Origin of the sequence: Pseudomonas sp. T8, assembly GCF_024610635.1 — a bacterium.
Taxonomy (GTDB): domain Bacteria; phylum Pseudomonadota; class Gammaproteobacteria; order Pseudomonadales; family Pseudomonadaceae; genus Aquipseudomonas; species Aquipseudomonas chlororaphis_I.
In genome coordinates, this window is sequence record NZ_CP102374.1 from 2,387,912 (window position 1) to 2,444,314 (window position 56,403).

At 64.1% G+C, this 56,403-nt stretch carries 56 protein-coding genes (2 of these 56 only partly in view); 15 read left to right on the plus strand and 41 right to left on the minus strand.

The genetic code is table 11. The annotated features are described in order from the left end of the window. Positions 1 to 837, plus strand: partial view of an FUSC family protein gene (locus tag NRG23_RS10640; RefSeq protein WP_257374610.1) — the 3' portion only. Its footprint begins 1,197 nt before the window's first position; only the last 837 of its 2,034 coding nucleotides appear in the window; the start codon falls outside the window, past its left edge; it ends in the stop codon at positions 835 to 837. 66 nt (positions 838 to 903) lie between these two features. Here NRG23_RS10640 and NRG23_RS10645 read toward each other — a convergent pair whose 3' ends face one another. The 10 genes from NRG23_RS10645 to NRG23_RS10690 all read right to left on the minus strand — a co-directional run bounded on the left by NRG23_RS10645 (position 904) and on the right by NRG23_RS10690 (position 11,475). Then, positions 904 to 1,509 carry a LysE family translocator gene (locus tag NRG23_RS10645; protein ID WP_009042782.1) on the minus strand — a complete coding sequence of 202 codons (606 nt, stop codon included), beginning with the start codon at positions 1,507 to 1,509 and terminating at the stop codon, positions 904 to 906. 89 nt (positions 1,510 to 1,598) lie between these two features. Then, positions 1,599 to 2,228, minus strand: a complete 630-nt coding sequence (locus tag NRG23_RS10650) for a LysE family translocator (RefSeq protein ID WP_009047757.1) — start codon at positions 2,226 to 2,228, stop codon at positions 1,599 to 1,601. Positions 2,229 to 2,308: 80 nt separating this feature from the next. Further along, positions 2,309 to 2,911, minus strand: a complete 603-nt coding sequence (locus NRG23_RS10655) for a formyltransferase family protein (protein ID WP_007931465.1) — start codon at positions 2,909 to 2,911, stop codon at positions 2,309 to 2,311. A gap of 60 nt (positions 2,912 to 2,971) precedes the next feature. Further along, positions 2,972 to 4,294: an aspartate aminotransferase family protein gene (locus NRG23_RS10660; protein WP_257374611.1), complete on the minus strand. Its 1,323-nt coding sequence runs from the start codon at positions 4,292 to 4,294 to the stop codon at positions 2,972 to 2,974. A 27-nt stretch (positions 4,295 to 4,321) separates the two neighbouring features. After that, entirely contained in the window at positions 4,322 to 4,465 is a 144-nt protein-coding gene (locus tag NRG23_RS10665) for a hypothetical protein (RefSeq protein ID WP_007931463.1), read from the minus strand. Positions 4,466 to 4,499: 34 nt separating this feature from the next. Beyond that, on the minus strand, positions 4,500 to 6,341 hold the full coding sequence (locus NRG23_RS10670; RefSeq protein WP_009047755.1) for a carbamoyltransferase: 1,842 nt from the start codon (positions 6,339 to 6,341) through the stop codon (positions 4,500 to 4,502). Positions 6,342 to 6,406: 65 nt separating this feature from the next. After that, positions 6,407 to 7,033: a LysE family translocator gene (locus tag NRG23_RS10675; RefSeq protein WP_009047754.1), complete on the minus strand. Its 627-nt coding sequence runs from the start codon at positions 7,031 to 7,033 to the stop codon at positions 6,407 to 6,409. A 14-nt stretch (positions 7,034 to 7,047) separates the two neighbouring features. Next, on the minus strand, positions 7,048 to 8,091 hold the full coding sequence (locus NRG23_RS10680; protein ID WP_016702219.1) for an inosamine-phosphate amidinotransferase: 1,044 nt from the start codon (positions 8,089 to 8,091) through the stop codon (positions 7,048 to 7,050). A gap of 16 nt (positions 8,092 to 8,107) precedes the next feature. Continuing rightward, the gene (locus NRG23_RS10685) at positions 8,108 to 10,285 is read right to left on the minus strand and encodes an iron-containing redox enzyme family protein (protein WP_257374612.1); all 2,178 of its coding nucleotides are present in this window, start codon (positions 10,283 to 10,285) and stop codon (positions 8,108 to 8,110) included. A gap of 185 nt (positions 10,286 to 10,470) precedes the next feature. After that, positions 10,471 to 11,475, minus strand: coding sequence for an inducer of phenazine A (locus NRG23_RS10690; RefSeq protein ID WP_009047751.1), 1,005 nt, complete (start codon positions 11,473 to 11,475; stop codon positions 10,471 to 10,473). A gap of 275 nt (positions 11,476 to 11,750) precedes the next feature. On the opposite strand from NRG23_RS10690, the gene NRG23_RS10695 reads away from it, so the two are divergent. After that, positions 11,751 to 13,166 (plus strand): PLP-dependent aminotransferase family protein, encoded by a 1,416-nt coding sequence (locus NRG23_RS10695; protein ID WP_009047750.1) that lies wholly within the window; start codon positions 11,751 to 11,753, stop codon positions 13,164 to 13,166. A gap of 51 nt (positions 13,167 to 13,217) precedes the next feature. On the opposite strand, the gene NRG23_RS10700 is transcribed toward NRG23_RS10695, so the two are convergent. Beyond that, positions 13,218 to 14,144, minus strand: a complete 927-nt coding sequence (locus NRG23_RS10700; protein WP_016702222.1) for a DUF808 domain-containing protein — start codon at positions 14,142 to 14,144, stop codon at positions 13,218 to 13,220. A gap of 135 nt (positions 14,145 to 14,279) precedes the next feature. Between NRG23_RS10700 and NRG23_RS10705 the strand changes: the two genes are divergently transcribed. Beyond that, positions 14,280 to 14,888, plus strand: a complete 609-nt coding sequence (locus tag NRG23_RS10705; RefSeq protein ID WP_038631046.1) for a TetR/AcrR family transcriptional regulator — start codon at positions 14,280 to 14,282, stop codon at positions 14,886 to 14,888. A 132-nt stretch (positions 14,889 to 15,020) separates the two neighbouring features. Here NRG23_RS10705 and NRG23_RS10710 read toward each other — a convergent pair whose 3' ends face one another. Then, positions 15,021 to 15,461, minus strand: a complete 441-nt coding sequence (locus tag NRG23_RS10710) for a heme-binding protein (RefSeq protein WP_110176699.1) — start codon at positions 15,459 to 15,461, stop codon at positions 15,021 to 15,023. A gap of 264 nt (positions 15,462 to 15,725) precedes the next feature. Between NRG23_RS10710 and gcl the strand changes: the two genes are divergently transcribed. The 8 genes from gcl to NRG23_RS10750 all read left to right on the plus strand — a co-directional run bounded on the left by gcl (position 15,726) and on the right by NRG23_RS10750 (position 25,422). Further along, entirely contained in the window at positions 15,726 to 17,501 is a 1,776-nt protein-coding gene (gcl, locus tag NRG23_RS10715) for a glyoxylate carboligase (RefSeq protein ID WP_028681915.1), read from the plus strand. A 137-nt stretch (positions 17,502 to 17,638) separates the two neighbouring features. Continuing rightward, complete coding sequence (gene hyi, locus NRG23_RS10720) at positions 17,639 to 18,421, plus strand: hydroxypyruvate isomerase (RefSeq protein ID WP_016702225.1); 783 nt, start codon at positions 17,639 to 17,641, stop codon at positions 18,419 to 18,421. A 161-nt stretch (positions 18,422 to 18,582) separates the two neighbouring features. Continuing rightward, positions 18,583 to 19,473: a 2-hydroxy-3-oxopropionate reductase gene (locus tag NRG23_RS10725; RefSeq protein WP_009047744.1), complete on the plus strand. Its 891-nt coding sequence runs from the start codon at positions 18,583 to 18,585 to the stop codon at positions 19,471 to 19,473. Between the two features lie 186 nt (positions 19,474 to 19,659). Then, positions 19,660 to 20,940, plus strand: coding sequence for a glycerate kinase (locus NRG23_RS10730; RefSeq protein ID WP_028681916.1), 1,281 nt, complete (start codon positions 19,660 to 19,662; stop codon positions 20,938 to 20,940). Further along, entirely contained in the window at positions 20,930 to 22,345 is a 1,416-nt protein-coding gene (pyk, locus tag NRG23_RS10735; RefSeq protein ID WP_009047742.1) for a pyruvate kinase, read from the plus strand. Before NRG23_RS10730 ends, pyk begins: the two co-directional genes overlap by 11 nt. Before the next feature lie 178 nt (positions 22,346 to 22,523). Then, on the plus strand, positions 22,524 to 23,447 hold the full coding sequence (locus NRG23_RS10740; RefSeq protein ID WP_110176698.1) for an urea transporter: 924 nt from the start codon (positions 22,524 to 22,526) through the stop codon (positions 23,445 to 23,447). Between the two features lie 21 nt (positions 23,448 to 23,468). Beyond that, entirely contained in the window at positions 23,469 to 24,314 is an 846-nt protein-coding gene (locus NRG23_RS10745; protein ID WP_009047740.1) for an ion transporter, read from the plus strand. A gap of 109 nt (positions 24,315 to 24,423) precedes the next feature. Further along, entirely contained in the window at positions 24,424 to 25,422 is a 999-nt protein-coding gene (locus NRG23_RS10750) for a sulfate ABC transporter substrate-binding protein (RefSeq protein ID WP_009047739.1), read from the plus strand. A 214-nt stretch (positions 25,423 to 25,636) separates the two neighbouring features. Here NRG23_RS10750 and NRG23_RS10755 read toward each other — a convergent pair whose 3' ends face one another. Further along, complete coding sequence (locus NRG23_RS10755; RefSeq protein ID WP_041987153.1) at positions 25,637 to 26,086, minus strand: RidA family protein; 450 nt, start codon at positions 26,084 to 26,086, stop codon at positions 25,637 to 25,639. Between the two features lie 105 nt (positions 26,087 to 26,191). Further along, positions 26,192 to 26,821 (minus strand): DUF5666 domain-containing protein, encoded by a 630-nt coding sequence (locus NRG23_RS10760; protein ID WP_101282001.1) that lies wholly within the window; start codon positions 26,819 to 26,821, stop codon positions 26,192 to 26,194. Between the two features lie 262 nt (positions 26,822 to 27,083). Here NRG23_RS10760 and NRG23_RS10765 point away from each other — a divergent pair, with 262 nt between their 5' ends. Together NRG23_RS10765 and NRG23_RS10770 are read left to right on the plus strand one after the other, a co-directional pair. Further along, positions 27,084 to 28,292, plus strand: coding sequence for an MFS transporter (locus NRG23_RS10765; protein WP_028681921.1), 1,209 nt, complete (start codon positions 27,084 to 27,086; stop codon positions 28,290 to 28,292). Between the two features lie 69 nt (positions 28,293 to 28,361). Then, a complete protein-coding gene (locus NRG23_RS10770) occupies positions 28,362 to 29,267 on the plus strand; it encodes a LysR family transcriptional regulator (RefSeq protein WP_257374613.1) in 906 nt (301 codons plus the stop codon). A gap of 18 nt (positions 29,268 to 29,285) precedes the next feature. On the opposite strand, the gene NRG23_RS10775 is transcribed toward NRG23_RS10770, so the two are convergent. From NRG23_RS10775 to ccmA, 11 genes are all read right to left on the minus strand, one after another. Then, complete coding sequence (locus NRG23_RS10775) at positions 29,286 to 30,428, minus strand: hypothetical protein (protein WP_038631032.1); 1,143 nt, start codon at positions 30,426 to 30,428, stop codon at positions 29,286 to 29,288. A 114-nt stretch (positions 30,429 to 30,542) separates the two neighbouring features. Further along, a complete protein-coding gene (locus NRG23_RS10780) occupies positions 30,543 to 30,947 on the minus strand; it encodes a hypothetical protein (RefSeq protein ID WP_009047733.1) in 405 nt (134 codons plus the stop codon). Positions 30,948 to 30,958: 11 nt separating this feature from the next. After that, complete coding sequence (gene ccmI / locus NRG23_RS10785) at positions 30,959 to 32,161, minus strand: c-type cytochrome biogenesis protein CcmI (protein ID WP_016702236.1); 1,203 nt, start codon at positions 32,159 to 32,161, stop codon at positions 30,959 to 30,961. After that, the gene (locus NRG23_RS10790) at positions 32,158 to 32,628 is read right to left on the minus strand and encodes a cytochrome c-type biogenesis protein (protein ID WP_009047731.1); all 471 of its coding nucleotides are present in this window, start codon (positions 32,626 to 32,628) and stop codon (positions 32,158 to 32,160) included. The genes ccmI and NRG23_RS10790 overlap by 4 nt, the downstream gene beginning before the upstream one ends. Continuing rightward, positions 32,625 to 33,161 (minus strand): DsbE family thiol:disulfide interchange protein, encoded by a 537-nt coding sequence (locus NRG23_RS10795; protein WP_038581077.1) that lies wholly within the window; start codon positions 33,159 to 33,161, stop codon positions 32,625 to 32,627. The genes NRG23_RS10790 and NRG23_RS10795 overlap by 4 nt, the downstream gene beginning before the upstream one ends. Further along, positions 33,158 to 35,146, minus strand: coding sequence for a heme lyase CcmF/NrfE family subunit (locus NRG23_RS10800; RefSeq protein ID WP_016702237.1), 1,989 nt, complete (start codon positions 35,144 to 35,146; stop codon positions 33,158 to 33,160). Before NRG23_RS10800 ends, NRG23_RS10795 begins: the two co-directional genes overlap by 4 nt. Positions 35,147 to 35,149: 3 nt before the next feature. Continuing rightward, positions 35,150 to 35,605: a cytochrome c maturation protein CcmE gene (gene ccmE / locus NRG23_RS10805; RefSeq protein ID WP_009047728.1), complete on the minus strand. Its 456-nt coding sequence runs from the start codon at positions 35,603 to 35,605 to the stop codon at positions 35,150 to 35,152. Further along, positions 35,602 to 35,778 (minus strand): heme exporter protein CcmD, encoded by a 177-nt coding sequence (ccmD, locus tag NRG23_RS10810; protein ID WP_009047727.1) that lies wholly within the window; start codon positions 35,776 to 35,778, stop codon positions 35,602 to 35,604. The genes ccmE and ccmD overlap by 4 nt, the downstream gene beginning before the upstream one ends. Beyond that, positions 35,775 to 36,530: a heme ABC transporter permease gene (locus tag NRG23_RS10815; RefSeq protein ID WP_038631030.1), complete on the minus strand. Its 756-nt coding sequence runs from the start codon at positions 36,528 to 36,530 to the stop codon at positions 35,775 to 35,777. Before NRG23_RS10815 ends, ccmD begins: the two co-directional genes overlap by 4 nt. 76 nt (positions 36,531 to 36,606) lie before the next feature. Continuing rightward, positions 36,607 to 37,275 (minus strand): heme exporter protein CcmB, encoded by a 669-nt coding sequence (gene ccmB / locus NRG23_RS10820; RefSeq protein WP_009047725.1) that lies wholly within the window; start codon positions 37,273 to 37,275, stop codon positions 36,607 to 36,609. After that, positions 37,272 to 37,907: a cytochrome c biogenesis heme-transporting ATPase CcmA gene (gene ccmA / locus NRG23_RS10825; RefSeq protein WP_016702238.1), complete on the minus strand. Its 636-nt coding sequence runs from the start codon at positions 37,905 to 37,907 to the stop codon at positions 37,272 to 37,274. The genes ccmB and ccmA overlap by 4 nt, the downstream gene beginning before the upstream one ends. A gap of 198 nt (positions 37,908 to 38,105) precedes the next feature. On the opposite strand from ccmA, the gene NRG23_RS10830 reads away from it, so the two are divergent. Next, positions 38,106 to 39,677: a flagellar hook-length control protein FliK gene (locus NRG23_RS10830; protein WP_038631028.1), complete on the plus strand. Its 1,572-nt coding sequence runs from the start codon at positions 38,106 to 38,108 to the stop codon at positions 39,675 to 39,677. Beyond that, the gene (locus NRG23_RS10835; RefSeq protein WP_009047722.1) at positions 39,674 to 40,003 is read left to right on the plus strand and encodes an EscU/YscU/HrcU family type III secretion system export apparatus switch protein; all 330 of its coding nucleotides are present in this window, start codon (positions 39,674 to 39,676) and stop codon (positions 40,001 to 40,003) included. Before NRG23_RS10830 ends, NRG23_RS10835 begins: the two co-directional genes overlap by 4 nt. A gap of 106 nt (positions 40,004 to 40,109) precedes the next feature. On the opposite strand, the gene NRG23_RS10840 is transcribed toward NRG23_RS10835, so the two are convergent. From NRG23_RS10840 to fliR, 16 genes are all read right to left on the minus strand, one after another. Beyond that, on the minus strand, positions 40,110 to 40,502 hold the full coding sequence (locus tag NRG23_RS10840; RefSeq protein ID WP_009047721.1) for a DUF2802 domain-containing protein: 393 nt from the start codon (positions 40,500 to 40,502) through the stop codon (positions 40,110 to 40,112). Next, the gene (locus NRG23_RS10845; RefSeq protein ID WP_007922496.1) at positions 40,503 to 40,985 is read right to left on the minus strand and encodes a chemotaxis protein CheW; all 483 of its coding nucleotides are present in this window, start codon (positions 40,983 to 40,985) and stop codon (positions 40,503 to 40,505) included. It abuts the gene before it with no gap. A 78-nt stretch (positions 40,986 to 41,063) separates the two neighbouring features. Further along, positions 41,064 to 41,966, minus strand: a complete 903-nt coding sequence (locus tag NRG23_RS10850) for a CheW domain-containing protein (RefSeq protein WP_038631026.1) — start codon at positions 41,964 to 41,966, stop codon at positions 41,064 to 41,066. 84 nt (positions 41,967 to 42,050) lie between these two features. After that, entirely contained in the window at positions 42,051 to 42,839 is a 789-nt protein-coding gene (locus tag NRG23_RS10855; RefSeq protein WP_007922498.1) for a ParA family protein, read from the minus strand. Between the two features lie 50 nt (positions 42,840 to 42,889). Continuing rightward, a complete protein-coding gene (motD, locus tag NRG23_RS10860; RefSeq protein ID WP_009047719.1) occupies positions 42,890 to 43,774 on the minus strand; it encodes a flagellar motor protein MotD in 885 nt (294 codons plus the stop codon). 15 nt (positions 43,775 to 43,789) lie between these two features. Then, complete coding sequence (locus NRG23_RS10865; RefSeq protein WP_007922500.1) at positions 43,790 to 44,530, minus strand: flagellar motor protein; 741 nt, start codon at positions 44,528 to 44,530, stop codon at positions 43,790 to 43,792. Next, positions 44,530 to 45,657 carry a chemotaxis response regulator protein-glutamate methylesterase gene (locus NRG23_RS10870; protein WP_053268494.1) on the minus strand — a complete coding sequence of 376 codons (1,128 nt, stop codon included), beginning with the start codon at positions 45,655 to 45,657 and terminating at the stop codon, positions 44,530 to 44,532. The genes NRG23_RS10865 and NRG23_RS10870 overlap by 1 nt, the downstream gene beginning before the upstream one ends. Positions 45,658 to 45,706: 49 nt before the next feature. Next, positions 45,707 to 47,986 carry a chemotaxis protein CheA gene (locus tag NRG23_RS10875; RefSeq protein WP_038631022.1) on the minus strand — a complete coding sequence of 760 codons (2,280 nt, stop codon included), beginning with the start codon at positions 47,984 to 47,986 and terminating at the stop codon, positions 45,707 to 45,709. 280 nt (positions 47,987 to 48,266) lie between these two features. Next, positions 48,267 to 49,055 carry a protein phosphatase CheZ gene (locus tag NRG23_RS10880; protein WP_009042749.1) on the minus strand — a complete coding sequence of 263 codons (789 nt, stop codon included), beginning with the start codon at positions 49,053 to 49,055 and terminating at the stop codon, positions 48,267 to 48,269. A 30-nt stretch (positions 49,056 to 49,085) separates the two neighbouring features. After that, positions 49,086 to 49,457 carry a chemotaxis response regulator CheY gene (locus tag NRG23_RS10885; protein ID WP_003183998.1) on the minus strand — a complete coding sequence of 124 codons (372 nt, stop codon included), beginning with the start codon at positions 49,455 to 49,457 and terminating at the stop codon, positions 49,086 to 49,088. 160 nt (positions 49,458 to 49,617) lie between these two features. Then, positions 49,618 to 50,358, minus strand: a complete 741-nt coding sequence (gene fliA, locus NRG23_RS10890) for an RNA polymerase sigma factor FliA (RefSeq protein WP_007922505.1) — start codon at positions 50,356 to 50,358, stop codon at positions 49,618 to 49,620. Then, positions 50,355 to 51,185, minus strand: coding sequence for a flagellar synthesis regulator FleN (fleN, locus tag NRG23_RS10895; RefSeq protein ID WP_007922506.1), 831 nt, complete (start codon positions 51,183 to 51,185; stop codon positions 50,355 to 50,357). Before fleN ends, fliA begins: the two co-directional genes overlap by 4 nt. 118 nt (positions 51,186 to 51,303) lie before the next feature. Next, positions 51,304 to 52,620 carry a flagellar biosynthesis protein FlhF gene (flhF, locus tag NRG23_RS10900; protein WP_009047715.1) on the minus strand — a complete coding sequence of 439 codons (1,317 nt, stop codon included), beginning with the start codon at positions 52,618 to 52,620 and terminating at the stop codon, positions 51,304 to 51,306. 11 nt (positions 52,621 to 52,631) lie between these two features. After that, complete coding sequence (gene flhA, locus NRG23_RS10905; protein ID WP_009047714.1) at positions 52,632 to 54,761, minus strand: flagellar biosynthesis protein FlhA; 2,130 nt, start codon at positions 54,759 to 54,761, stop codon at positions 52,632 to 52,634. Positions 54,762 to 54,999: 238 nt separating this feature from the next. Continuing rightward, positions 55,000 to 56,136, minus strand: coding sequence for a flagellar biosynthesis protein FlhB (flhB, locus tag NRG23_RS10910; RefSeq protein ID WP_009042746.1), 1,137 nt, complete (start codon positions 56,134 to 56,136; stop codon positions 55,000 to 55,002). Between the two features lie 3 nt (positions 56,137 to 56,139). Then, on the minus strand, positions 56,140 to 56,403 hold the final stretch of the coding sequence (gene fliR, locus NRG23_RS10915) for a flagellar biosynthetic protein FliR (RefSeq protein ID WP_009047712.1). It continues 519 nt past the right edge of the window; the window shows 264 of its 783 coding nt (coding positions 520-783); the start codon falls outside the window, past its right edge; it ends in the stop codon at positions 56,140 to 56,142.

The following is a 56,403-nucleotide window of genomic DNA, read 5'->3' on the forward strand; positions in this document are numbered from 1 at the left end:
AACCCTTCCGCCTCCAGCCTCAACTTCCTCAAGGGCATCGCCCTGTCAGTACCGATCGCCGGCTTTGTCGGCCTGGGATTGCTGCCCGGCTGGGATGGTTTCCCGCTGTTGTGCGTGGGGCTCGGGGTGCCGCTGTTTTGCGCTTCGCTGTGCATGAGCAAACCGCGGATGGCGCCAATCGCGTCGGCGTTCTGCATCTTTTTCGTCAACAACGTCGGCCCCGGCAACCTGATGACCTACGACCTGGCCAACTTCCTCAACAAGGCCATGGCGACCCTGGTCGGCGTCGGCATCGCGGTCCTGGTGTTTCGCCTGGTCAGCCTCAACCCCGGCGAACATCACTATCGGCGGATGTTCCGCGCCTCGCTGTTCGACCTGGCGCAACTCACTTCGCGCCCGCTGGAGCAAGCCGAGAGCTGGTTCGGCGGGCGCATGGCCGACCGCTTGATCCGCCTGGCGCGCTACTCCGAAAGCCTGCCCCAGGAACGCCGCCAGCACTGGGACAACGGCCTGCTCGGGCTCGACCTGGGCGACGAACTGCTGCAATTGCGCGCCAGCCTGGGCGCCGCGACCGGGGCCCTGGGCGTCGAGCGCGGGCACTACCTGCAGAGCATCGCCACGCAGCTCAAGTCGGGCGGACCGACACCACGCCGCAGCGATCGACTGGATGCTCCGACCGTCGCCCTGCTCAAGGCCCTGGAGCAGGCGCCGCAACTGCCGGAACAGGATCTGGAAATGGCCAGGGCGGCGCTGCTGCAACTTCAATTCACCTGGCACAAATGGTGCCGCCTGACTCGCCACGAACCCGGCGTGGCGGCTGTCGCCCAGGGGCAATGAGCGAGCAAAAAAAACCGCCACGCGCCGGTTACGGCGGGTGGCGGCATAACGCCCTGGGAAAGCCCCTCAGGCTTGCAGCAGCGGGAACAAGGAAATCACCAGCAGCAAGGCCATGCCGTAGTTGAACAGGCGCAGCCAGCGCGGATCGCGCAGGACATTGCGCAGCACACTGCCGAACCCGGCCCAGACCCCGACACTCGGCGCGTTGATCAAGGCAAACAGGCTGGCGATTACCACCACGTTGAAAAAGTAGCCCTGCAACGGTGTATAGGTGCTGATGGCCCCCAGCGCCATGACCCAGGCCTTGGGGTTGACCCACTGGAACGCCGCCGCCCCCCAGAACCCCAGCGGCCGGCCCTTGCCGTCGACTTCCTGGGACACCGGCCCGGAACGGGCGATGTTCCAGGCCAGGTACAGCAGGTAGGCCGCACCGACGTAGCGCAGCACCTTGTACAGCACCGGGTAGGCCTCGAACACCGCCCCCAGGCCCAAACCGACGGCCAGCACCAGCACCAGGAACCCCGAACTGATCCCGAGGATATGCGGCACCGTGCGGCGGAACCCGAAATTCACCCCCGAGGCCAGCAGCATGGTGTTGTTCGGTCCGGGGGTCACCGAAGTGACAAAGGCAAACAAGGCGAAAGCCAACAACAAGTCGATCGACAACGGCATACAGTCATCCTGAGAAGTACATGCTCCGAACAGAGCCCTGAGTCATTGTTTTCGCCCCGGCGATCGCCACGGGCGAGGCTTATCCACGCTTACAGCAAGGACCCGATGAAGCCCGCGGCGACCATGGCGTAGAACGCGCCGCAGACCAGGCCGAAAGCCTTGCGCGTGCGGACGAAAAACGGCTCCGCCGAACGCGCGGAAAACGCCAGGGCGTAGGCACAGAAAATCACGAAGCCGGCGACCGCACAGCTGCCCACCAGCACGAAGCTGGCCCAGGAGGGCGCCGTGGCGCTGAGGCCGACGGTGGTCACGGTGAACCAGGTCAGGGCCGCCTTGGGGTTGGTCAGGTGGATGCCCAGCCCTTGCAGGTAGAACCCCAGCGTGCGGCTCTGTTTGGCCCGGGCGCGATTGAGGTTGACCGCGCTCGCGCTCAGGGCGCCGCGGATGGATTTGTAGGCCAGCCATAACAGGTAGCAGGCGCCGAGGATCTTCAGCCAGACCAGCACCTGGGTGTTGGACATCAGCAAGGCCGAGACGCCCGCGGCCGTCATCGCGCCCCAGCACAACGAACCGGAAATGACCCCGGCCGCCAGCGCCAGCCCCGGGGTACGCCCGTAGCTGAGCGAGGTGTTGGCAATCGCCAGGTTACCCGGGCCAGGGCTGGCGGTTCCGATGACATAAACGGCCATAGCAGCACCAAAGCTCGATAAATCAAACATTTGACGGTCTCTCGTAGAAGTCGCGGGAGCAGGGTTTACCAACCGGGATGCCGCCCCGCGCGGGCCGGCATCCCTCCTCGCTACTTGAAGCAGCGATGATCGGGTTCTTCGGCCCGGATCTTTTCCATCCAGGGTTTGAGTTCGGATTGCTTGTACAGCCGCTCGCCCCAGCGCTCGGGCGACACCGGCAGCGGACGGCCTTGCAGGATGTAGTCGGTCAACAGATGGATGAACTGCTGCAGGCAATAGGCGCCGACATGCAGGCGCAGCGAAGACGCGGTTTCCGCCGGGGCGATGTTGAAACGCGCGACATGGATGATGTCGCCGCTGTCCACCGAGGGCGCCAGGTGATGACAGGTCGAACCGTAGGTTTCGTCCTGGTAGTAGATCGCGTAGTGCTGGCTGCCCAGGCCGCGGTACTTGGGCGGCGCCGGGTGCAGGTTGATCGCGCCCTTGCGGGCCCGCTGATAGATGCTCGGCGGGAAGATGAAGTCGCCGCGATAGGAAATGATCCAGTCGCCTTCCCAGTCTTCCAGGTGATACGGATAGGGGTCGCCCGGGTCCCAACAGAACACTTCCAGGTTGGAAAAAACCGTCTTGGCGAATTCAACGCCGTGATCGCACCAGTCCATGGTGCACACCGACAATAGAACTTTGTCCTTGCATGGTTCGATGGTCTGCATAGTCTTTTCCACTATTGGCTGTTGGTACATTTCGAAAACACCCCCGGTCCACCCTCCCCGCTAACCCTGCTGGCAGGCTTCGACTACCGCCGTGAAGCACTCGACCATTTCGGCGATTTCCGCCTCGCTGGAGATGAAGGGCGGCGCGAACAGCACGTGGTTACCGTGAACACCGTCGGCGGTTCCGCTGCCCGGATAAATCAGCAGCCCTTGTTCCAGCGCCTGCGCCTTGAGGCTCGCGGCGTAACGGCCGCCACCGTGATAGGGCTCGCGGGTGTCCCGGTCCTGAACGAACTCCACGCCGACGAACAGACCGCGTCCGCGCACATCGCCGACATGCTCGAAGCGCGCCAGGCACTCGCGCAGGCCGTGGCGCAGTTGCTCGCCGCGCAGGCGCACGGCCTGCAGCAGGTTCTCGTCCTGGATGACCCGCTGCACCTCCAGCGCAACGGCGCAGGCCAGCGGATGATTGACGTGGGTCTGGCCGTTGCCCAGCACCCCGGAGTTGCCAGCCATGGCCTCATGCACCTGGCTGCTGACCAGCAACGCCGAGATCGGCTGGTAACCGGCCGCCAGGCCTTTGCCGACCGCGACCATGTCCGGCACGATGCCGTCGTCTTCGTAGGCGAAGAACCTGCCGGTGCGGCCCATGCCGGCCATCACCTCGTCGAGGATCAGCAGCACGTCGTGGCGCTCGCACACCGCCTTGATCTTGCGGAAGTACCCCGGCACCGACGGCACCGCGCCGTTGGTGGAGCCGACCACGGTCTCGGCGAAAAACGCCGCCACCCTGTCGCTGCCCAGCGCCCTGATCTTTTCGTCCAGTTCCAGCGCCAGGCGCGTCCCGTACTGCTCGTCGCTTTCATCAGTGCCCTGATGGCGATAGGCATAACAGGGCGAGACGAATTCGGCGGACCCGAGCAACGGCTCGAAGACCCCGCGACGCTGCAGGTTGCCGGAAATCGACAGGGTCCCCAGGGTGCTGCCGTGGTAGCTCTGCTGGCGCGAGATAAAGATCGATTTGCCCGGCAGCCCGCGCTCGCACTGATACTGGTAGGCAATTTTCATCGCCAGTTCCATGACCTCGGAACCGCCGGAGAGAAACTGCGCCTTGGCCAAGCCGCCGGAGGCCCCCACCAGCAGGTCAGCCAATTCCTCGGCGGCGTCCGTAGTGAAGCTGCCGGCATGGGCCCAACTGAGCTTTTTCGCCTGCTGCTCGATGGCCGCGGCGATCCGTGGATGTCCATGTCCCAGGCTGGAAACGGCCACCCCGCCGCACGTGTCGAGGTAGCGTTTGCCCGAAGCATCCTCAAGCCAGACCCCAGCGCCATTGACGGCGTGAATCGGTGAGGCATTCAAGTTCTTGTAGATGACCGTTGACATGGATCCGAACCCTTGTAGTTATTCGGCCTAACGGGTGTTTTCCGGGTGGTCCCACGCCGTCGAGCCTTGATGGAAACGCTGGCTGAAGCGCGAGGAATTGAATATCCGGCGCGCCCAGCCGATCGGTAGCAACACCACAGCGAACATCAACAACGAAAGCAACCTGAGCATGGCCTTGTCTCCTGAATAAAAAGTGAGTGAGCGATCAGTCCAGCGGGATCTCGTTGCGCCAGTCGACCTCTTCGACGAACTCCGGCTGGGTCGTGCGCTCGAGAATGAAGCTGCCCAGCACCAGCACATCCATCTCGGTGCGCATGAAGCAGGCGTAGGCTTCTTCCGGCTTGCACACGATCGGCTCGCCGCGCACGTTGAACGAGGTGTTGACCAGCACCGAGCAGCCGGTGCGTTTCTTGAAACTGCGCAGCAGATGGGTGAACGGCGCATTGTTTTCTTCGGTCACCGTCTGCACCCGCGCCGACAGGTCGACGTGGGTCACCGCCGGCAACTGCGAACGGATTGAGTTGATGCTGCCCAGGCCACGCTCGGGGCCGCCGGGCTGCAACGACTCGGCGGTCTTGATCGAATCGGTGACCTGGGAAACCATCAACATGTACGGGCTCTTCTCGCAGATGTCGAAGTAGATCTGGGCGTCCTCGTCCAGCACCGCCGGGGCAAAGGGCCGGAAGGATTCGCGGTACTTGATCTTCAGGTTCATGGTGCGCTGCATCTCGGGATTGCGTGGATCGCCGAGGATCGAGCGCGCGCCCAGGGCTCGCGGGCCGAACTCCATGCGCCCCTGGAACCAGCCGACCACGGCGCCGTCGGCCAGGTGCCGCGCAGTTTCGTCATACAGCTCGGCCCCCTCGAAGCGCTGGTACGGATACTGGTTGGCGTCGAGGAACGCCTGGATCTCTTCATCGCCAAAGCCCGGCCCCAACAGGCTGCCGCTCATGGCGTCGAGCTTCTTGCTGCCCAGGTGCGGACGCCCGGTGCGTTTGACCGAATAGTCCATGGCCGCCCCCAGGGCACAACCGGCGTCGCCGGCCGCGGGCTGAATCCAGATCGCGTCGAAACGTCCGGAACGGCTGAGCACACCGTTGGCCACACAGTTGAGCGCCACGCCACCGGCCAGGCACAGGTTGCGGTAACCGGTCTGCCGCACGGCCGCGGTGGCCAGCCCCAGCACCACTTCCTCGGTCACCTGCTGCACCGAGGCTGCCAGGTCGCATTCGCGCTGGGTGATCGGGCTCTCCGGCTTGCGCACCGGGCCGCCGAACAGTTCCTCGAACGCCTCGCCGACCATGCGCTCGCCACGCAGGTACTCGAAGTACTTCATGTTCAGGGTGAAGGAGCCGTCGGCGCGGATGTTGATCAGTTCCTTGCGGATCTTGTCGGCATAGATCGGCCGGCCATAAGGCGCCAGGCCCATGAGTTTGTACTCGCCGGAGTCGACCTTGAAGCCGCAGTAATAGGTGAACGCCGAGTAGAACAGGCCGACCGAGTGCGGATAGGAAATCGAGTTCATCAGGTCGAGCTTGGAACCGTCGCCCTTCCAGATCGTGGTCGAATGCCATTCGCCGATGCCGTCGATGCACAGCACCGCCGCCTGTTCGAACGGCGACGGGAAAAACGCCGCCGCGGCATGGGAACGGTGGTGCTGCGAAGCGATGGTGAGCGGTCCGGTACCACGTCCCAGTTCCTCGAGTTTCTCGTCGATGAACTTGAGTACATTGAGCTTCCAGCGGATCCATTCCGGCATGGTGCTGATGAAGGTGCGCGCGCCGCTGATGCCGCCACTGGCGAAGGAGGAAATCATCCGCGAGAACTTTTCCTGCGGGTCTTCGTAGTAGACCACGGCGGTCAGCTCATCGAGGCCGATCCCCTCGGCGTCCAGGCAGTACTTGATGGCATTGGCCGGAAACGCCGCGTCGTGCCGCACCCGCGTGAAGCGCTCTTCCTGGGCCGCAGCCACCGGCACCCCGTCCTTCACCAGCGCCGCGGCGCTGTCGTGATAGAACGCCGAAATCCCTAATACGTAAGTAGCCATTTAAACGCTCATCCTCATAGCTTCATGCCAATCCATGGAAATTCCCTGTGTCTGTGCACAGTCCGTCATCCGTGCAACCAACTTGAGACCGGCAGGCTTTTTAATGCCGGAATCAACGACACCACCAACAACACACTCATTGAAATGTTGAACAGCCGGAGCCGGTTCGGCTCGCTGAGAAAGCGCCGCAAATAACGTCCGAACAGCACCCAGACCATCGAGCAGGGCGAGCCGAAGAGAAAGAAGATCAAGGCGATCAGCAGGATCTGCGCACTGTAGGAACCGACCGGCGTGGTGTAGGCCAGGACCGCGCCCACCGCCATGATCCAGGCCTTGGGGTTGACCCACTGGAACAGCGCCGCGCCGGTGAAGCCCAGCGGGCGCCCGCCCTGGTCGTCGAGATCGACCGTGGGCGCCGTGGCGATCCGGTAGGCCAGATACAGCATGTACAGGGCACCGATCACCTGCAGGATGTCATGCAGGCTGGGATAACGATGGAACACCGCGCCGGCGCCGAGCCCCACCGCGATCAGCATCAGTGGAAAGCCGATGTTGATGCCCGCGACGTGGCGCAGGGTGCGGCTGATGCCGAAGTTGACCCCGGAGGACATCAGCATCACGTTGTTCGGCCCCGGCGTCACGCAGGTGGAAATCGCGAACAGGATGACGGCGTAGTAGTCCAGATTCTGCATGCCCCAGGCTCCGCTCAACGATAGTCTTCAAGGGTGCCGCGGCGACGAATGTCGACCGACACGCAATGGAAGCCGCCACTGAGGCTGCGGGCATGGCGCATTTTCAGCGGCGCCACATCGATACCGTGTTTCTCCAGGGCGCGAATCAGCGGCACTTGCTGGTCGTTGATCACCGCCAGCGCCGGGTTGACCATGATGAAGTTCATGCCCTGCCAGATCGACGCGCGCGGGTAGGACCAGCAATAGCCGGTGTCGACCATTTCCGGCGCCCAGATGATGTCCCAGTTCTTGAACAGCGCCGGCACCTGGTCCTTGCGGATCCGCTCCGGACACAGCACCACCAGCCCCGGGCGGACCACGGTGATGGTGGTGTCCAGGTGCGTGCCGTCGTACACGCCGCTCACCGGGTGCACCCGGTAACGATCGCCCAGCACCCGCTGCAGCCACTGGCAACCCAGTTCGTTACCGCTGCGCGAAACCAGATAGAGGATGTCCTCGCCGACGCGGATCACGTTGGCGGCGTCGAAGATCGGCTCGTCATTGGCAATGATCGAGCCGTTCTTGGGGTTGATTCGGTAGGTGCTGTCCAGCAGCTGCGGCTTGGGCGCGGAAATCCAGTTGGAGCCGCTGGCAAAGTATTCGGCCAGGTGCCGGCGATAGGCGAACGGTTCCAGGTAGCGGCTGCGCAGCGCCATCGGCGCCTCGATGATGGTCTGGCCGATGGGTAGCAGCACATCCCGCGGGCAGTAGTTGTATTCGCCGTCGGTTTTCCAGGCGCAAGTGCCGAATACCGCGCGATGGTCAGTGACGTCCGGGCGCCGCACTATGACCCCGTGGGAACGCAGGAAGGCGGCAAAGGCGTCCAGGTCCTCGCTGGCTTCCTCGATCACCTGCTGCGGATAGGGGCCGGATGGAATGTCCTCGATGTAGTCATGCTGCTCGCTGTAATCCAGGGCGAACAGGCCGCGGTCGGGTCGCGGCACCTGCGCGCCCTGGGCGACGCCGACGATCATTTCTTCCAGCGGATCCCACTCGTTGTGCACGTTGACCAGAGACATGGACACTCCTTGATGTTCAGGCCGTTACGCCAACCGGCGCGGCAGGGACAATAGGTTCATGGTGAAACAGCGCCTGATCCTCGCCCCGCGTCTTGCTCCGGGGCAGCACCGCGCCCGCGGAGCCGATGCCCAGGCGCTGCAACCAGGACGTCAAGCGGTCCGGCTGCGGTGCCAGGGACTCGTAGCCGACGCGGACCCGCAGCCAGTGTTCTGCCAGTTCCGCCGGCTTCGTCGCGGCGACCTGGCGCATGTAGGCGTCGATGGCGTCCACCGCCCAGGCCGAATGCCCGGTGGTGACGTTATCGATGGTGTTGTGCAGGTCGACGAACGCCGTGCTGAAGCCGTAGTGCCGGAGGAAGCGCCGGGCCGAACGGTAGCTGCCGCCCACCCCCGACAGTTCCATCGCCAGGTTCATGCCGAGGATTTCCGGCATGAAGGTCACCGGCAGCTTGCCCAGGCACAGCCAGTAGACCGGCAAGCGGAACGAGGCCTCGCGCAGCCGCTCATCCTCGGCGAACTCGCGGGCACCGGTAGGCGCCAGCTCCAGCCCCATCTGGCGCAGGCCGTCGCGGTAGATTTTCGGATGGTTCAACGCATAGGAGCCGTTGCCCAGTTCGTCCCAGTAAGTCTGGAACAACGCGTAACCGACATGGGACGAGGCCAGCGTCAGGTCGGTGAAACCCTGCAGCCAGGCGCCGTCGATCAGGGTCAGCGGTGCCAGTTGCAGGGTGGAATCGACGATTTCTTCGCGCGACGGCATGGCCGCCGGGTCACTTTCTTCGAACTCCTGACCGTGGCGGTCGTGCTTGTCCAGTAGCCATTCGCGCAATACGCCGACATTCCAGGACTCGGGCAAGGTGCGTTCGGAGTTTTGCAGCGAGCGGCGCGACTGCTCCAGCCAACGTGTCACATAAGCCTGGGCAAAAGCCTGGGTGCGAGGCGCCAGCGCCCTGCCCTGCAAGACGAAATAGGCCTCGCGCAGGCTCTTGGGCCACTGGCCCTGCTCCTGAATGCCCTCGCCCAGCACCTGTGGAACCACTGCATTGCAAGGGCTTGGCGTTGGTACTTGGGCAGCTTCTGCGCGCTGGATCGGGCCGGACAGGCCATCGATCCATTTGCGGATGACGCTCAGGTCGGCCTCGCTGAAGATCCGGAACATGCGCCCGTTCGGCGCGACCAGTGTATTGACCAGCAGACTCTTCTCGGCGTTGCCCGGCACGATCAGGCGGCTGCGCGAAAGCATCTCCAGCAGCGGCACCGGGTCGACCTGGGCCTCACGCAGCCACTGCGCCAGGCTGCGGCCTTCCATCTTGTAATCCTGGTGATAGACCGCGCCGGCCCGGGCCATGCGCTGGATCATCTTGCCCATCAGGCGCTCGGGCGATACCGCCGCCCGACAGTGCACCAGCAGCCGCTCGTTGAACGTCTTCAGGGCCGCGAACAACCACTGGGCGCCCGCCTCCAGTTGCAGGCGGCGAATGTTGCCCTGATTGGCGACCTGCTCGCAGACCCACAGGGAGATCTCCAGCGCCGAGCTGTCGCCCGCGCTTTCATCCAGTTGGTTCAGGTCGAGTCGGCGGACATCCAGCTGCTGCGCGTCCAGCACCGCCCACCAGGGGCTCAGCCCCAAGGCACGCCAGGCATAGTCGATGCCGCACAGGGTGTCGCCAAAGGCATCGCTGCGGCGGTTCACCGCTTGCAGCAATGCCGGTAATTCGAACAGTTCGTCGGGCAGGTCGGGGAGCGTGGAAAGCTCGAACGGCGAAACCGCATAAGCGGTCAGCCCCGCCTGCACCAACAGCGATTTGAAGTGATCGGCGCGCGATGCCAGGGGCCGCCCGACGCCGACGTCGTGGGCCAGCAGCTCCATGAGCCTGAGCTGCGCGCTGTCCTCGAAAACCCCGGGGGCGCTCATGCCTTGCAGCCAGCAACCCAGCACCGAGGCCAATGGCGCCGAGTGCACCAGCAGGGCCTCGGCGAATTCCCGTTGGTTGCCCAGCTCCGCGGCCTGGCTGGCCAGTTCGCGGTAAACCCGGGCCTGCTCGTCACGCCAGTGCTCGATCTGCACCCGCACCCCGGACAGACCTTCCGCACCGGTTTCCCCCGGTGCGGCCAGGCCCATCAGACGCCGAATACTGACATCCCCCAGAAAGCTCTCGGGGTTGCTGACTGATCGATAAAACTGGCGCCACATACTGTTTACTTCCCTTCCAGGTTGGAGACCAAGGCAATCCATTGCCGGCCCTCAGTCATCGGCAAGCAATGACATCGGGTGTCGAGATCAGAACATCGGGTAGATCGAAGAGTCCGGCTTCTTCTTTTTCTTCTTGCCGAAGAGGCGTTGGAACAAGCTCTTGATGTAACTCATGGCAGACTCCTTTAAAGAACATCGAGGATGATTTTCGAGACGAAATCATTCCCCTGGTCGGTGAAGTGAATACGGTCGACGAACAACCACTGTTCAGGCCGCAGGGCCTCGGACAGCAGCGGCGTAATGTTCACGAAACGCACGCCCATTTTCTGGGCGCCCTCGCGCAGGCGGGCGGCATAGGCCTCGCAGACGCTGGGTTGCAGGATGTCGCCATAGACCTCGCTGAAACTGCCAGCGCGATCCAGCTCGGCGAACAGCTGTTCTTCCTCGTCGCAGCCCTTTTCCCGGACCCAGCCGGCCAGCGGCTGCAGAATGAAGGTCAGCTTGGCACCCATGTCGGCCGCCAGCGCGCGCCAGGTATCCAGGTGACGCAGGGTCAGGTCGGCGGCGTAGTCGATCTGCTCTTCCATGGTCGGTGGCGGCTCGGGCGTCGGCTCTTCCTGCTCCTTGCCGAGCAAGGCGCGGAACATGCCGCGCTTGGGCGCCTGAGACTCCGGACGCATGGCGTCGAAGAATTGGTTGCAGTTGAAGAAAGCGCCGTGTTCGCCACGGCTGCTTTGTGGCTGGCGGGCCAGCCCCAGGTTGTTGAACCCGGAAAACAGCACGATTTCGTCGACCTTGGGCAGCAAATGACGGTAAAGGGTGAAGAGCGTCAGTTCCTGGGTCGAGTTGAAGCTGCGTCCGCCGAAGTTGATCCAGGGCTTGCTGTCCGGATCGTTCTCGGCCAGGCGCGAAGGCAATGTCCAGGCATCCGAACTGGCACCGATGCCAAACACGGTCGAGCTACCGGCCAGCACCCGCACGCTCTTGGCGTGGCGGCTGTTGGCCACTGAATACTGTATGCCCAGCAGTTCCGAATAGCGGAAGCCCGAGGTATCTGTATTGACCACCTCCGAACGGTGGTCGGTAGGATGGAAATACATCAAATAAGGCAGCCAGCGAACCTCACCACCGTCGGTGAACTTCTGCTCGTACTCAGCCATCTGTGGAGTCAGTTTGATCCTTGCCGTCATTACCCTGCTCTTCCTTGAGAAGTCATCGTCTAAAGTAGCCTGAGGGGGAAGCCCGTTATACGTTGCCCGGGGGGACTCTGAATTGCGTCGCAACTGTATTTAAGAACAACCAGTACAGTGCGATGCGGGCCATCTTCCCAAAGGCAACCACTGTCTTATAGGTACACGCCGGATGATTTTTCTCAGTACAGATTGCTTTTTCGCCTCTAAAAATTTTCAAAAAAAGTGGAATCTGTAACTTTTTATACGACAGATGAGTCGCTACAGTCCCCCGCATGACTCGATACCTGAATCTCGCCGAATACATCAGCAGCCGCATTGAGCAGGGGTTATACGGGCCGGGGGAGCGTTTGCCTTCGGTGCGGGCCCTGAGCCTCGAGCACGGCGTCAGCCTCACCACCGTGCAACAGGCCTATCGGGTTCTGGAAAGCTCGGGACTGGCTATCCCCAAGCCCAAGTCGGGCTATTTCGTCCCGGCCGGCCGGCGTTTGCCGGAGTTACCGAAGATGGGACGGCCGTCGTTGCGACCTGTGGATATCTCCCAGTGGGACCTGGTGCAGGACCTGATGCGCCAGGAGCAGAACGCCAATGCCATTCAACTGGGCTGCGGCATGCCCGACACCACGGCGCCGACCCTCAAGCCGCTGCTGACCGCCCTGGCGCGAATCAGCCGGCGCAGCGACAGCCCGAGCCTGCAATACAACCACCTGCAAGGTGTGCTGAGCCTGCGCGAGCAGATTGCCCGCCTCGGCGTCGACTCCGGTTGCCGCCTGACGCCCGCGGAAATCGTCGTCACCAGCGGCTGCCAGGAAGCCCTGTCCATCGCCATCCGCGCCCTGTGCGAACCCGGCGACATCGTGGCCATCGCTTCCCCCTGCTTTCACGGCATCATCCAGTTGCTCAAGGCCGCCGGCCTCAAGGCCCTGGAGATTCCCACCGACCCGGTCACCGGCATCAGCCTGGAAGCCATGGAAATGGCCCTGGAACAGTGGCCGATCAAGGCCATCCAGCTCACGCCCAATTGCAACAACCCGCTGGGCTACATCATGCCGGACGATCGCAAGCGCGCGATGATCCGCCTGGCCCAGCGCTACGACGTGCCGATCATCGAAGACGATATCTATGGCGACCTGGCGTTCCGCTACCCGCGGCCGCGCACCCTGAAGTCATTCGACGACGACGGGCGCGTGCTGCTGTGCAGTTCGTTCTCGAAAACCCTGGCGCCGGGCCTGAGGATCGGCTGGATCGCCCCGGGGCGTTACCTGCCGCAAGTGCTGCACATGAAATACGTCGGCTCCGGCACCACCGCGACCCAGCCGCAGCTGGCGGTGGCCGAATTCATTGCCAAGGGTCATTACCTGCCGCACCTGCGACGGATGCGCAAACAGTACCAACGCCATCGCGACCTGATGACCGAGTGGGTCAGCCGCTACCTGCCGGAAGGCACCCGGGTCAGCAAACCCCAGGGCGGGTTCACTTTGTGGGTGGAGTTGCCGGACGAGTTCGACACCTACACCCTGAACCGGCTGCTGGAAGCCGAGGACATCCAGATCGCCAACGGCAATATCTTTTCCGCGGCCGGCAAGTACCGCAATTGCCTCAGGCTGAACTTTGCCGGCGTGCCCAACCGCAAGATCGAACAGGCGATCAACAAGATCGGCCTGGCGGTCGCGCAACTGCTCCCTGCCTGACAGACCCTCGCCCTCGCCCCTCGTCCTGCAGCGGCGAGGGCCTTCAACGAATCAGGCCCTGGCCGCGCGCCACAGCTTGCCACCCAGCGACACCACGACCAGTACCGCGGCGCCGGCGATGATGCCGGCCACGGCATTGAGCAGCGTCGGCATGATCAGCGAAAACCCGCCAACCACCTCGGCCGTGTGCGCCGTGACAGTCTCGATCCAGTGATGCGCCGCCGGCACGCCGTGGGTCAGGATGCCGCCGCCGACCATGAACATGGCCGCGGTGCCGATCACCGAGAGGCTTTTCATCATGTAGGGCGCTGCGCGCAGGATCGCGCCGCCGATGCTTTTTGCGACCTGGCCCGGCTTCTGCGTCAGCCACAGGCCGAGGTCGTCGAGCTTGACGATGCCGCCCACCAGGCCATACACGCCGACGGTCATGACGATGGCGATGCCCGAAAGCACCACCACCTGCTGCATCAACGGCGCGTCGGCGACGGTGCCCAGGGTAATGGCGATGATCTCGGCCGAGAGAATGAAGTCGGTGCGGATCGCGCCCTTGATCTTGGTCTTCTCGAAGGCCACCAGATCGGTGGCCGGGTCCGCCACGGCTTCGATCAGTTGCTGGTGCTCGGCCTGATCCTCGGCCTTGCTGTGGAGAAACTTGTGGGCGAGCTTTTCAAAGCCCTCGAAGCACAGGTAGGCACCGCCGAGCATCAGCAGCGGTATCACCAGCCAGGGCGCGAAGGCACTGATGGCCAGCGCCGCGGGCACCAGGATCAGCTTGTTCAGGAACGAGCCCTTGGCCACCGCCCAGACCACCGGCAATTCGCGCTCGGCGCGCACCCCGGAAACCTGCTGGGCATTGAGCGCGAGGTCGTCCCCCAGCACCCCGGCGGTCTTCTTCGCCGCCATCTTGGTCATCAGCGCCACGTCGTCGAGTACCGTGGCAATATCGTCGATCAGCACCAGCAAACTGCTTCCGGCCATGGATCAGGGTTCCTTGAGGTCATAAATGTTGCGAAGCATAGCGCGCAACGAGGGCCGGCGGGGCATTCTTGAGCCTCGCGCAAGGCCGGTGCTACCATGCGCAACCGCCCGAACAGGCAAGGAATCACCTGGTTTATGAGCACCATCCGCGAGCGCAACAAAGAACTGATCCTGCGTGCCGCCAGTGAAGAGTTTGCCGACAAAGGCTTCGCTGCGACCAAAACCAGCGACATCGCGGCCAAGGCGGGGCTGCCCAAACCCAACGTCTACTACTACTTCAAATCCAAGGAAAACCTCTACCGCGAGGTCCTGGAAAGCATCATCGAGCCGATCCTCCAGGCTTCGACCCCGTTCAACGCCGACGGCATGCCCAGCGAAGTACTGAGCGGCTACATCCGCTCGAAGATCCGCATCTCCCGCGACCTGCCCTTCGCCTCCAAGGTGTTCGCCAGCGAGATCATGCACGGTGCCCCACACCTGAGCCCGGACCAGGTCGAGCAGCTCAACGCCCAGGCCAAGCACAACATCGATTGCATCCAGACCTGGATCGATCGTGGCCAGATCGCACCCATCGACCCGCACCACCTGATGTTCAGCATCTGGGCCGCGACCCAGACCTACGCCGACTTCGACTGGCAGATCTCGGTGGTGACCGGCAAGGCCAAGCTGGACGAGTCCGATTACGAAGCCGCCGCCCAGACCATCATCCGCCTGGTGCTCAAGGGCTGCGAAACGGACCAGTAAGCCAGCCCCTGTAGCCGCTGCCGCAGGCTGCGATAAGGCCGAAGGTCTTCAGCGATCTTCAGATTTTGCGCACCCGTGGTGTGCGATCGCAGCCTGCGGTAGCGGTAGCGGCAGCAGCTACACGGCTACAGATCAGGCACTCACACCCGCATCCGCCCGCAAGCCCTGCGCCTCGATGGCGCTGATCGCACATTGCTCGTCGATGTCCGAGGTGTCGCCACTGATGCCGATCGCACCCACCACCACCCCCTGCTGATCACGAATCAACACCCCACCCGGCGCCGGCACCACGCTGCCCTGCCCCAGGCTATTGAGCGCGGCGATAAAGGCCGGCCGCTGCTGCGCATCCAGCGCCAGCAGGCGCGAGCCCTTGCCCAGGGCGATCGCGCCCCAGGCCTTGCCGATGGCGATCTGTGGCCGTAGCAGGCTGGCCCCGTCTTCGCGCTGCAAGGTCACCAGATGCCCGCCGGCATCGAGCACCGCAATGGTCAAGGGTGCCGCGCCGATCTCACGGCCAAAGGCCAGGGCCTTGCCGGCCAGGCTGACTGCAACGTTCAAGGTTAAAGCGCTCATGGGTGCCGTCCTTATTTTGTTATTGGGAAAAATTGGGGTGTTCCGATAAGAAGATCGATATAACAAATAGAACACAACAAACCTTGTTTTTGTATACAATAATTTTCGCAAATCCCTGCTTCCGACGAAAAGCTGCCTGTTTATCGGCACCGGACGAACGCATCCAAGCGCGAGAGAAAATGGATTGACCTGCAACACTCGCCATGAATACACTCAGCGCAAAGCCACTTGTATACAATTACAAAACGTAAGAGGCACAAAACTATGAGCAAAATGAGAGCAATCGAAGCCGCCGTTCTGGTGATGCGCCGTGAAGGGGTCGATACCGCTTTCGGCATCCCGGGTGCCGCCATCAACCCGCTGTACTCCGCCCTGCAAAAGGTCGGCGGCATCGATCACGTCCTCGCTCGCCACGTTGAAGGCGCCTCGCACATGGCCGAGGGTTACACCCGTACCAAAGCCGGCAACATCGGCGTGTGCATCGGCACCTCCGGCCCTGCCGGCACCGACATGGTCACCGGCCTGTACAGCGCCTCGGCCGACTCGATCCCGATTCTCTGCATCACCGGCCAGGCCCCGCGGGCCCGCCTGCACAAGGAAGACTTCCAGGCCGTCGACATCACCAGCATCGTCAAGCCGGTGACCAAGTGGGCGACCACCGTCCTGGAACCGGGCCAGGTGCCCTACGCCTTCCAGAAAGCCTTCTATGAAATGCGCTCCGGCCGCCCCGGCCCGGTGCTGATCGACCTGCCGTTCGACGTGCAAATGGCCGAGATCGAATTCGACATCGACGCCTACCAGCCGCTGCCGCTAGCCAAGCCTTCGGCGAGCCGGGTCCAGGTCGAAAAGGCCCTGGCCCTGCTGGATCAGGCCGAGCGGCCGTTGCTGGTTGCCGGTGGCGGCATCATCAATGCCGATGCCAGCGAACTGCTGGTGGAATTCGCCGAACTGACCGGTATCCCGGTCATCCCGACCCTGATGGGCTGGGGCAGCATCCCCGACGATCACCCGCAGATGGTCGGCATGGTCGGCCTGCAGACGTCCCACCGCTACGGCAACGCCACCCTGCTCAAGTCGGATGTGGTCCTGGGCATCGGCAACCGCTGGGCCAACCGCCACACCGGCTCGGTGGACGTCTACACCGAGGGCCGTAAATTCATCCACGTGGACATCGAGCCGACCCAGATCGGCCGGGTATTCACCCCGGACCTGGGCATCGTCTCCGACGCCAGCTCGGCGCTGACCGTGTTCATCGAAGTCGCTCGCGAATGGCAGGCCGCCGGCAAGCTGAAGAACCGCAGCGCCTGGCTGCAGGATTGCCAGCAGCGCAAGTCGAGCCTGCAGCGCAAGACCCACTTCGACAACGTGCCGGTCAAGCCGCAGCGGGTGTATGAAGAGATGAACCAGGTGTTCGGCAAGGACACCTGCTATGTCAGCACCATCGGCCTGTCGCAGATTGCCGGCGCGCAGTTCCTGCACGTGTACAAGCCACGCCACTGGATCAACTGCGGCCAGGCCGGCCCGCTGGGCTGGACCATTCCGGCGGCGCTGGGGGTGGTCAAGGCCGACCCGAGCCGCAAGGTGGTGGCGCTGTCGGGCGACTATGACTTCCAGTTCATGATCGAAGAGCTGGCCGTGGGCGCGCAGTTCAAGCTGCCGTACATCCACGTGGTGGTGAACAACTCCTACCTGGGCCTGATCCGCCAGGCGCAGCGCGGCTTCGACATGGACTACTGCGTGCAGCTGTCCTTCGACAACCTCAACGCCCCGGAACTCAACGGCTACGGCGTGGACCACGTCGCGGTCGCCGAGGGCCTGGGCTGCAAGGCGCTGCGGGTATTCGAGCCGGCGGGCATCCAGCCGGCCCTGCGCCAGGCCCAGGAAATGCTCGAGCAATTCAAGGTGCCGGTGATCGTCGAGATCATCCTGGAGCGTGTCACCAACATCTCCATGGGCACCGAGATCAACGCGGTCAACGAATTCGAAGACCTGGCGCTGGTCGGCAACGACGCCCCGACCGCGATTTCCCTGCTCGACTGACACCCCTATGTAGCCGCTGCCGAAGGCTGCGATCGCATCCGCAGGATGCGCAAGATCTCAGGATCCTCGAAGGCCTTCGGCCTTATCGCAGCCTGCGGCAGCGGCTACAGGGATTGATACCTCTACAGGAGACCACCATGCCGCGTTTTGCCGCCAACCTGTCCATGCTGTTCACCGAACAGGACTTCCTCGCCCGCTTCAAGGCCGCCGCCGAGGCCGGCTTCAGTGGTGTCGAATACCTGTTCCCCTATGAATTCAGCTCCGCCGAGATCAAGGCGCAACTCGACGCCCACGGCCTGACCCAGGTGCTGTTCAACCTGCCTGCGGGCGATTGGGTGAAAGGCGAGCGCGGTATCGCCTGCCTGCCGGACCGGGTCGAAGAGTTCCGCGCCGGGGTCGACCTGGCCATCGCCTACGCCCAGGTGCTGGGCAATACCCAGATCAACTGCCTGGCCGGCATCCGCCCACAAGGCGTCGACGATGCCACGGTGGAAAAGACCTTTATCGCCAACCTCAAGTACGCCGCCGAGAAACTCCAGGCCGCGGGCATCAAGCTGGTGATGGAAGCGATCAACACCCGCGACATCCCGGGCTTCTACCTGAACAACACGGCCCAGGCCCTGTCGATTCGCGAGCAGGTCGGCAGCAGCAACCTGTACCTGCAATACGACATCTACCACATGCAAATCATGGAGGGCGACCTGGCCCGGACCCTGTCCGGCCACCTGGACGCGATCAACCATGTCCAGCTGGCGGACAACCCGGGGCGTAACGAACCGGGCACCGGCGAGATCAACTACCACTTCCTGTTCGGGCATCTGGACAAGATCGGCTACCAGGGCTGGGTCGGTTGCGAATACAAGCCGCTGACCACCACCGAAGCCGGCCTGGGCTGGCTCAAGAGCCACAACGCAATCTGATCGCACACCGCGTCATCGTTCATCGCTGTAGGAGCGAGCTTGCTCGCGAAGGTCGTCAACGATGACGCAGGCATCCTGAATGAACACGGCGCCCTGCCATTTTTCGCGAGCAAGCTCGCTCCTACAGAGGGCGTGCTACCTAACAAAAAGAGGATTTTCTCATGGCTAAAATCGGATTCATCGGCACCGGCATCATGGGTCACCCAATGGCCTCCAACCTGCAAAAAGCCGGTCACAGCCTGTTCCTGTCCCAGCACCACGACGCGGCCCCGGCCGACCTGGTCGCCGCCGGCGCGGTCGCCCTGGCCAGCCCCAAGGAAGTGGCCCAGGAAGCTGAATTCATCATCGTCATGGTCCCGGATACCCCGCAAGTCGACGACGTGCTGCTGCGCGCCGACGGCGTGGCCGCGGGCGTCGGCCCGGGCAAGGTGGTGATCGACATGAGTTCGATCTCGCCAACCGCGACCAAGGCCTTCGCCGCCAGGATCAACGAGAAAGGCGCGCAGTACCTGGACGCCCCGGTGTCCGGCGGTGAAGTCGGCGCCAAGGCGGCGACCCTGAGCATCATGGTCGGCGGCGACAGCCAGGCCTTCGAGCGCGCCCTGCCGCTGTTCCAGGCCATGGGCAAGAACATCACCCTGGTCGGCGGCAACGGCGACGGCCAGACCGCCAAGGTGGCGAACCAGATCATCGTCGCCCTGAACATCCAGGCGGTGGCCGAGGCCCTGCTGTTCGCCGCGAAAAACGGCGCCGACCCGGCCAAGGTGCGTGAAGCGCTGATGGGCGGCTTCGCCTCCTCGAAGATCCTCGAGGTGCACGGCGAGCGCATGATCAAGGGCACCTTCGACCCGGGCTTCCGCATCAGCCTGCACCAGAAGGACCTCAACCTGGCCCTGCAAGGCGCCAAGGAGCTGAACATCAACCTGCCCAACACCGCCAACGCCCAGCAAGTGTTCAGCACCTGCGCGGCCATCGGCGGCAGCAACTGGGACCACTCGGCGCTGATCAAGGGCCTGGAACACATGGCGAACTTCTCGATCCGCGACAAGTAAGAGAACGCCAGTAAATCCCCTGTAGCCGCTGCCGAAGGCTGCGATCGACTTGGGCGGCACTCCGACGCAGCAGGCGCGCACTTGCACATCGCAGGAAGGTTCTTCGAACCTTATCGCAGCCTTCGGCAGCGGCTACAGGTTGCGTTACAGCCACACCTCGAATAACAAGAAATCCGGGAGCCCGCCATGCCGGTCGATCCGCAACAATTCCTCCGTGAGCTGTTCGCCACAGCCATCGACGCCGCCCACCCGCAGCACGTCCTCGAAGCCCATTTGCCCAACGACCGCAGCGGCCGGGTGATCGTCATCGGTGCCGGCAAGGCCGCCGCGGCCATGGCCCAGGTGGTCGAACGCTGCTGGTTGGGTGAAGTCAGCGGGCTGGTCGTCACCCGCTACGGCCACGGCGCGCCCTGCGAAAAAATCGAAGTGGTCGAAGCCGCCCATCCGGTGCCCGATGCCGCTGGCCTGGCCGTGGCCAAGCGTGTGCTGGAACTGGTCAGCGACCTGTCGGAACAGGACCGGGTGATCTTTCTCCTGTCCGGCGGCGGTTCCGCCCTGCTGGCCCTGCCCGCCGCGGGCATCAGCCTGGCGGATAAGCAGTCGATCAACAAGGCCCTGCTCAAGTCCGGCGCCAGCATCGGCGAGATGAACTGCGTGCGCAAACACCTCTCGGCGATCAAGGGCGGCCGCCTGGCCAAGGCCTGCTGGCCAGCCACCCTCTACACCTACGCGATTTCCGATGTACCGGGCGACCTGGCCACGGTCATCGCCTCCGGCCCCACCGTGGCCGACCCCAGCACCTCGGCCGAGGCCCTGGCGATCCTCAAGCGTTATGCCATCGAGGTACCGGCGGCGGTGCGCACCTGGCTGCAAAGCCCGGAGTCGGAAACCGTCAAGCCCGGCGACCCGAGCCTGGCCCGCAGTCACTTCCAGCTGATCGCCCGGCCACAGCAATCGCTGGAGGCCGCCGCGGTGAAAGCCCGCCAGGCCGGTTTCAGCCCGCTGATCCTCGGCGACCTGGAAGGCGAGTCCCGCGAGGTGGCCAAGGTCCACGCCGGCATCGCCCGCCAGGTGGTGCTGCACGGCCAGCCGCTGGCGGCGCCCTGCGTGATCCTGTCCGGCGGTGAAACCACGGTCACCGTGCGCGGCAATGGCCGCGGCGGGCGCAATGCCGAGTTCCTCCTGAGCCTCACCGAAAGCCTCAAGGGCCTGCCCGGCGTCTACGCCCTGGCCGGCGACACCGACGGCATCGACGGTTCCGAAGACAATGCCGGCGCCATCATGGCCCCGGACAGCTACGCCCGCGCCGCCGCCCTGGGCCTGAGTGCCAGCGACGAGCTGGACAACAACAACGGCTATGGCTACTTCGCGGCCCTGGACGGGTTGATCGTCACCGAACCGACCCGCACCAACGTCAACGACTTCCGCGCCATCCTGATCCTCGAGAGCCCCAAACATGACGCCTGACAAAAAGGTCAAAATCCTCGCCACCCTCGGCCCGGCCATCGACGGCATCGACGACATCCGCGAGCTGGTGCAAGCCGGGGTGAATATCTTTCGCCTCAACTTCAGCCATGGCGACCACGCCGATCACGCCCAGCGTTACCAGTGGATCCGCGAAGTCGAAAAACAGCTGAACTACCCGCTGGGCATCCTGATGGACCTGCAAGGCCCGAAACTGCGGGTCGGCACGTTCGCCGAAGGCAAGGTCCAGCTGCATCGCGGCCAGGCCCTGCGCCTGGACCTGGACAGCACCCCGGGCGACCAGCGCCGGGTCAACCTGCCCCACCCGGAAATCCTCAAAGCCCTGGAGCCGGGCATGGACCTGCTGCTGGACGATGGCAAGCTGCGTCTGCGGGTCACCGCCAAACACGCCGACGCCATCGATACCACGGTACTCAACGGCGGCGAGCTGTCGGACCGCAAGGGCGTCAACGTCCCGCAGGCGGTGCTCGACCTCAGCCCGCTGACCGCCAAGGACCGCCGCGACCTGGACTTCGGCCTGGAACTGGGGGTGGACTGGGTCGCCCTGTCGTTCGTGCAGCGCCCCGAGGACATTCATGAAGCCCGCGCGCTAATCGGCGACAAGGCGTTCCTGATGGCCAAGATCGAGAAACCCTCGGCAGTCACTCAACTGCGCGAGATCGCCGAACTGAGCGACGCGATCATGGTGGCCCGTGGCGACCTCGGGGTGGAGGTGCCGGCCGAAAGCGTGCCGCAGATCCAGAAGAACATCATCGGCACCTGCCGCCAGCTGGGTAAGCCGGTGGTGGTGGCCACGCAGATGCTCGAATCCATGCGCTTCTCCCCCGCCCCGACCCGGGCCGAGGTCACGGACGTGGCCAACGCGGTGGCCGAAGGCGCCGACGCGGTGATGCTCTCGGCGGAAACCGCCTCCGGCGAATACCCGCTGGAGGCGGTACAGATGATGAGCAAGATCATCCGCCAGGTGGAAAGCGGCCCGGACTACCAGACCCAGCTCGACGTCAGCCGGCCCCAGGCCGAAGCCACGGTGTCCGATGCCATCAGCTGCGCGATCCGCCGCATCAGCAGCATCCTGCCGGTGGCGGTGCTGGTGAACTACAGCGAGTCCGGCAGCTCCAGCCTGCGCGCGGCCCGGGAACGGCCGACGGTGCCGATCCTCAACCTGACGCCGAACCTGTCCACCGCGCGTCGCCTGACGGTGGCCTGGGGCGTGCACTCGGTGGTCAACGACCGCCTGCGCCAGGTCGACGAGGTCTGCTCCACCGCCCTGGAAATCGCCCAGGCGCAAGGCATGGCCAAACGCGGCGACACCCTGTTGATCACCGCAGGCGTGCCATTCGGCCAACCGGGCTCGACCAACTCGCTGCGCATCGAAACCCTGATCTGAGCCCTGTAGCCGCTGCCGAGCCTGCGAGGCTGCGATCGAAGTGGGCGGCACTCCGACGCAGTCCTCGCCAGGCCCGAGCACTGGACTTGCCTGGAACACGGCATTGCCTGATTGACGGCCGCTACGCGCCCGATCGCAGCCTCGCAGGCTCGGCAGCGGCTACAGGAGTCAACTTTCCATGCCTTCAGAACACTTCAACGCCCACTGTCCCGACTGGGCCACCGCCCTGCTCAACGGCTTCAGCCAGATCTTCCTCCAGCGCCATCCGCTGTGCGGCCTGCTGTGCATGCTGGCCATCCTCCTGAGCGCTCCGGCGCTGCTCGGCGGTGCGCTGCTGGGCGGCGTGGCCGGGCTGCTCACCGCGCAGCGCCGAGGCTATGCCAAGGCCGACCGGCAAGCCGGGCTATTCAGCTACAACGGGGTCCTGCTCGGCCTGCTCCTGAGCCTGCGCTTCGACTGGTCGGTGCTGCTGCCACCGCTGATCATCGCCTGCGGCGGCCTCAGTGCGATCCTCACCCAGCAATGGCTCAAACGCGCCCGCGATCAATATTGTCTACCGGCCTACACCGCGCCCTTCGTCGGCCTCGGCTGGTTGCTGCTGGGCCTGGCCGCACCGCTGCCCGCCAGCGTCGACGCGCCCTGGGTCGAGCCCGATGCGCTGGCGCTGTTGCAGGCACTGATCCAGGGGCTCGGCCAGGTGATGTTCCTCGAACATCCGCTGGCCGGGGTGCTGATTGCCCTGGGGTTGCTGCTGGCTGATCGCCGGGCGGCCGCCTGGGCGCTGTTCGGCTCGGCGGCGGGCCTGGGCTTCGCCCTGCTGCAACAGGAACCTACCGGCGCCCTGCTGGGCCTTGGCGGCTACAACAGCGCCCTGGTGGCCCTGGCCCTGAGCCAGGACCGCCGCCGGTCCTGGCTGGCGCTGCCGGGTATGCTCCTGGCGCTGCTGCTCACCCCGGGCTTCGCCGCGCTGGGCCTGCCCGCTCTGACCGCACCCTTTATCCTCGCCTGCTGGCTGGTCCGCGCCGCGCTGCGGGTAGTGCGCCAGGCCGCCGTGGACAGCACGCCTTGCGCTACCGGGGCCAATCCCCCTAGGCTTCGCTGACCTTCCATTCAGGCGAACAGCATGGACAGCAACACGGACAACAACCGGCACTGGCGCGAGCGTCTCTACGTCATGATTTTCCAGACCGACACCGTGGCCGGTCGACGCTTCGACAGCACCCTGTTGCTGATCATCCTCGCCAGCCTGGTGATCGTGATCCTCGACAGCATCGACGAGGTGCATCAGAACTACGCCAATGTGCTGGCCTATATCGAATGGGGTTTTACCCTGATCTTCGCCATCGAATACGGCCTGCGCCTGTACTGCTCGCCCAAGCCGCTGCGCTACGCCTTCAGTTTCTACGGGCTGGTGGACCTGCTGGCCATCGTGCCGGGGATCCTCGCCCTGTATTACAGCGACGCCCAGTACCTGCTGATCATCCGGGTGATCCGCATGCTGCGCATCTTCCGCGTGCTCAAGCTCAGCCCGTATCTCAAGCAGGCCAACTACCTGATGTCGGCGCTGCGCGGCAGCAAGCAGAAAATCATCGTGTTCCTGCTCAGCGTGTCGACCCTGGTCACGGTGTTCGGCACCCTGATGTATGTGGTCGAGGGGCCCGAGCATGGGTTCACCAGTATTCCCAAGGGCATCTACTGGGCCATCGTCACCCTGACCACCGTGGGCTTTGGCGATATCGTGCCGAAGACGCCGCTGGGCCAGGTGATTTCGTCCCTGGTGATGATCACCGGTTACTCGATCATCGCCGTGCCCACCGGGATCTTCACCGCGGAACTGGCCAATGCCCTGCGCGGCGAACAGCTCAGGCACGACTGTCCGGTGTGCAGGAAGAACGACCATGAGCACGGCGCCGCGTTCTGCTCGCGGTGTGGCAATGCGTTGTTCCCGAAAGTGGTCCAGGGAAACTGAATAAGCAAAGCACTTTTTAATCTTTAAAGAGATATACCGCCCCGGCTATAGTCGGCGGCAAATTGCCTTCACTCTCGAATACTTCACTCTCAACAAAAAGGAATGTGCAGTGAAAAAACTCGTTAGCGCCTCTCTCCTGGCCGCCGGCCTGGCACTGGGCAGCGTCGCCCAGGCCGCCCCGACCCTGCTCAACGTTTCCTACGACGTGATGCGAGACTTCTACAAGGACTACAACACGGCCTTCCAGAAGCACTGGCAGGCCGAGCACAACGAGAACATCACCCTGCAGATGTCCTTCGGCGGTTCCAGCAAACAGGCGCGCTCGGTGATCGACGGCCTGCCGGCCGACGTCATCACCATGAACATGGCCACCGACATCAACGCCCTGGCGGACAACGGCAAGCTGGTGCCGGACAACTGGGTGACCCGCCTGCCGAACAACAGCGCGCCTTTCACCTCGGCCACCGTGTTCATCGTGCGCAAGGGCAACCCCAAGGCCCTGAAAGACTGGCCGGACCTGCTCAAGGATGGCGTGCAGGTAATCGTGCCGAACCCGAAGACCTCGGGTAACGGCCGCTACACCTACCTGTCGGCCTGGGGTTATGTGCTGAAGAACGGCGGCGACGAGAACAAGGCCAAGGACTTCGTCGGCAAGCTGTTCAAGCAGGCGCCGGTGCTCGACACCGGCGGCCGCGCCGCCACCACCACGTTCATGACCAACCAGATCGGCGACGTGCTGGTGACCTTCGAGAACGAAGCGGAAATGATCGCCCGCGAATTCGGCCGCGATCAGTTCGAAGTCATCTACCCGAGCGTCTCCGCCGAAGCCGAGCCGCCGGTATCGGTGGTCGACAAGGTGGTCGACAAGAAAGGCTCGCGCGCCGCGGCCGAGGAATACCTGAAGTACCTGTGGTCGCCGCAAGGCCAGGAAATCGCCGCCAACAACTACCTGCGCCCACGGGACCCGAAAGTCCTGGCCAAGTACACCGATCGTTTCCCGAAAGTCGATTTCCTGTCGGTGGAAAAAACCTTCGGCGACTGGCGCACCGTGCAGAAGACCCACTTCAACGATGGCGGGGTCTTCGACCAGATCTACGGCGGGAAATAACTACCCGGCCATAAAAAAGCGACCTTCGGGTTAATGCCCATCAATTGAAAATAAGGAAATTGTAGGAGCGAGGCTTGCCCGCGATGGACTTGAGAGCACTGCGTTTACCCAGTAAATGCGCGCTATCGTTAACGACCATCGCGAGCAAGCTTCGCTCCTACAGAGAATCACCTTCGCTTGACTGACTGGTATTAACGCTCGGGTCGCCTGGGATCTAAAGCCCGGCGGCAGCTTCGAACAACACTGCCTTCCCCGCCTGCTGCAGCTCCGGCAACATCGCCTCCGCCTCGATCTCGATCAGCCACTCGGGCAAGGACAGGCCGCTGACGATGATCCATGAAGACGCTGGCGGCTGCTGGGGGAAACGCTGCAGCAGCACCTGGCTGATCTGCTCCTGCTGCTCGCGGGCCGCTTCGGCGATGTAGATCCGCAGCATGACCACGTGGCTCAGGTCGCCGCCCGCCGCCGCCAGCACCCGGGCGATATTGTCGAAGCTCTGCTCGGTCTGCTCGCGCAGCCCCGGGCCGACGCAGACCTCGCGCTCATCGACAGCCACCTGGCCGGACAGCAGCAGGCGCCGCCCACCGCGTACCTCCACCGCCTGGCTGAAACCGTACTGCAGGGAATTGAAGACACTGGGCGGATTGAAGACTGACTTGTGCATGGGAACTCCGCTGCGATAGACGACCGCAAACCCTAAACCAAGCCCCTGCCCAAGGCCATCCGAAACCAGGCCGTTGAAACACCCGGCAACGTAACAGCCTGCCAGCTACATCGGCGGCGTCACCCCATCCTTGCCGGCGGAGATCGACTGCGCGGTGAGTGTGCCGTCCGCGCTCTGGGACACGAACATCACCACCTTGACCCCGGCCTTGAGCAGGCTGCGGTCACCCGGCACCAGATTGACGATGGGCACGTCGTCCGGCACCAGGATCGTCTGCTGGCCGCCCTTGTAGTTGACGGTCAGGGTCCGGCCGTTGCTCACCACCAGGTCGCCGACGCTGCCATTGGTCATGCTGCTGCCCTTGACCAGGTCGAAGGGCCGATGACCGTCGCCGGTGCCGGCCATCTGCGGCGGGAACACATGGACCTCCAGCGCCTTGAGGCTGCCATCGGCCTGCGGCACGGCGGCCGAACCTATGTAGCTGCCGGGCTTGATGTCCTCGATGTTGGCCAGGGTCACGGCGCGGACCTGGGTCTGCGGCGTGAGGTTGATGGTGACGTTCTCGCCGCTGTTGACGTGGACCCGCACCGCGTCGCCGGCGATGCTGGTGATTTCCCCGCGCACGCCGATGCGCATGCCCGGCGCGTCCTGGGCCTGGGCCGGGCCGGCCAGCAGCAGTGCACCGAGGGTGATCGCTTGAGCGCCGCCGAGCAGGCGGCGAAGACACAGATTCATGGGACGGACTTCCTGTGATGAAAGGTGGTACAGACGTCGAAACGAAAGCACTCCAGCGTCCGCGGGACAATGAGCGAGCTATGGAACTGAATGTAAGTAAATGTATCATCGCAACGCGAGACCGGTCGTCTGCCGCTCTGCGCCGGTCTCGCCAGGCATTTATTCCTGCACGGCATGAATGCTATCGCTCGTCAGCTTCTACCGCGTCACGGGCCAGCCCCTTAGCCTCGCCCGCATCCCTTTCGCTGCAACGAGAATCGCCATGACTGCCACGACCCAGCGGCTGCCTGCCGCCACCACGACCATGACCCGCGGCATGGTGCTGCTGTTCGCCTTCTGCTGCGGCGCCATAGTCGCCAACATCTACTACGCCCAGCCGATCATCGAGCTGATCGCCCCAGATATCGGCCTGAGCAGCACCATGGCCAGCCTGATCGTGTCGCTGACCCAGATCGGCTACGCCCTGGGCCTGTTCTTCCTGGTGCCCCTGGGCGACCTGCTGGAAAACCGCCGGCTGATGATCCTCACCAGCCTGGTGGCCATCGCCAGCCTGCTGGGCGCCGCGTTCACCGAGCAGCCCAATGCCTTTCTGCTGGTCTCGCTGCTGATCGGCTTCAGCTCGGTGTCGGTGCAGATCCTGATTCCCCTGGCCGCGCACCTGACACCGGAGGAATCCCGTGGCCGGGTGGTCGGCGGCATCATGGGCGGCCTGCTGCTGGGCATCCTGCTGGCGCGTCCGGTGTCCAGCGTGGTGGCCGACCTGTTCGGCTGGCGCGCGATGTTCATTGCCGCCGCGGTGCTGATGGCCGCCATCAGTGTGGTCCTGCTGCTGACCGTGCCCAAGCGCCAGCCCGCCCACAGCGCCACCTACGGCCAGCTGCTGGGTTCGCTGGGCAGCCTGCTGCGCCAGCAACCGGTGCTGCGCCAGCGAGCGTTTTACCAGGCCTGCATGTTCGCCACCTTCAGCCTGTTCTGGACCGCGGTGCCGCTGGAGCTGGCGCGCAACCATGGCCTGTCGCAAAGCCAGATCGCCCTGTTCGCCCTGGTCGGGGCCATCGGTGCCATTGCCGCGCCGATCAGCGGGCGCCTGGCGGATGCCGGCCACACCCGCGTCGCCTCGTTGCTGGCCATGCTGTTCGCCGCCCTGAGTTTTCTGCCGGCCTTTATCCACCCGGCCTACAGCGTCATCGGCCTGGCGGTGACCGGCGTGGTCCTGGATTTCTGCGTGCAGATGAACATGGTCCTTGGCCAGCGCGCGGTCTACGCGCTGGATGCCCATAGCCGCGGCCGCCTCAACGCGCTGTACATGACCAGCATCTTCATCGGCGGCGCCGTCGGCTCGTCGATTGCCAGCGCGGTGTACGAACACGCCGGCTGGCTGGGCATAGTCGGTGTCGGCAGCGCCTTGCCGCTGCTGGCCCTGCTGCGTTTCCTGAGCACCTCGCAGAAGGCCCTGCCCGTCACGGCCTGAGTGCATCCTGATCCCCTCGGATCGCAAACCGGGGGGCCATGCTCGATCGTTCAAACACAAGGAGTCTCGATGGACCGGCTGGCAGCCATGCAAACCTTCGTTCATGTGGTGGAAAGCGGGTCTTTTTCCGCTGCCGCCCGGCTTCTGGATATCGGCCAGCCGGCCGTGTCGAAAACCATCGCCCAGCTGGAGGCGCGGCTGGCAGTACGGCTGTTGCTGCGCTCGACCCGCGGCCTGACGCCCACCGAGGCCGGCATGGCGTTTTTCGAGCGCGCCAGGCGGGCCCTCGAAGAGGCCGACGAAGCCGATCTCGCGGCGCGTGGGGCCGGTTCGGGGCTCAGCGGCACGCTGCGGATCTGCGCCGCGGTGACCTTCGCACGCCTGCATATCGTGCCGCGCCTGGGGGCCTTTCTCGATCGCCATCCCGACCTCGACATCGACGTGGTGCTGGATGACCGCAATATCAATCTGGTGGAAGCCGGCATCGACGTCGCCCTGCGCATGGGGCCCTTGAGCGACTCCGGGCTGACCGCGCGGCGGATCGGCGAATGCCGGCGCGTGGTGCTGGCCACCCCCGACTACTTCGCCCGCCACGGCGAACCCGCCTGCCCCGCCGACCTGGGCCAGCACCAGGCGATCATCTACAGCCTCGGCGGCGGTGCCCACTGGCGCTTCGAACGGGGTGACGAACAGCAGTCGGTGACGGTCCGCGGGCGGATTCGCGTCAGTGCCGCGGAGGGGCTGCGCGAATCGGTGCTGGCCCACCAGGGGCTGACCCTGGCCTCGCAATGGATGTTCGCTCCCGAGCTGGCCAGCGGCGCGGTGCGCGAGGCCATGCCGGACTGGACGCTGCCCCGCCAGGAGCTATGGGCGGTGTTTCCCACCGGACGGCTGACCAGCGCCAAGGCCCGGGCCTTCGTCGAGTTTGTCCAGCAGCAACTGGCCAGCTCCGGGCCAGACGCTGCCCAAGGCTGAGCCGGGGTGCGCGCGGATTCAGATCCGCTCGCGCACCAGTACTTCGACCTTGGCCGCCTCGCCCCACTGGCGCACCCGCTCGATCAGCGCCAGATCGGTCTCGCCCACCAGGTACAGGGTCTCGATCGACTGCCTGGCCGCCCACTCGACGAAGCCGCACTGCTCGAAGGTGCTGACAGACGCCAGCTGGAACTCGTTTTCATAGAACCCCGGCGCCACCGCGACCCGGGTGTCCTGGGCGCTGACCTCGGGCAGGAACGGACAGGCCAGGTGCACCACGTCCCACTTCGCCACGCGCCAGTTGTGCAGCGCTTCGTCGAAGCGGCTGCGGGCGCCGCGGACAAAACCCAGGCCGTCGATCACCATGCGCCGGTTGATGATCATCCACACCTTGCGCTTGCGCGGGGCCTTGAGCAGCACCTCGCCGGTGACCTTCGAGGCGCGCAGGGCCAGGGCAATTACCAGCAATACCGGAACGAAGTAGCGATAGACGGTCTCGGCGTTGGTGGCGCGGGTCAGCTGGTACAGTCTGGACACCTCGCCCCGGGCCTTGCGCTGGTCGCCCAGGGTTTCATCCAGCCGGCCGAGCCAGGCCAGGACGGGCGGCGCCGAATACCGGGCGCGAAGCTCATCCAGCGCCTGGACCACCGTCCCCACCGAGAGCGCCGTCAGCTGTCCCTGCGCCGTTCTCTCTAGGGCAGCAAAACGCTGACAGAGCGCGTTCACCTGCGCGGCATCGGCGGCGCTATGGACAGTCGCGGCGGCACGACAATGATCCGGCCCCAACAGATCGTCGATCTCGGCCTTGAGGCGCCTCTGGGTCGCGGCTTCATTGGACTCGGCCAGTCGATAGTCGCTCTGGAACCATTCGGTCCTGACGTTCTGGGTCTCGCTGATCAGCGCCAGCGAGGCCAGCAGCAGCCAGCCGTAATCCACGCGCTTCCAGCCGACCTCGCCCAGGGGAAAGACCGAGATGAAGCTCCAGCAGAAGAAGTAGTAGAGGAAGATGAACAGCACCAGCAGGTACACCGGTGCCAGGGAGAAGTAGATCAGCTGCGGCACTTCGACATCGGCGAAGCCATGCAGGGCGAGCAGGACAGCGACAACACAGAGCCAGAAGGCCATGGGCGCGAAATAGGGTTTGTTCAGGCTTTTCTTCATCGGGCGCTCGGATGGCGATACTCAGGAACACCCCGGGGTATCGGCCATCCAACCGGCTGCTTGAACCGGCCCCGTCCGCGATCCGCTCAGTGGTCGCGGCTTACCGCAAGCCGCTTACTGGAACTGGCGCCCCAGCCCCGACGGCACGCCGTGGATATCGGTCTCTTCCCATGGCCCGTCGGGGCTGATGGAACGGCTCCAACCGTTGTTCCAGCGGTAGTAGGTGCGCTGGCGGTAGAACGTGTTGGTCTGGTTATCCAGCACATAGACGCCCAGGCGCGGATCCCAGTGGCTGTTGCCACCCGGCGGCGGCGCGAAGCTCGCGGAAGTGCGCGGCAGCGGCTTGGCCGGCTTGATCGGCGTGGCGGGTTTGCTCGGGGTGCTGGGCTGCGTCGGCTTGGTGCTGGGCTGCGCGGGCGGAATCGGTGGCAGGGTCTCGGGCGGCATCGGCTCCTGGACCGCACAGGCGCTCAACCCCAGGACCAGTGTTAACAGGGTGATGCGGGCAATGGCGGTCATGGCGGCTTCTCTTATTTATCCGGGCTGTCGATGGTCAGTTGTTGCGGCGCGGTGGTGCTGCTGGCCAGGGGCTTGCTGCGACCGACCCACTCGCCGGCCGTCGGTTGGCCGGCGCGGGAAATGCGTGCAACCAGTTGGACTTCCGGGAAGTTCGACAGTTTCAACTGCGGCATCATCGCGTCAGCATCCCCCAGCTCCACCGTCACCGGCAGGTCGGCCACGGTCAGGCGCTTGGCCGCCAGCGGCGCCGGCGGCCCGGAAGTGGCGCGGGCAAAGATGAACACGCTGTCGCCCGGCTGCACCTTGGCTTTCAGATCGGCGGCCAGGTCGACCCGCACCTTGAGCAGCGCGGCGGCCTTGGGCGCGGGCGCCTGGGCCACTTTGCCGCCGCTGGCCAGCAGCTTCTCGGTCGCCCGGTCGATACCGCCCTGCAGCGCGGCGCGCGAGTTGTCGTCCGCCGGCAGTTGCGCCAGCAGGCGGTTCCAGTAGTCGATGGCCTCTTGATAACGCTCGCCTTCGAAGGCGGCGATCCCCAGCAGGCCGAGGCTGGTGACTTCCTTCGGGTCGGCCTTCAGCGCTTCGTCGGTCAAGGCCTGGACCTTGTCCGACCATTGCTTGCCGTCGGCGAAGTACTGCGCCTGTGCCCACTGGCCAAGCAGTTCCGGCTGACGCCCGGCCAGGGCCACGGTGCGCTCGAAGATCTTCGCCGCATCCGCCGGGCGGTCCTGGGCCATGTAGGTACGACCGAGGAAGTACAGGCCCTCGGCGGAATCCGGCTGGGCGGCGACCGCGCGCTCGAGGCGGCGGGTCATCTCTTCCATGGATTGCGGGGCCTGGGCGAATTCACGGGTCAGCTCGACTTTGTCGCTGGCGCCGAAATGCAGATACAGACCCAGGCCCAACAGCGGCACCAGCAGCGCTGCCAGCAACGGCAGCGGCTTGCCCAGGCCAGACACCCGGGCCGGTTCCGCGCCCTCGGTGTCGGCCAGCAGTTCGCGCGCGGCTTCGGCGCGGCCGCTGTCCATCTGCTCGGCGCTGAGCACGCCTTCGGCCTGCTGGCCTTGCAGCTCGGCCACGCGTTCTTGATAAAGCGCCACGTTCAGCGCGGTACGATCCTCTTCACGCTGGGCGCGACGGCCGCGTAGAACCGGGATCAGCAGAAAACTCAGGGCTACCAGGAGCAGCAGGCCTGCGGCGAGCCAGAAATCAATCATTCGCGGTCTTTATCCAACAGTTGGTCGAGGCGCTGACGCTCCTCGGCGGAAAGTGTGCTCGGGCTGTCGCTGCGCTCTACGCGCCGACGCCGGACGATCACGGCGATGATCACCACGCCCCCCAGCAGCAGGCCGGCGGGGCCGAACCAGAGCAAGGCGGTCTTGCCGGTCAGGGCCGGTTTGTAGCGCACGAAGTCGCCATAGCGGTCGACCATGAAGTCGATGATCTGCTGGTTGTCCTTGCCTTCGCCGAGCATGCGGAAGATCTCCTTGCGCAAGTCCGCGGCGATCGGCGCATTGGAGTCGGCGATGTCCTGGTTCTGGCACTTGGGGCAACGCAGCTCTTTGGTCAGTTCGCGAAAGCGCTCGCGCTCGGCATCGTTGGCGAACTCGTAGGTATCGATCGCCGCGTGGGCCACACCGGCGATGCTCAGGCCCAGGACGGCCGCGGCCAGCCAGCGCTTCATGGCTTGGCCTCATCGGCCAGGGCCTGGTACTTGGCGGCCAGCTTCTCGCGCCACACCGCTTCGTCGATCACCCCGACGTATTTGTCGCGGATGATGCCCTTGGCGTCGATGAAGAAGGTTTCCGGCGCGCCGTACACCCCGAGGTTCAGGCCCAGGGTGCCCTCCTCGTCGCGGATATCCAGCTGGTAAGGGTTGTGGAACTCGGCCAGCCACTTCAGGGCGTCAGCGTTGACGTCCTTGTAGTTGACGCCATAGATGTTCACGCCCTGCTGCGCCAACTTGTTCAGCACCGGGTGCTCGACCCGGCAGGAAATGCACCAGGTGCCCCAGACGTTGACCAGCGCCGGCTTGCCCAGCAGGTCGGCGCGGGTCAGGGTCTTGTCGCCCTGCACCGACGGCAGGGAGAACTCCGGGAACGGCTTGTCGATCATCGCCGACGGCAGCTCGGCCGGGTCCAGGTACAACCCGCGGTACAGGAACACCGCCACCAGCAGGAACAGCGCCAGCGGCAACAACATTATCCAGCGTCTCATGCAGTGGCTCCTGTCATGCCCAGGGCTTCGCGCACCCGGGTCTTCACCTTGACCCGATAACGCCGGTCGAGGGCCGCCAGCAGGCCACCGAAACCGGTGAGCAGGCCGCCGAACCAGATCCAGCGCACGAATGGCTTGACGTGCACCCGAACGGCCCAGGCGCCCTCGCCCAGCGGCTCGCCGAGGGCGACGTAGAGGTCACGGGTGAAACCGGCGTCGATCCCGGCCTCGGTCATCACCGAGTTCTGCACCGTGTAGAGACGTTTTTCCGGGTGCAGCACGGCGATTTCCTTGCCGTCGCGGACCACCCGCACCGTGCCCTTGTCGGAGGTGAAGTTGGGGCCTTCGAAATGCTTGGCGCCCTCGAAGATGAAGTGATAACCGGCCAGGTCCATGGACTCGCCCGGCTCCAGGCGCAGGTCGCGCTCGGCGCTGTTCTGGCTCGACAGCACCACGCCCAGGGCGCAGACCGCGATGCCCAGGTGCGCCAGCTGCATGCCCCAGTAACTGCGGGTCAGGCCCGGCAGGCCCTTGATCAGGCCTTTGTGGCGGGTCTTGTCGAAGATGTCGCGGACCCCGGCGAGCAATACCCAGGCCGCCAGCATGAAGGTCGCCAGCACCGCCCAGTTGAAGTCGCCGTAGGCGATACCGGCCACCACCGCCAGCGCGGCGCTGCCCAGCAGCACCGGGGTCAGCATGCTCACCAGCCATTTGACCGGGGTGTCTTTCCAGCGCACCACCACGCCGACCGCCATCACCACCATCAGCAGCGCCATCAGCGGGATGAACAGCGCATTGAAGTACGGCGGGCCGACCGACAACTTGGCCCCGGTCAGGGCGTCCAGCACCAGCGGGTACAGGGTGCCCAGCAGGATCATCGAGGCCGCCACCACCAGCACCAGGTTGTTGCCCAGCAGCAGGGTTTCCCGCGACCACAGGTTGAAACCGACCTGGCTCTTGACCACCGGCGCGCGCAAGGCGAACAGGGTCAGCGAACCGCCGACCACGAACAGCAGGAAGATCAGGATGAACACGCCGCGCTCGGGGTCCGAGGCGAAGGCGTGGACCGAGGTCAGCACCCCGGAACGCACCAGGAAGGTTCCCAGCAGGCTCAGGGAGAACGCGGCGATGGCCAGCAACACGGTCCAGCTCTTGAACACACCACGCTTTTCGGTGACCGCCAGCGAGTGGATCAATGCGGTGCCCACCAGCCACGGCATGAAGGAGGCGTTTTCCACCGGGTCCCAGAACCACCAGCCGCCCCAGCCGAGTTCGTAGTAGGCCCACCAGGAGCCGAGGGTGATACCGATGCCGAGGAATGCCCAGGCGACAATGGTCCAGGGCCGCGACCAGCGCGCCCAGGCCGCGTCCAGGCGCCCGCCGAGCAGTGCGGCGATGGCGAAGGCGAAGGCCACGGAGAAACCGACATAACCCATGTAGAGCATCGGCGGGTGCACGATCAGGCCGATGTCCTGCAGCAGCGGGTTGAGGTCGCGGCCATCGCCGGGCACCTGCGGCAGGATCCGCGCGAAGGGGTTGGAGGTGACGATCAGGAACAGCAGGAAGCCGGTGCTGATCATGCCCATCACCGCCAGCACCCGCGCCAGCATCACTTGCGGCAACTGCCGGGAGAACACCGACACGGCGAAGGTCCAGCCACCGAGGATCAGTGCCCAGAGCAGCAACGAGCCCTCGTGGGCGCCCCACACCGCGCTGAACTTGTAGTACCAGGGCAAGGCGCTGTTGGAGTTGCTGGCGACATAGGCCACCGAGAAATCATCGACCATGAAGGCGTAGGTCAGGCAGCCGAAGGCGAAGGTCAGGAAGGCGAACTGGCCCCAGGCCGCGGGCTGCGCCAGGCCCATCCACAGGCGGTCGCCGCGCCAGGCGCCGAGCAGCGGCACCACGGCCTGGACCAGGGCAAAACACAGGGCCAGGATCATCGCCAGATGGCCGAGCTCGGGAATGAAGATTGCGGATGTCATCGGTCAGCCCTCCTTGGCCGGAGCCGGCGCCATTTGCCCACTGTCTTTCAGGGCCTTGGTCACTTCCGGCGGCATGTACTTCTCGTCGTGCTTGGCCAGCACTTCGTCGGCCACCACCACGCCATCGGCGTTGAGCTTGCCGAGGGCGACGATGCCCTGCCCTTCGCGGAACAGGTCCGGGAGGATGCCGCGGTAGGTGATGGTCACGGCCTTGTTGAAGTCGGTGACCACGAAACGCACGTCCAGCGAATCCGCCGAGCGTTGCAACGAGCCCATCTGCACCATGCCGCCAGCGCGGATCCGTGTGTCATGGGGGGCTTCGCCGTTGGCGATCTGGGTCGGGGTATAGAACAGGTTGATGTTCTGTTGCAGGGCGCTCAGCGCCAGGCCGACGGCAACGCCCACGCCGCCCAGCACGCCGAGGATGATCAACAGACGCTTTTTACGCAGCGGATTCACTGATTGTTCTCCCGGCGCAGACGACGCGCCTCTTGTTGCAGGTAACGCTTGCGGGCCAGCAACGGCACCGCCACGTTGAGGACCAGCACCACCAGGCAGATGCCGTAGGCTGACCAGACATACAGGCCGTGATGGCCCATGGCGAGAAAGTCGGCGAAGGAAGCGAAACTCATGATGCGGCCTCCAGGCTGTTCTGCACTTCGGCCCTGACCCAGCTGGCGCGGGCTTCGCGCTTGAGCACTTCAAGGCGCATGCGCAGCAACAGCACGGCGCCGAAGAAACAATAGAAGCCCAGCACCGTCAGCAACAGCGGCAGCCACATCTCGACGGGCATCGCCGGTTTTTCGGTGAGGGTGAAGGTCGCGCCCTGGTGCAGGGTGTTCCACCACTCCACCGAGTATTTGATGATCGGGATGTTGATCACCCCGACGATGGCCAGCACCGCGCAGGCCTTGGCGGCGCTGTCGCGATTGCTGATGGCGTTGCCCAGGGCGATCAGACCGAAATACAGGAACAGCAGGATCAGCATGGAGGTCAGGCGTGCGTCCCAGACCCACCACGAGCCCCAGGTCGGCTTGCCCCAGATGGCCCCGGTGACCAGCGCCACGGCGGTCATCCAGGCACCGATGGGCGCCGCGCATTGCAGGGCGACGTCGGCCAGTTTCATCTTCCACACCAGGCCCACCACCCCGCACACCGCCAGCATCACGTAGATGGACTGGGCCAGCATGGCGGCGGGAACGTGGATGTAGATGATGCGAAAGCTGTTGCCTTGCTGATAGTCCGGCGGCGCGAAGGCCAGGCCCCAAACGACGCCGACGGTGATCAGCAGCAACGCTGCGATGCTCAACCAGGGCAACAGCCTGCTGCTGATGCCGTAAAACCACTTGGGCGAGCCGAGCTTATGAAACCAGGTCCAGTTCATACTGTTTCCATCACGGGTGCCGCGCGTTGTCACGCACGGCCAGGGTCTTTACTGATCAAAATTTGATCAGACCTCATTATTCGCCGACGCTGATCTTCAGGCCAGCTGCTATTGCAAAAGGTGTCAGGGTTACTGCCAGGGCGGTCAGGCTACCAAGCCACAGCAGATAACCGGTCGCCGGCATGCCCTGCAAGGCCGCCTGCAAGGCGCCGCTGCCGAGAATCAATACCGGGATGTACAGGGGCAGGATCAGCAGCGCCAGCAACAGGCCGCCACGCTTGAGTCCTACCGTCAACGCCGCGCCCACCGCTCCCAGCAGGCTGAGCACCGGAGTGCCCAGCAACAGGGACAGCAACAGCACCGGCAGACAGGCTGTGGGCAGACCGAGCATCAATGCCAACAGGGGCGCAAGCAATACCAGTGCCAGGCCGGAAAAGGCCCAGTGTGCCAGTACCTTGGCCAGAACCAGAAGAGGCAGGGGGTGCGACGAAAGGACCCACTGTTCCAAGGATCCGTCCTCGAAATCACTGCGAAAAAGCCCGTCCAGCGAGAGCAAAACCGATAATAAGGCCGCTACCCAGACTAGCCCTGGAGACAAGGTTTGCAACAATTGTGTCTCAGGTCCCACCGCCAATGGGAACAGTGAGACGACAATCGCGAAAAATACCAGCGGGTTGGCCAGTTCGGCGGGACGGCGGAACAGCAGCCGGGATTCGCGGGCAACCAGCAGTCCGAAAACACTCATACGGCCCAATGCCCCAGATCGATGTCGCGATAGCCGGCCGGCATGCGGCTCAGTGTGTGGTGGGTGGTGAGAATCACCATGCCGCCGCGCTCGCAATGGCCGGCCAGGTGTTCTTCCAGTTGCGCCACGCCCTGCTTGTCCAGGGCGGTGAAGGGTTCGTCGAGGACCCACAGCGGCGGGCTGTCCAGGTACAACCGGGCCAGCGCCACCCGGCGCTGCTGGCCGGCGGACAGGGTGTGACAGGGCACATCCTCGAAGCCGCGCAGGCCGACCGCCGCCAGGGCCTGCCAGATCGCCTCGCGCCCGGCGGGCTGATGCAGGGCGCAGAGCCAGCTGAGGTTTTCCTCGGGGGTCAGCAAGTCCTTGATCCCGGCCGCATGGCCGATCCACAACAGGTTGCGCGCCAGCTCCGCACGCTGGGCGTTGAGCGGCTGGCCGTTGAGCAGCACCTGGCCACTGGTCGGCTGCATCAGCCCCGCCAGCAGGCGCAACAGGCTGGTCTTGCCGCTGCCGTTGGGGCCGCTGATCTGCAACATGTCGCCGCTGGCCAGACGCAGTTCGAGCTTTTCGAAGAGCAGCCGCAGGTCGCGCTCACAGGCAAGCGCTACGGCTTCTAGAAGAGGACTGGTCAAATGATCGCGGGCCTTTACGGTTCAAGTCGGCAGTGGAGCAGCCGTTAAAGAGATGCAGAATAAACGCATCGGCGGCCTGTTCCAGAGAGCTGCGTCAAACTTTTGCGATGTTTTCGCCACGCCCCCCGAAGACGGGCGGCATTATACATGCGATGCCCTACTCTCAAGAGGGCTTATTTCTCCACAGGTTGTGTCCAGATGACAGGCGAAATCACCCTTCCTCCGCTGCCACAGCTGACGCCGGGAACCGTGCGCGCGCTGCCGATCAGCGGTGAGCTGCTCAAATTGCTGCAGCCGCTGGAAGGCCTGATCGCCGCCGGCCAATCGGCCAAGGCCGAAGTGCTGTCGCTCAAGCAGGCGGACCAGACGTTCCAGCTGTTGCTCAAGCTGACCCTCGACAGCGGCCGGCAGACCACCGTCCAGGCCACCAGCAGCCAGCCGCTGCCCCTGGGCACCAGCCTGGCGGTGACCCAGCCGTCGGCCGGCAACCTGGCCATCACCGTGCAGCAGGCGATTGCCGCCAGCGTCGCCACCCTGACCCGTATCGACACCGCGCAGCTTCCAGTGGGCACCCTGCTGCAAGGCAAGGTGCTGACCACCCAGCTGCAACCCCAGGCAGCCGGACAACCGGCGGTCTACCGCTCGCTGGTGAGTCTGCTCAACACCGCCCTGAGCGGCAGCACCCTGAGCATCGACAGCCCGCAGCCCTTGCGCATCGGCAGCCTGCTGAGCGCCCTGGTGCAGGGATCACAGAGCTTGAACTTCGTTCAGCTGAGCGGGCGCCAGGAGCAACTGGCGATCGCCCAGCAACTGGCCACCCAGCAAAGCCGCCAGGCCTCGCTGACCGGCCTGATCAATGCCTTGCAGAATCTGCCGCCGTCCGACAGTACCTCCAGCGAGCTGCGTGCCGCGGTGGACAAGCTGCTCGCCGGCCTGCCCGACCTGCAGCAACTGAGCAACCCCAAGGCGCTGGCCCAGGCCCTGGGCAACAGCGGCGCCTTCCTCGAATCGCGGCTGCTGGCCGGTGACAATCCGGCACTGGCCAGCGACCTGAAGGGCAACCTGCTACGGCTGATCGCCCAGATGACGCCGGGCCTGCCGAGCAGCACCAGTTTCAACGCGATCATTGCCGCCAACACCCTGGCCCAGGTGCTGCCGAGCTTTGTCCGCAGCGCCCTGGGCACCCTCGGCCAGGTCAGCGCCAGACCCCAGCCGGGCGGTTTCCCCCTGCCCTCGCGGCTGCTGCAAAGCCTCGAAGAGGAAGGCGACCTGGAACATCTGCTGCGCCTGGCCGCGGCCGCTGTTTCGCGCTTGCAGAGCCATCAGCTGGCGAGCCTGGAACAGAGCGGCCTGACCGATGACGGCCGGCTGCTGACCACCTGGCAACTGGAAATCCCGATGCGCACGATGCAGGACGTCGTGCCCTTGCAGGTCAAGTTCCAGCGCGAAGACCCGGCGGAAAAACCGCCCGAGGAAAAACGCCAGGAACGCGAACCGAAGCAGCAGCTGTGGCGCGTCGAACTGGCGTTCGACCTCGAACCCCTGGGCCCGCTGCAGGTGCAGGCGCAATTGCTCAAGGGCCGCCTGTCCAGCCAGCTCTGGGCCGAGCGACCGTTTACCGCGAGCCTGATCGAAAGCCATCTGGGCAGCCTGCGTGAACGGCTGCTGGCGTCCGGCCTGGATGTCGGCGACCTGGACTGCCATCTCGGCACGCCACCGCAAGGTCCGAAAACCCGACTGGAACAACGCTGGGTCGATGAAACAGCATGAATAATCCCAACCCGCCACGCCAGGCCATCGCCCTCAAGTACGACGGCCAGCACGCCCCCACGCTGACCGCCAAGGGCGACGACGAACTGGCCGAAGCCATCCTGAAAATCGCCCGCGACTATGAAGTGCCGATCTATGAGAACGCCGAACTGGTGAAACTGCTGGCGCGCATGGAACTGGGCGACAGCATTCCCGAGGAGTTGTATCGGACCATCGCCGAAATCATCGCCTTCGCCTGGAACCTCAAGGGCAAGTTCCCGGCCGGGCATGAGCCGCAGGAAGCGGCGCTGGAGAAGGATGTCACCGACTGCGGCGACGATTACTGACTGTAGCCGCTGCCGCAGGCTGCGATAAGGCCGAAGGCCTTCAGCGATCCTAAGATCCCTGCGGCCGTTCCGGCCGTTCGCAGCCTGCGGCAGCGGCTACGGGATTTCAGCTTTTGTGCAACTTGCTCATCAACTCGGCCTCGGCCTGGGTCAAGCCGCAGGACTGAGTGAGTTCGTCGACGCTGGCGCCCATGCCCACCAGGCGCGCGGCCTGGGCGAAGGACAGGCTCGACGGATCGCGCTGCTCCAGCTGGGCCAGCTTGTCCGGCAACGGGCCGACCACCGCGCGCAGCTCATGCAGGTCCTCGCCCATGCGCACCGTACCGTTCTGGTAATCGTCGACGCGCTTGGCCAGGTCCTTGATGCGCTGATCGCGCAGCGCATCGCCATGGGCCTGCTGGGCGGCGATCTGCCGCTGAGCGCGGATGTAGGCCAGGAACATCGCCAGCGTGCCTGCCCAAAAGAGGAACAGGACAATAACCGCAACCTCGAGAATCAATCAGATACTCTCCAGTTCCGACCACTCTTCTTCGCTCATCATCTTGTCCAGCTCAACCAGAATCAGCAGCTCGCCGTTCTTGTTGCACACGCCCTGGATGAACTTGGCCGACTCTTCGTTACCGACGTTCGGTGCGGTCTCGACTTCCGACTGACGCAGGTAAACCACTTCCGCCACGCTGTCGACCATGATCCCGACCACTTGCTTGTCGGCTTCGATAATCACGATGCGGGTGTTGTCGTTGACTTCGGTCGGCACCAGGCCGAAACGCTGGCGGGTGTCGATCACGGTCACCACGTTGCCGCGCAGGTTGATGATGCCCAGCACGTAGCTCGGGGCACCCGGCACCGGTGCGATCTCGGTGTAGCGCAGGACTTCCTGGACGCGCATCACGTTGATGCCGTAGGACTCGTTATCCAGCTTGAAGGTTACCCATTGCAGGATCGGATCTTCGGAACTCTGTGCAGACGACGACTTATTCATACCCCTGACCCCTCAAAAAACCGTTGGAAACGGTGTGTGTTCTGTGTGGCTGCACCGTCGGCGCAGCCTGTTGTTGGTCTATATCGGCTTCGGCGCCGGTTTGCTGATAGCCATGTGTTTCGCCCCGCCGCTGGCGATCAGCTCGGCCAGCTCGGAAACGTCCAGCAGCGCACACATGTGCTCGATGACCGTACCCGCCAGCCATGGCCGCTGGCCACGGTGGCTGCGCCATTTGATTTCGTTCGGGTCCAGGCGCAACGAGCGGCTGACCTGATGCACCGCCAGCCCCCATTCGTAGCCCTGGACCGAGATCACGTATTGCAGGCCCTGGCGGAAGTCGTCGCGGTAGCGGTCGGGCATCACCCAGCGCGCGGTATCCAGCACCTTCAGGTTGCCGGCCTGGCTCGGCAGGATCCCGAGGAACCATTCCGGCTGGCCGAACAACGGCGTCAGTTCATGCCCCGCCAGGGAGTAGATCGACCCCAGGCAGACCAGCGGCACCGCCAGGGTCAACCCGGCGACATCGAACAGCAGGCACTCGAAGGGTTCCGCCGCCCAGCTCGGCCGGTCGTCACCCGCCACCGGGGGTGGCGTGCTGCTGGGTGGCCGATGCACCTCGACCACCGGCTCGACCAGGCCTTGCAGCAAGGGCACAACGGTCGACAAGGTGGCCGGCAATGGTGCAGGCGCCTCCAGCACGGGGGCGACCACGGATTCCTCGACCGGCGCTACCGGCGCGACTACAGCCGCGGCTGGCGGCGTACGCTGGACCCGGGCATCGCGAGCCTGTTCTTCGAGCACCGCGGCCTGGAACTCATCCAGGACTTCGCTCGACACCGCTACTTCCTCTACCGCTGCCTGAACCTGCGGCAGTGCTTCGGGAACCGCGAATTCTTCTTCGGTGGCGTCCTGCAGCAACGCGTCCAGGTAGGACTGCAGCGCCAGCTGCGGCCGGGACGTAACGTCGACAGGACGGTTCATGAGGATGCCCACGGATAAAACCCAGCACAGTGACCTGTAGGGTTTATCGGCCAGACCGGCAGCAGACTTGAATGCTCCGCCACGTCAGGCCACCTGCGGGACAAGTTGCTGGGCCAGCAAGTGCTTGAGCAAGGCGCGATAGGCCAGTACGCCACGGCTCTTGCCGTCGAACTGCGAAGGCGTCAGCCCGGCCCGGCTGGCATCGCGCAGGCGTGTGTCGACCGGGATGTAGCCCTGCCAGATCTCATCCGGGAACTTGTCGCGCAATACCCGCAAGGTGCCCAGGGACGCTTGGGTCCGGCGATCGAACAGGGTCGGCACGATGCTGAACGGCAGCGCCTGTTTGCGCGAACGGTTGATCATCGCCAAGGTATTGACCATGCGCTCCAGGCCCTTGACCGCCAGGTGCTCGGTCTGCACCGGGATCACCAGTTGCTGGCTCGCCGCCAAGGCATTGACCATCAGCACGCCGAGCAACGGCGGGCTGTCGATCACCGCATAGTCGAAATCCTGCCACAGCTGCGCCAGGCTCTTGGCGATCACCAGGCCCAGGCCGCTCTGCCCCGGCGACTGGCGCTCCAGGGTGGCGAGCGCGGTGCTCGATGGCAGCAGGGAAATACGTTCGTCGCTGGTCGACAGCAGCAACTGCCCGGGCAAGCCCTCGGGAACGCTGCCCTTGTGCAGGAACAGGTCGTAGTTACTGTGTTCCAGGCTGTCGGGGTCATAGCCGAAATAGCTGGTCATGGAGCCGTGGGGGTCGAGATCGACCACGACCACGCGCTTGCCCGCCTCGGCCAGCAACCCGGCTAAAGCGATGGAACTGGTGGTCTTACCGACGCCACCCTTTTGATTGGCAACTGCCCAGACTCTCATTCAGATTGTTCCTCCCGGCAGGCGCGGGCCGACCGAGAAATAGCACCCAGTTATAAAGCCGGTGACGGAGAATTGACGGCACTCTCGCGTCCCGGCGTCTTGACTGGCGTAGGTGCAGTTTGTGTGCCAGCCCGCTTCAATGCCGCATCCGGTGTTGCATGGGCGGTGCCGGTGCCTGTCAGGCTGCGGCGTACATCGAGATTGCGCGACACCACCAGCACCACCCGACGGTTGCGGGCACGGCCATCGGCCGTCGCGTTATTGGCTACCGGCTGGAACTCGCCGTAGCCGACCGACGCCAGGCGCTGCGGATTGACCCCCTGCATCGCCAGCATCCGCACGATGCTCGCCGAACGGGCCGACGACAGCTCCCAGTTGGTCGGGTACTGCGCAGTCTGGATCGGCTGGTTGTCGGTAAAACCCTCGACGTGAATCGGGTTGTCGAAGGGTTTGAGGATCGCCGCCACCTTGTCGATGATGTTGAACGCCAGGTCGCTGGGCATGGCATCGCCGCTGCCGAACAACAGGCTGGAGTTGAGTTCGATCTCGACCCACAGCTCATTGCCGCGCACGGTCATCTGGTTGGAGCTGATCAGGTCGCCAAAGGCTGCGCTGATATCGTCGGCGATGCTTTTCAGCGGGTCGCTGGCGCCGGCGATACCGGCATCGGTCTGCTCGCTGTCCTTGACCAGCGGCTTGGCCGGGGTCACGGTCTGGGGCCGCTCCTCACCGATGGGAATCGGCTTGAGGGCGCGGTCCGAGTCGGTGAACACACCGATCAGCGCTTCGGAAATGACCTTGTACTTGCCCTCGTTGATCGAGGAGATCGAGTACATGACCACGAAAAAGGCGAACAGCAAGGTGATGAAGTCCGCGTAGGACACCAGCCAACGCTCATGGTTGACATGCTCTTCATGCCGGCGACGACGGGACATAGTCCATTACCCCCATCAATCCATGAAGCCTTGCAGCTTCAACTCAATGGAACGAGGGTTTTCACCTTCGGCAATCGACAGGATTCCTTCAAGCAACATTTCGCGATAACGCGACTGCCGCAAGGCTATGGACTTGAGCTTGGCGGCGATCGGCAGCAACACCAGGTTGGCGCTGGCCACGCCGTAGATGGTCGCGACGAAGGCCACGGCGATACCGCTGCCCAGCTGCGACGGGTCGGCCAGGTTGCCCATGACATGGATCAGGCCCATGACCGCACCGATGATGCCGATGGTCGGCGCGTAGCCGCCCATACTTTCGAAGACTTTGGCCGCTTCGATGTCGCGGCTCTCCTGGGTGTAGAAATCCACTTCCAGGATGCTGCGGATGGATTCCGGCTCGGCGCCGTCCACCAGCAGTTGCAGGCCCTTGCGCGAGTAGGTGTCGGGCTCGGCATCCGCCACGCCTTCCAGGCCCAGCAGGCCTTCCTTGCGGGCGGTCAGGCTCCAGTTGACGACGCGATCGATGCCGCCAGGCAGGTCGACCCGCGGCGGGAACAGGATCCAGCCAAGGATCTGCATGGCCCGCTTGAAGGCGCTCAGCGGCGACTGCAGCAACGCCGCACCGATGGTCCCGCCCAGCACGATCAGCGCCGCCGGACCATTGGCCAGGGCCGACAGATGACCGCCTTCCAGGTAGTTGCCACCGATGATGGCGACGAACGCCATGATGATCCCGATGAGGCTTAGCACATCCATCAGAGACAGGCCTCGACCAGGTGCTTGCCGATGTCGTCCAGGCCGTACACCGCATCCGCCAGCTCCGCCTTGACGATCGCCATCGGCATCCCGTAGATCACGCAGCTCGCTTCATCCTGGGCCCAGACCGCGCTGCCGCCCTGCTTGAGCAGGCGCGCGCCTTCGCGACCGTCGGCGCCCATGCCGGTGAGCACCACCGCCAGAACTTTGTCACCGTAGGACTTGGCCGCCGAACCGAAGGTGATGTCCACGCACGGCTTGTAGTTCAGACGCTCGTCGCCAGGGAGGATTTTCACCGCGCCACGGCCGTCGACCATCATCTGCTTGCCACCCGGTGCCAGCAGCGCCAGGCCCGGACGCAGGATGTCGCCATCCTCGGCTTCCTTGACACTGATCCGGCAGAGCTTGTCCAGGCGCTCGGCGAACGCCTTGGTGAAGGCCGCCGGCATGTGCTGGATCAGCACGATCGGCGCCGGGAAGTTGGCCGGCAACTGGGTCAGCACCCGCTGCAGGGCCACCGGGCCACCGGTGGAAGTACCGATGGCCACCAGCTTGTAGGCCTTGCGCTTGGGGGCCGCCGACGAGCCAGTGGCTGCCGCGCGGGCAGGAACCGGCGCCGGAGCCGGACGCGCCGGGGCCGTGCCGCTGAAACTGCTGGAGCTCGATGGAGCAGGCGCAGGTGCCGCCGCCGGTTGTGGCGCCGGCGCGCTGTAGCTGCTGAAACGACGGTTACTGCGCGAGATGCTGTGGACCTTCTCGCACAGCAGTTGCTTGACCTTCTCGGGATTGCGCGAGATGTCTTCGAAGTTCTTCGGCAGGAAATCCACCGCACCGGCATCCAGCGCATCCAGGGTCACCCGGGCGCCTTCATGGGTCAGCGAGGAGAACATCAACACCGGCGTCGGGCAGCGCTGCATGATGTGCCGCACCGCCGTGATGCCATCCATCATCGGCATCTCGTAGTCCATGGTGATCACGTCCGGCTTGAGCGCCAGAGCCTGATCGATCGCCTCTTTACCGTTGGTCGCGGTACCGACGACCTGGATATTGATATCCGCTGAAAGAATTTCCGAGACGCGGCGGCGGAAAAAACCCGAATCATCCACCACCAGGACCTTGACTGCCATAAACACTCCGTTAGGCGGGGCAAGGCAAATGGCCCCGCCCCTCCGGTATTCAAATACGCCGTGCGGCGTAACGCTTGAGCATGCTCGGAACATCGAGAATCAGGGCGATGCGGCCGTCACCGGTGATGGTGGCGCCAGACATGCCCGGAGTTCCCTGGAGCATCTTGCCCAATGGCTTGATGACGACTTCTTCCTGGCCGACCAGTTGATCGACGACGAAGCCGATCCGCTGGGTGCCGACCGAAAGGATCACCACGTGGCCTTCGCGCTGCTCTTCGTGAGCCGCGGAACTGACCAGCCAGCGCTTGAGGTAGAACAGTGGCAGCGCCTTGTCGCGAACGATCACCACCTCCTGGCCGTCGACCACGTTGGTGCGCGACAGATCCAGGTGGAAGATTTCGTTGACGTTGACCAGCGGGAAGGCGAACGCCTGGTTGCCCAGCATCACCATCAGGGTCGGCATGATCGCCAGGGTCAGCGGCACCTTGATGACGATCTTCGAGCCCTGGCCCTTGGTCGAGTAGATGTTGATCGAACCGTTGAGCTGGGAAATCTTGGTCTTCACCACGTCCATGCCCACACCGCGGCCGGACACGTCGGAGATCTCGGTCTTGGTCGAGAAGCCCGGGGCGAAGATCAGGTTGTAGCACTCGGTGTCGCTCAGGCGATCGGCGGCATCCTTGTCCATCACCCCACGCTTGACCGCAATGGCGCGCAGGACGTTCGGGTCCATGCCTTTGCCGTCATCGGAGATCGACAGCAGGATGTGGTCGCCTTCCTGCTCGGCCGCCAGCACCACCTTGCCGCCACGGGACTTGCCCGCCTCCTCGCGCTCTTCCGGCGACTCGATACCGTGGTCGACGGCGTTGCGCACCAAGTGCACCAGCGGGTCGGCCAGGGCCTCGACGAGGTTCTTGTCGAGGTCGGTCTCTTCGCCGACCAGCTCCAGGTTGATCTCTTTCTTGAGCTGGCGGGCCAGGTCGCGAACCAGGCGCGGGAAGCGCCCGAAGACCTTCTTGATCGGCTGCATCCGGGTCTTCATCACCGCGGTCTGCAAGTCGGCCGTGACCACGTCGAGGTTCGACACGGCCTTGGACATGGCTTCGTCGCCGCTGTTGAGCCCCAGGCGCACCAGGCGGTTACGCACCAGCACCAGCTCGCCGACCATGTTCATGATTTCGTCCAGCCGCGCGGTATCGACCCGCACCGTGGTTTCGGCTTCGCTGACCGGCTTTTCCGCCGGGGCGGCTGCCGGAGCACGAGCAGGTGCCGGAGCAGCGGCGGCTGCCGGTTTCGGTGCTTCGACCTTGGCTTCGGCTTTCTTCACTGCCGGCTTGGCGACAGCGGCAGGCGCCGAAGCCGTGACCGCCGTTGCGCTCCCCTTGGTCGCGGCAGCAGCCGCTACTTCAGAGAACTTGCCCTTGCCATGCAGCTCGTCGAGCAGGGATTCGAATTCCTGGTCGGTGATCAGGTCGCTACCGGCGGCGGCCGCACTCGGTGCAGCCGGCGGTACCGCCGCGGCCACTGCGGAATCCAGCGCCTCTACCGCAAAGTTGCCTTTGCCGTGCAACTGGTCCAGCAGTGCTTCGAATTCGTCATCGGTGATTTCGTCGCTGGCCGCGGCTTTTTCCGCGGCAGGCGCCGTGGCCGAAGGTGCCACCGCATCCGGTGCGAACTGGCCCTTGCCATGCAATTGGTCGAGCAGCGACTCGAACTCGGCGTCGGTAATTTCGTCGCTGGCTGCTTCGCCACCGGCTGCGGGCGCAGTGGGGGCAACAGCGGCCGGGGCTTCGGCCTCGGCCTTGGCGGCATTGAGCGAATCGAGCAGCTGCTCGAACTCGCTGTCGGTGATATCGCCGGACTCGCTTTCGGCCGATTCGGCAACCGGCTCAACAACTGTCTCAACCTCGGCCACCGGCGCGGCGACCTCCTCGGCTCCGGCAGGCTCGGCCAGGCGGGCCAGGGCAGCCAGCAGTTCCGGAGTGGCGGCGGTGATCTCGGTACGCTCGCGCACCTGGCCGAACATGCCGTTCACCGCGTCCAGTGCTTCGAGCACCACGTCCATCAGTTCCGCGTCGACGCGACGCTCACCCTTGCGCAGGATGTCGAACACGTTCTCGGCGATGTGGCAGCACTCCACCAGCTCGTTGAGCTGGAGGAAGCCGGCGCCCCCTTTTACAGTGTGAAAACCGCGAAAAATTGCGTTGAGCAGATCCGCATCGTCCGGCCGGCTTTCCAGCTCGACCAGTTGTTCGGACAGTTGCTCTAGAATCTCGCCGGCCTCAACCAGAAAATCCTGAAGGATTTCTTCATCGGCGCCGAAGCTCATGTATGGGTGCTCCTACTAGGTCGTGATGACGGTTAATGACGGATCGCGTTGGAACTGTGAGCGTGCCAGGCAAGGCGCGAGACGCTGGCAAGGGTCGTTTCCTTGCCGAGTCTCGCAACGCCGCATGGCGCGCTCACAGTTCCAACCCTTCGGGCCGCGCCCCGCAAGGCGCAATCCGTCGTTACTCGTCGCTCATTTGGAAAAACCAAACCACTCTCCTCGTGCCTAGTCTTGCGCCTTGCGGGGCGGCGGCGCGACCGTCATTAACCGTCGTCACGACCTAAAATCCAAGGCTGGAAAGCAAATCGTCGACATCGTCCTGACCGGATACAACGTCTTCACGTTTATCGGCATGAATCTGCGGACCTTCACCCTTGGCCAGATGTTTTTGCGGATCTTTTTCAGCGAGGATCGATTCACGGTCATGTTCGATGCCGGCAAAACGATCGACCTGGCTGGCCATCAGGACCAGTTTGAGCAGGTTGCTCTCGACTTCGGTGACCAACTGGGTCACGCGCTTGATCACCTGACCGGTCAGGTCCTGGTAGTCCTGCGCCAGCAGAATGTCGTTGAGGTTGCTCGATACCGCCCGCGTCTCTTGCTCGCTGCGGGTCAGGAAACCGTCCACCCGGCGGGCCAGGTCGCGGAATTCTTCGGCGCCCAGTTCGCGACGCATGAAACGTCCCCAGTCGGCGCTCAGGGCCTGGGCTTCGCTGCTCAGGCCATTGACCAACGGGGTGGCGCTCTCGACCAGATCCATGGTGCGGTTGGCCGCGGCCTCGGTCAGCCTGACCACATAGGACAGGCGCTCGGTGGCATCCGTGATCTGTGAAACTTCCTCGGCTTGCGGCATATGCGGGTCAATCTGGAAATTGACGATGGCGCTATGCAGCTCGCGGGTGAGCTTGCCGACTTCCTGGTACAGGCCGCGGTCACGGGTCTGGTTGAGCTCATGGATCAGTTGCACGGCTTCGCCGAACTTGCCTTTTTCAAGGCTGTCGACCAGTTCGAGTGCGTGTTTTTTCAGGGTCGATTCGAAATCGCCCAATGAAGATTCGTTGTGCTCCATAGCTCCCCCGTGGCGGAATGGTTCCACATCTCAACCGATGCGTTCGAAGATCTTCTCGATCTTTTCTTTCAACGCCTGGGCCGTGAAGGGCTTGACCACATAGCCGTTTACGCCGGCCTGGGCAGCTTCGATGATCTGTTCGCGCTTGGCTTCAGCGGTCACCATGAGTACCGGCAGGTGCTTGAGTTTTTCATCGGCGCGCACATGGCGCAGCAGATCGATACCGGTCATGCCAGGCATGTTCCAGTCCGTTACCAGAAAGTCGATGCTCCCACTGTTGAGGACCGGAATGGCGGTGGTGCCATCGTCAGCCTCGACCGTGTTGGTGAAACCCAGGTCACGCAACAGGTTTTTTATGATCCGCCGCATCGTTGAGAAGTCATCAACGATGAGGATTTTCATGTTCTTGTCCAATTCGACCTCCAAGCAGTCTTAAACGCGTCCAGCACCTGAACGCGCCATTCAATCAATCAGGCAGAGCACTCAACGACTGCATGGAATACACACCGCGAGGCCGGCAACGTCGTGCCAGTCTCGTCCGCAGTGTCCCCCACACTGCCTGTCAGCGCGCTCGCCACTCTCCCAAACGCCCCCGCAAACGGGCCGCGCACTGGCTGTGTAACTGGCTGACCCGCGATTCGCTGACCCCCAGGACCTCACCGATTTCCTTGAGGTTCAGCTCTTCGTCGTAGTACAGCGCCAAGACCAGTCGCTCACGCTCCGGCAAATTGGCAATCGCGTCCGCCAGCGCAGCCTGGAAACGTTCGTCCTCCAGGTCGCGCGACGGCTCGAGATGAGCACTCGCGCCATCCTCATGCAGCCCTTCATGCTCGCCGTCCTGCAACAGGTCGTCGAAGCTGAACAGGCGACTGCCCAAGGTGTCGTTCAAAATCCCGTAATAATCGTCGAGACTCAATTGAAGTTCGGCCGCAACTTCATGATCTTTAGCGTCACGACCGGTTTTAGCTTCAATTGCGCGAATGGCATCGCTCACCATCCGGGTATTGCGATGTACCGAACGCGGCGCCCAGTCACCTTTACGGACCTCATCGAGCATCGCACCACGGATACGGATACCCGCGTACGTCTCGAAACTCGCGCCCTTGCTCGCGTCGTACTTGGTCGACACTTCGAGCAGACCGATCATCCCGGCCTGGATCAGGTCTTCGACCTGGACACTGGCCGGCAGGCGCGCCAGCAGGTGATAGGCAATACGCTTGACCAGGGGCGCATAACGCTCGATCAATTCGTACTGGCTGTCACGTGCCGACTTTTTGTAAAGGTTGTAGCCGCTGGCGCTCATAGCACCGGTCCCGCTGTCTGATGCACTAGCCGCTCGACGAAAAATTCCAGATGTCCACGTGGGTTGGCCGGCAACGGCCAGGTATCGACTTTCTGCGCAATGGCCTTGAACGCCAGCGCGCACTTCGAACGCGGAAACGCTTCATAGACCGCACGTTGCTTTTGCACGGCCTTGCGCACGCATTCGTCGTAAGGCACGGCGCCGACATATTGTAGGGCCACGTCCAGGAAGCGGTCCGTGACCTTGGTCAACTTGGCGAACAGGTTGCGGCCTTCCTGCGGGCTCTGCGCCATGTTGGCGAGCACGCGGAAGCGGTTCATGCCGTAGTCGCGGTTGAGCAGCTTGATCAGCGCGTAGGCGTCGGTGATCGAGGTCGGCTCGTCGCAGACCACCAGCAGGACTTCCTGTGCGGCGCGGACGAAGCTGACCACCGAGTCGCCGATGCCGGCAGCGGTGTCGATCACCAGCACATCGAGGTTGTCGCCAATGTCGCTGAAGGCCTGGATCAGGCCGGCATGCTGCGCCGGGCTCAGATGAACCATGCTCTGGGTGCCGGACGCCGCCGGCACGATACGGATTCCACCCGGCCCCTGCAGCAGCACATCGCGCAGCTCGCAGCGGCCTTCGATCACGTCGGCGAGGGTCCGTTTGGGGGTCAGCCCCAATAGCACGTCGACGTTAGCCAGACCCAGGTCGGCGTCCAGCAGCATGACGCGCCGGCCGAGCTCCGCTAGGGCCAGGGACAAGTTCACTGACACGTTAGTCTTGCCGACGCCACCTTTGCCGCCGGTCACCGCGATCACCTGTACGGGATGCATGCTGCCCATGTTCGTTCTTTACCTTGTCTTACTTAGACGGGGCCACATAACTGGCTGCGCGTTCACTAACGGAACAATGCCTGGCAGACCATCGATGTAGGTACATTGCAATCTTTTCATGATTCCCTCAGCCAACCCGCTTGGTCGGGTTGTGGTAGAGGTCAGCGAACATGTCAGCCATGGCTTCTTCGCTGGGTTCTTCCTGCATCTGCACGCTCACCGCACGACTGACCAGCTGATGACGGCGTGGCAAGTGCAAATCGTCCGGAATCCGTGGGCCATCGGTCAGATAGGCAACGGGGAGTTCGTGACTGATCGCCAGGCTCAACACCTCACCAAGGCTGGCGGTTTCATCCAGTTTAGTCAGGATGCAGCCGGCCAGCCCGCAACGCTTGTAGCTGTGGTACGCGGCGGTTAGAACCTGTTTCTGGCTGGTGGTTGCCAATACCAGATAATTTTTTGCCCGGATCCCGCGTCCAGCCAGACTTTCCAGCTGCATGCGCAGGGCCGGGTCGCTGGCTTGCAGGCCGGCGGTGTCGATCAGCACCACGCGTTTGCGCAGCAGCGGATCGAGGGCTTGCGCCAGGGATTGGCCCGGATCGACATGGGTCACCGAGACATTGAGGATCCGGCCCAGGGTCTTGAGTTGTTCCTGGGCGCCGATGCGGTAGCTGTCCATGCTCACCAGCGCGATGTTCTGCGCGCCGTACTTGAGCACGTAACGGGCCGCCAGCTTGGCCAGGGTGGTGGTCTTGCCCATGCCGGCGGGGCCGACCATGGCGATCACACCGCCCTCTTCCAACGGCTCGACTTCCGGGGTCACGATCATCCGCGCCAGGTGGGCCAGGAGCATGCGCCAGGCCTGGCGGGGCTCGTCGATTTCTGTGATCAGCGCCAGCAGGTCGCGGGCCAGCGGACCGGACAAACCGATACGCTGCAGGCGCCGCCAGAGGTTGGCCTGCTCAGGCCGGCTACCTTGCAGCTGGCTCCAGGCCAGGGAACCGAGCTGGACTTCCAGCAGCTCGCGCAGACCATTGAGCTCAAAACGCATCGAGTCCAGTGCCCGTTGATCGACAGCCGGCGCGGCGGCCACCGGGGCCGGGCGATGGGGCTCGTTGAACGTCGGTTCGATCAGCGGCTCGGCGGCGGTCAGCGGCAGGCCGGCGAACAGCTGGCGATTGGTGCTGCCGTCGCCATCGCCACGCAGGCTCAGTTCGGCCTGGGCGGTGACGATGCGCGACTGAGTCTTGCGCAGTTCGTCCTCGAGCTCCATGTTCGGAACCCGAGGCGCCAGCGCCGACAGCTTGTAATCCAGGGCAGCCGTCAGCTCGACACCGCCGGCGATGCGGCGATTGCCAATGATGGCGGCGTCGGCGCCCAGCTCATCACGAACCAGCTTCATGGCCTGACGCATATCGGCGGCGAAAAAACGCTTAACTTGCATAACCCACTACCTCAGCCGTTGGGCCCTACTGTCGCAACGATGGTCACTTGCTTGTTGTCAGGGATTTCCTGGTAAGCCAACACGTGCAAGCCCGGGACTGCCAGGCGTCCAAACCGCGAGAGCATCGCGCGGACCGGACCGGCTACCAACAGAATCACCGGTTGACCTTGCATTTCCTGGCGCTGCGCGGCTTCGATCAACGAACGCTGCAGCTTCTCAGCCATGCTTGGCTCCAACAGAACACCCTCTTCCGAGCCTTGTCCTGCCTTCTGCAGACTATTGAGCAAAATCTGTTCCAACCTGGGCTCCAAGGTGATCACAGGCAGCTCGGACTCAGTCCCTACAATGCTTTGCACGATGGCGCGCGACAATCCGACACGCACCGCGGCCACCAAAGCGGCAGTATCTTGACTCTTGGCGGCATTGTTCGCGATGGCTTCGGCAATGCTGCGGATATCGCGCACCGGCACCTGTTCGGCCAGCAGCGCCTGCAGCACCTTGAGCAGCTGGGACAACGACAGAACGCCCGGCACCAGCTCTTCCGCCAGCTTCGGCGAGCCCTTGGCCAGCAGTTGCAGGAGCTGCTGGACTTCTTCGTGGCCGATCAGCTCGCTGGAGTGCTTGTACAGAATCTGGTTGAGGTGGGTGGCGACCACGGTACTGGCGTCGACCACGGTGTAGCCCAGCGACTGCGCCTGGGCGCGCTGGCTGATCTCGATCCACACCGCCTCCAGGCCGAAGGCCGGATCTTTGGCGGTGATGCCGTTGAGCGTGCCGTAGACCTGCCCCGGGTTGATCGCCAGCTCGCGATCCGGATAGATCTCGGCCTCGGCCAGGATCACCCCCATCAGCGTCAGCCGGTAAGCGCTGGGCGCCAGGTCGAGGTTGTCGCGAATATGTACGGTCGGCATGAGGAAGCCGAGATCCTGGGACAACTTCTTGCGCACGCCCTTGATCCGCGCCAGCAGCTGCCCACCCTGGTTGCGGTCCACCAGGGGAATCAGGCGATAGCCGACTTCCAGGCCGATCATGTCGATCTGGGTCACGTCATCCCAGCCCAGCTCCTTGGTTTCCATGGCGCGGGCCGGCGAAGGCAGCAGTTCCTGCTGGCGCTTGACCTCTTCCAGCGCCTTGACCTTGACCACGTTCTGGCGCTTCCAGAACAGGTACGCGGCGCCGGCCGCCAGGGCCGCCATGCTCAGGAAGGAAAAGTGCGGCATGCCCGGCACCAGGCCCATCACCGCCATCAGGCCGGCGGCGACAGCCAGGGCCCGGGGCGAGGCGAACATCTGCCGGTTGATCTGCTTGCCCATGTCTTCGGAACCGGAAGCACGGGTCACCATGATCGCGGCCGCGGTGGACAGCAGCAGCGATGGCAATTGCGCCACCAAACCGTCACCGATGGTCAGCAAGGCGTAGACCCGGCCGGCATCGCCGAAGGACATGTGGTGCTGGAAGATACCGACCGCCATGCCGCCGATCAGGTTGATGAACAGGATCAGCAGGCCGGCGATGGCGTCACCGCGGACGAACTTGCTGGCACCGTCCATGGAACCGTAGAACTCGGCCTCCTGGGCCACTTCCTGGCGGCGCGCCTTGGCCTGGGCCTGGTCGATCAGGCCAGCGTTGAGGTCGGCGTCGATAGCCATCTGCTTGCCCGGCATCGCATCCAGGGTGAAACGCGCGCTCACCTCGGAAATCCGCCCGGCGCCCTTGGTCACCACCACGAAGTTGATGATCATCAGGATCGCGAACACCACGATACCGACCACGTAGTTACCGCCGATCACCACCTCGCCGAAGGCCTGGATCACCTTGCCCGCGGCGGCGTGACCGTCCTGGCCGTGGAGCATCACCACCCGTGTGGAGGCCACGTTCAGCGCCAGGCGCAACAGGGTCGCCACCAGCAGGATGGTCGGGAATACCGCGAAATCCAGCGGCCGCAAGGCATACACGCAGACCAGCAGGACGACGATCGACAGGGCGATGTTGAAGGTGAAGAACACGTCCAGCAGGAACGGCGGCACCGGCAGCATCATCATGGCCAACATGACCAGCAGCAACAGCGGCACACCCAGGTTCCCCCGACTGAGGTCAGCCAGGTTAGTGCGAGCCGTACTGATTAACTGAGAGCGATCCACCGGTATTCCCCGTTCCCTTGAAGCAAACTTTTGACGCCTGGAGGCGGCGCAGGGCGGGTATTGCAAGAAGCCTTCCAACTTTGGCCCGGAAGGAAAACTGATTTATGGCGTTGCGCCATCAGTCGTCATAAAAGGCGCTTTCAGCACCATCGCGAGCAAGCTCGCTCCTACAGGCCGGGCGTGAATTCTGTAGGAGCGAGCTTGCTCGCGATAACGTCGGCACAGCCAAACGCCGACCTCAGGAATCGCGCCGCAAATCCGGCGGAATCGGCAGGTCCTTGAGCGGATCGGGACGCTTGCCCTTGCCGGCGCGGTGCTGGCGAATCTGATAGACATACGCCAGCACCTGGGCCACCGCCAGATAGAGCCCGGCGGGGATTTCCTGCTCCAACTCGGTGGAGTAGTAGATCGAACGCGCCAGCGCCGGCGACTCCAGCAACAGCACTTCGTTGGCCACGGCGATCTCGCGGATCTTCAGTGCCAGGAAATCGCTGCCCTTGGCCAGCAACACCGGCGCCCCGCCCTTCTCGGCGTCGTACTTGAGCGCCACGGCGTAGTGGGTCGGGTTGGTGATGACCACGTCCGCCTCGGGAATCGCCGCCATCATCCGCCGTTGCGACATCTCGCGCTGGACCTGGCGAATCCGCTGCTTGACCTCCGGACGCCCTTCCTGGTCCTTGTGCTCGTCCCGCACTTCCTGCTTGGTCATCAGCAGTTTCTTGTAGCTCTGGTACAGCTGCACCGGCACGTCCACCGCGGCGATCAGGATCAGCCCGCAGGCCATCCACAAGGTACTCCAGGCCACCACTTGCACGCTGTGGATGATCGCCTGCTCCAGCGGCTCGTGGGCGATCCGCAGCAGGTCGTCGATATCCGAGGACAGCACCGACAAGGCCACGATCAGGATCACCACGAACTTGGCGAAGGCCTTGAGCAGCTCGATCAGCGAGGTCGGCGACACCATGCGCTTCATGCCGCTGAGCGGGTTCATGCGACTGAACTTGGGCGCCAGGCTCTTGGTTGAAAACAGCCAGCCGCCCAGGGAGATAGGGCCGATGAGCGCCGCCAGCACCAGGGGCAGCAGGATCGGCATCGCGGCGATAATCGCGATCTTGCCCGAATGCAGCAGGTACAGGCCCATGGCGCCGGGGCTGAGCAACACCTCGCGCGGCAGGGAGAAATTCAGGCGCATGATTTCCAGCAGGTCCTGCGCCACCCCCGCGCCGTAGATCAGCAGGCCGGCGGCCCCGATCATGGTGATCGCCAGGGTGTTGAGCTCTTTGGAGCGGGCGATCTCGCCCTTTTCCCGGGAGTCCTTTTTACGTTTCTCCGTGGGGTCTTCTGTCTTGTCCTGACCGCTCTCGCTCTCAGCCATGGTTCAACGCGCCTGTGCCAGGTTGCGCAGCAACTGCAGGGCCTCGACGGCCAGCGGTTGGTACTGGTTGAGAATGTCGCCCAGGCTGACCCAGAAAATCACCAGGCCCAGCACCAGGGTCAGCGGAAAACCGATGGAGAAGATGTTCAACTGCGGCGCCGCGCGGGTCATCACGCCAAAGGCGATGTTCACCACCAGCAGCGCGGTGATCGCCGGCAATACCAGCAACAGGGCGGCGCCCAACACCCAGCCGAGCTTGCCGGCGAT

Coding starts and splice junctions, on each gene's coding strand:
- NRG23_RS10645 (WP_009042782.1), bottom strand. CDS start 1,509: ATGCCGTTGTCGATCGACTTGTTGTTGGCTTTCGCCTTGTTTGCCTTT.
- NRG23_RS10650 (WP_009047757.1), bottom strand. CDS start 2,228: ATGTTTGATTTATCGAGCTTTGGTGCTGCTATGGCCGTTTATGTCATC.
- NRG23_RS10655 (WP_007931465.1), bottom strand. CDS start 2,911: ATGCAGACCATCGAACCATGCAAGGACAAAGTTCTATTGTCGGTGTGC.
- NRG23_RS10660 (WP_257374611.1), bottom strand. CDS start 4,294: ATGTCAACGGTCATCTACAAGAACTTGAATGCCTCACCGATTCACGCC.
- NRG23_RS10665 (WP_007931463.1), bottom strand. CDS start 4,465: ATGCTCAGGTTGCTTTCGTTGTTGATGTTCGCTGTGGTGTTGCTACCG.
- NRG23_RS10670 (WP_009047755.1), bottom strand. CDS start 6,341: ATGGCTACTTACGTATTAGGGATTTCGGCGTTCTATCACGACAGCGCC.
- NRG23_RS10675 (WP_009047754.1), bottom strand. CDS start 7,033: ATGCAGAATCTGGACTACTACGCCGTCATCCTGTTCGCGATTTCCACC.
- NRG23_RS10680 (WP_016702219.1), bottom strand. CDS start 8,091: ATGTCTCTGGTCAACGTGCACAACGAGTGGGATCCGCTGGAAGAAATG.
- NRG23_RS10685 (WP_257374612.1), bottom strand. CDS start 10,285: ATGTGGCGCCAGTTTTATCGATCAGTCAGCAACCCCGAGAGCTTTCTG.
- NRG23_RS10690 (WP_009047751.1), bottom strand. CDS start 11,475: ATGACGGCAAGGATCAAACTGACTCCACAGATGGCTGAGTACGAGCAG.
- NRG23_RS10695 (WP_009047750.1), top strand. CDS start 11,751: ATGACTCGATACCTGAATCTCGCCGAATACATCAGCAGCCGCATTGAG.
- NRG23_RS10700 (WP_016702222.1), bottom strand. CDS start 14,144: ATGGCCGGAAGCAGTTTGCTGGTGCTGATCGACGATATTGCCACGGTA.
- NRG23_RS10705 (WP_038631046.1), top strand. CDS start 14,280: ATGAGCACCATCCGCGAGCGCAACAAAGAACTGATCCTGCGTGCCGCC.
- NRG23_RS10710 (WP_110176699.1), bottom strand. CDS start 15,461: ATGAGCGCTTTAACCTTGAACGTTGCAGTCAGCCTGGCCGGCAAGGCC.
- gcl (WP_028681915.1), top strand. CDS start 15,726: ATGAGCAAAATGAGAGCAATCGAAGCCGCCGTTCTGGTGATGCGCCGT.
- hyi (WP_016702225.1), top strand. CDS start 17,639: ATGCCGCGTTTTGCCGCCAACCTGTCCATGCTGTTCACCGAACAGGAC.
- NRG23_RS10725 (WP_009047744.1), top strand. CDS start 18,583: ATGGCTAAAATCGGATTCATCGGCACCGGCATCATGGGTCACCCAATG.
- NRG23_RS10730 (WP_028681916.1), top strand. CDS start 19,660: ATGCCGGTCGATCCGCAACAATTCCTCCGTGAGCTGTTCGCCACAGCC.
- pyk (WP_009047742.1), top strand. CDS start 20,930: ATGACGCCTGACAAAAAGGTCAAAATCCTCGCCACCCTCGGCCCGGCC.
- NRG23_RS10740 (WP_110176698.1), top strand. CDS start 22,524: ATGCCTTCAGAACACTTCAACGCCCACTGTCCCGACTGGGCCACCGCC.
- NRG23_RS10745 (WP_009047740.1), top strand. CDS start 23,469: ATGGACAGCAACACGGACAACAACCGGCACTGGCGCGAGCGTCTCTAC.
- NRG23_RS10755 (WP_041987153.1), bottom strand. CDS start 26,086: ATGCACAAGTCAGTCTTCAATCCGCCCAGTGTCTTCAATTCCCTGCAG.
- NRG23_RS10760 (WP_101282001.1), bottom strand. CDS start 26,821: ATGAATCTGTGTCTTCGCCGCCTGCTCGGCGGCGCTCAAGCGATCACC.
- NRG23_RS10765 (WP_028681921.1), top strand. CDS start 27,084: ATGACTGCCACGACCCAGCGGCTGCCTGCCGCCACCACGACCATGACC.
- NRG23_RS10770 (WP_257374613.1), top strand. CDS start 28,362: ATGGACCGGCTGGCAGCCATGCAAACCTTCGTTCATGTGGTGGAAAGC.
- NRG23_RS10775 (WP_038631032.1), bottom strand. CDS start 30,428: ATGAAGAAAAGCCTGAACAAACCCTATTTCGCGCCCATGGCCTTCTGG.
- NRG23_RS10780 (WP_009047733.1), bottom strand. CDS start 30,947: ATGACCGCCATTGCCCGCATCACCCTGTTAACACTGGTCCTGGGGTTG.
- ccmI (WP_016702236.1), bottom strand. CDS start 32,161: ATGATTGATTTCTGGCTCGCCGCAGGCCTGCTGCTCCTGGTAGCCCTG.
- NRG23_RS10790 (WP_009047731.1), bottom strand. CDS start 32,628: ATGAAGCGCTGGCTGGCCGCGGCCGTCCTGGGCCTGAGCATCGCCGGT.
- NRG23_RS10795 (WP_038581077.1), bottom strand. CDS start 33,161: ATGAGACGCTGGATAATGTTGTTGCCGCTGGCGCTGTTCCTGCTGGTG.
- NRG23_RS10800 (WP_016702237.1), bottom strand. CDS start 35,146: ATGACATCCGCAATCTTCATTCCCGAGCTCGGCCATCTGGCGATGATC.
- ccmD (WP_009047727.1), bottom strand. CDS start 35,778: ATGAGTTTCGCTTCCTTCGCCGACTTTCTCGCCATGGGCCATCACGGC.
- NRG23_RS10815 (WP_038631030.1), bottom strand. CDS start 36,530: ATGAACTGGACCTGGTTTCATAAGCTCGGCTCGCCCAAGTGGTTTTAC.
- ccmB (WP_009047725.1), bottom strand. CDS start 37,275: ATGAGTGTTTTCGGACTGCTGGTTGCCCGCGAATCCCGGCTGCTGTTC.
- NRG23_RS10830 (WP_038631028.1), top strand. CDS start 38,106: ATGACAGGCGAAATCACCCTTCCTCCGCTGCCACAGCTGACGCCGGGA.
- NRG23_RS10835 (WP_009047722.1), top strand. CDS start 39,674: ATGAATAATCCCAACCCGCCACGCCAGGCCATCGCCCTCAAGTACGAC.
- NRG23_RS10845 (WP_007922496.1), bottom strand. CDS start 40,985: ATGAATAAGTCGTCGTCTGCACAGAGTTCCGAAGATCCGATCCTGCAA.
- NRG23_RS10850 (WP_038631026.1), bottom strand. CDS start 41,966: ATGAACCGTCCTGTCGACGTTACGTCCCGGCCGCAGCTGGCGCTGCAG.
- NRG23_RS10855 (WP_007922498.1), bottom strand. CDS start 42,839: ATGAGAGTCTGGGCAGTTGCCAATCAAAAGGGTGGCGTCGGTAAGACC.
- motD (WP_009047719.1), bottom strand. CDS start 43,774: ATGTCCCGTCGTCGCCGGCATGAAGAGCATGTCAACCATGAGCGTTGG.
- NRG23_RS10865 (WP_007922500.1), bottom strand. CDS start 44,530: ATGGATGTGCTAAGCCTCATCGGGATCATCATGGCGTTCGTCGCCATC.
- NRG23_RS10870 (WP_053268494.1), bottom strand. CDS start 45,657: ATGGCAGTCAAGGTCCTGGTGGTGGATGATTCGGGTTTTTTCCGCCGC.
- NRG23_RS10875 (WP_038631022.1), bottom strand. CDS start 47,986: ATGAGCTTCGGCGCCGATGAAGAAATCCTTCAGGATTTTCTGGTTGAG.
- NRG23_RS10880 (WP_009042749.1), bottom strand. CDS start 49,055: ATGGAGCACAACGAATCTTCATTGGGCGATTTCGAATCGACCCTGAAA.
- NRG23_RS10885 (WP_003183998.1), bottom strand. CDS start 49,457: ATGAAAATCCTCATCGTTGATGACTTCTCAACGATGCGGCGGATCATA.
- fliA (WP_007922505.1), bottom strand. CDS start 50,358: ATGAGCGCCAGCGGCTACAACCTTTACAAAAAGTCGGCACGTGACAGC.
- fleN (WP_007922506.1), bottom strand. CDS start 51,185: ATGGGCAGCATGCATCCCGTACAGGTGATCGCGGTGACCGGCGGCAAA.
- flhF (WP_009047715.1), bottom strand. CDS start 52,620: ATGCAAGTTAAGCGTTTTTTCGCCGCCGATATGCGTCAGGCCATGAAG.
- flhB (WP_009042746.1), bottom strand. CDS start 56,136: ATGGCTGAGAGCGAGAGCGGTCAGGACAAGACAGAAGACCCCACGGAG.